Source organism: Mycobacterium sp. NGS51 (assembly GCF_059812525.1).
In genome coordinates this window covers 1-54,363 of the sequence record NZ_JCALCV010000013.1, presented here as the reverse complement: position 1 = coordinate 54,363, position 54,363 = coordinate 1, and the positions used below count along the sequence as shown (strand labels likewise).

General features: G+C 65.0%; 64 protein-coding genes and 1 other RNA gene (1 of these 65 only partly in view). 26 read left to right on the top strand and 39 right to left on the bottom strand.

Going from position 1 to position 54,363, the window contains the following annotated elements; translation table 11 throughout:
• The 23 genes from nuoL to AC5Y5W_RS16485 all read right to left on the bottom strand — a co-directional run.
• Window positions 1-572, bottom strand: partial view of an NADH-quinone oxidoreductase subunit L gene (nuoL, locus tag AC5Y5W_RS16595; RefSeq protein ID WP_500011603.1) — the 5' portion only. The gene continues 1,324 nt to the left of window position 1, outside the view; 572 of the gene's 1,896 nt are visible here — the first part of the coding sequence; the start codon lies at window positions 570-572; its stop codon lies off the left edge, out of view.
• 12 nt (window positions 573-584) lie between these two features.
• A complete protein-coding gene (gene nuoK, locus AC5Y5W_RS16590) occupies window positions 585-884 on the bottom strand; it encodes an NADH-quinone oxidoreductase subunit NuoK (protein WP_499884856.1) in 300 nt (99 codons plus the stop codon).
• A complete protein-coding gene (locus AC5Y5W_RS16585; RefSeq protein WP_500011601.1) occupies window positions 881-1,693 on the bottom strand; it encodes an NADH-quinone oxidoreductase subunit J in 813 nt (270 codons plus the stop codon). The genes nuoK and AC5Y5W_RS16585 overlap by 4 nt, the downstream gene beginning before the upstream one ends.
• Entirely contained in the window at window positions 1,693-2,259 is a 567-nt protein-coding gene (gene nuoI, locus AC5Y5W_RS16580; RefSeq protein ID WP_500011600.1) for an NADH-quinone oxidoreductase subunit NuoI, read from the bottom strand. The genes AC5Y5W_RS16585 and nuoI overlap by 1 nt, the downstream gene beginning before the upstream one ends.
• Window positions 2,252-3,505, bottom strand: coding sequence for an NADH-quinone oxidoreductase subunit NuoH (gene nuoH, locus AC5Y5W_RS16575; protein WP_500011598.1), 1,254 nt, complete (start codon window positions 3,503-3,505; stop codon window positions 2,252-2,254). Before nuoH ends, nuoI begins: the two co-directional genes overlap by 8 nt.
• Window positions 3,502-5,910, bottom strand: a complete 2,409-nt coding sequence (locus AC5Y5W_RS16570; RefSeq protein ID WP_500011596.1) for an NADH-quinone oxidoreductase subunit G — start codon at window positions 5,908-5,910, stop codon at window positions 3,502-3,504. Before AC5Y5W_RS16570 ends, nuoH begins: the two co-directional genes overlap by 4 nt.
• Window positions 5,907-7,241 (bottom strand): NADH-quinone oxidoreductase subunit NuoF, encoded by a 1,335-nt coding sequence (gene nuoF / locus AC5Y5W_RS16565; RefSeq protein ID WP_500011594.1) that lies wholly within the window; start codon window positions 7,239-7,241, stop codon window positions 5,907-5,909. The genes AC5Y5W_RS16570 and nuoF overlap by 4 nt, the downstream gene beginning before the upstream one ends.
• Complete coding sequence (gene nuoE / locus AC5Y5W_RS16560; RefSeq protein ID WP_500011740.1) at window positions 7,238-8,020, bottom strand: NADH-quinone oxidoreductase subunit NuoE; 783 nt, start codon at window positions 8,018-8,020, stop codon at window positions 7,238-7,240. Before nuoE ends, nuoF begins: the two co-directional genes overlap by 4 nt.
• A 32-nt stretch (window positions 8,021-8,052) precedes the next feature.
• On the bottom strand, window positions 8,053-9,393 hold the full coding sequence (locus tag AC5Y5W_RS16555; protein ID WP_500011592.1) for an NADH-quinone oxidoreductase subunit D: 1,341 nt from the start codon (window positions 9,391-9,393) through the stop codon (window positions 8,053-8,055).
• Window positions 9,393-10,088: an NADH-quinone oxidoreductase subunit C gene (locus tag AC5Y5W_RS16550; protein WP_500011591.1), complete on the bottom strand. Its 696-nt coding sequence runs from the start codon at window positions 10,086-10,088 to the stop codon at window positions 9,393-9,395. The genes AC5Y5W_RS16555 and AC5Y5W_RS16550 overlap by 1 nt, the downstream gene beginning before the upstream one ends.
• The gene (locus AC5Y5W_RS16545) at window positions 10,085-10,639 is read right to left on the bottom strand and encodes a NuoB/complex I 20 kDa subunit family protein (RefSeq protein WP_500011590.1); all 555 of its coding nucleotides are present in this window, start codon (window positions 10,637-10,639) and stop codon (window positions 10,085-10,087) included. Before AC5Y5W_RS16545 ends, AC5Y5W_RS16550 begins: the two co-directional genes overlap by 4 nt.
• A gap of 7 nt (window positions 10,640-10,646) precedes the next feature.
• A complete protein-coding gene (locus AC5Y5W_RS16540; protein WP_500011588.1) occupies window positions 10,647-11,024 on the bottom strand; it encodes an NADH-quinone oxidoreductase subunit A in 378 nt (125 codons plus the stop codon).
• A gap of 250 nt (window positions 11,025-11,274) precedes the next feature.
• The gene (locus AC5Y5W_RS16535) at window positions 11,275-11,673 is read right to left on the bottom strand and encodes an Rv3143 family two-component system response regulator (protein WP_500011587.1); all 399 of its coding nucleotides are present in this window, start codon (window positions 11,671-11,673) and stop codon (window positions 11,275-11,277) included.
• An 81-nt stretch (window positions 11,674-11,754) separates the two neighbouring features.
• A complete protein-coding gene (locus AC5Y5W_RS16530) occupies window positions 11,755-12,288 on the bottom strand; it encodes a YceI family protein (RefSeq protein ID WP_500011585.1) in 534 nt (177 codons plus the stop codon).
• A 95-nt stretch (window positions 12,289-12,383) separates the two neighbouring features.
• Entirely contained in the window at window positions 12,384-12,797 is a 414-nt protein-coding gene (locus AC5Y5W_RS16525; protein ID WP_500011583.1) for a nuclear transport factor 2 family protein, read from the bottom strand.
• Between the two features lie 11 nt (window positions 12,798-12,808).
• Complete coding sequence (locus AC5Y5W_RS16520; RefSeq protein ID WP_500011581.1) at window positions 12,809-13,147, bottom strand: DUF6285 domain-containing protein; 339 nt, start codon at window positions 13,145-13,147, stop codon at window positions 12,809-12,811.
• Window positions 13,144-14,094, bottom strand: coding sequence for a phosphotransferase family protein (locus AC5Y5W_RS16515; RefSeq protein WP_500011738.1), 951 nt, complete (start codon window positions 14,092-14,094; stop codon window positions 13,144-13,146). The genes AC5Y5W_RS16520 and AC5Y5W_RS16515 overlap by 4 nt, the downstream gene beginning before the upstream one ends.
• A gap of 20 nt (window positions 14,095-14,114) precedes the next feature.
• Window positions 14,115-15,353 carry an acyl-CoA dehydrogenase family protein gene (locus AC5Y5W_RS16510; protein WP_500011579.1) on the bottom strand — a complete coding sequence of 413 codons (1,239 nt, stop codon included), beginning with the start codon at window positions 15,351-15,353 and terminating at the stop codon, window positions 14,115-14,117.
• Window positions 15,354-15,364: 11 nt separating this feature from the next.
• On the bottom strand, window positions 15,365-15,976 hold the full coding sequence (locus AC5Y5W_RS16505) for a TetR/AcrR family transcriptional regulator (protein WP_500011577.1): 612 nt from the start codon (window positions 15,974-15,976) through the stop codon (window positions 15,365-15,367).
• Window positions 15,976-16,875, bottom strand: a complete 900-nt coding sequence (locus AC5Y5W_RS16500) for a hydroxymethylglutaryl-CoA lyase (protein ID WP_500011575.1) — start codon at window positions 16,873-16,875, stop codon at window positions 15,976-15,978. Before AC5Y5W_RS16500 ends, AC5Y5W_RS16505 begins: the two co-directional genes overlap by 1 nt.
• The gene (locus AC5Y5W_RS16495; protein WP_500011573.1) at window positions 16,872-18,077 is read right to left on the bottom strand and encodes a CaiB/BaiF CoA transferase family protein; all 1,206 of its coding nucleotides are present in this window, start codon (window positions 18,075-18,077) and stop codon (window positions 16,872-16,874) included. Before AC5Y5W_RS16495 ends, AC5Y5W_RS16500 begins: the two co-directional genes overlap by 4 nt.
• Window positions 18,074-19,264 (bottom strand): alpha/beta hydrolase family protein, encoded by a 1,191-nt coding sequence (locus AC5Y5W_RS16490; protein WP_500011571.1) that lies wholly within the window; start codon window positions 19,262-19,264, stop codon window positions 18,074-18,076. Before AC5Y5W_RS16490 ends, AC5Y5W_RS16495 begins: the two co-directional genes overlap by 4 nt.
• Window positions 19,264-20,364 carry a homogentisate 1,2-dioxygenase gene (locus tag AC5Y5W_RS16485; RefSeq protein ID WP_500011569.1) on the bottom strand — a complete coding sequence of 367 codons (1,101 nt, stop codon included), beginning with the start codon at window positions 20,362-20,364 and terminating at the stop codon, window positions 19,264-19,266. The genes AC5Y5W_RS16490 and AC5Y5W_RS16485 overlap by 1 nt, the downstream gene beginning before the upstream one ends.
• A gap of 135 nt (window positions 20,365-20,499) precedes the next feature.
• Here AC5Y5W_RS16485 and AC5Y5W_RS16480 point away from each other — a divergent pair, with 135 nt between their 5' ends.
• From AC5Y5W_RS16480 to AC5Y5W_RS16460, 5 genes are all read left to right on the top strand, one after another.
• Window positions 20,500-20,784 (top strand): type II toxin-antitoxin system Phd/YefM family antitoxin, encoded by a 285-nt coding sequence (locus tag AC5Y5W_RS16480; protein ID WP_500011568.1) that lies wholly within the window; start codon window positions 20,500-20,502, stop codon window positions 20,782-20,784.
• Window positions 20,781-21,059, top strand: coding sequence for a type II toxin-antitoxin system RelE family toxin (locus AC5Y5W_RS16475; RefSeq protein WP_500011567.1), 279 nt, complete (start codon window positions 20,781-20,783; stop codon window positions 21,057-21,059). Before AC5Y5W_RS16480 ends, AC5Y5W_RS16475 begins: the two co-directional genes overlap by 4 nt.
• A 101-nt stretch (window positions 21,060-21,160) precedes the next feature.
• Window positions 21,161-21,964, top strand: a complete 804-nt coding sequence (locus AC5Y5W_RS16470) for a helix-turn-helix domain-containing protein (protein WP_500011737.1) — start codon at window positions 21,161-21,163, stop codon at window positions 21,962-21,964.
• Window positions 21,957-22,358 carry a VOC family protein gene (locus AC5Y5W_RS16465; RefSeq protein WP_500011565.1) on the top strand — a complete coding sequence of 134 codons (402 nt, stop codon included), beginning with the start codon at window positions 21,957-21,959 and terminating at the stop codon, window positions 22,356-22,358. Before AC5Y5W_RS16470 ends, AC5Y5W_RS16465 begins: the two co-directional genes overlap by 8 nt.
• Before the next feature lies 1 nt (window position 22,359).
• Complete coding sequence (locus AC5Y5W_RS16460; protein WP_500011563.1) at window positions 22,360-22,713, top strand: VOC family protein; 354 nt, start codon at window positions 22,360-22,362, stop codon at window positions 22,711-22,713.
• Between the two features lie 21 nt (window positions 22,714-22,734).
• On the opposite strand, the gene AC5Y5W_RS16455 is transcribed toward AC5Y5W_RS16460, so the two are convergent.
• A complete protein-coding gene (locus tag AC5Y5W_RS16455) occupies window positions 22,735-23,706 on the bottom strand; it encodes an NADPH:quinone oxidoreductase family protein (RefSeq protein WP_500011561.1) in 972 nt (323 codons plus the stop codon).
• Between the two features lie 215 nt (window positions 23,707-23,921).
• Here AC5Y5W_RS16455 and AC5Y5W_RS16450 point away from each other — a divergent pair, with 215 nt between their 5' ends.
• The 4 genes from AC5Y5W_RS16450 to AC5Y5W_RS16435 all read left to right on the top strand — a co-directional run bounded on the left by AC5Y5W_RS16450 (window position 23,922) and on the right by AC5Y5W_RS16435 (window position 26,436).
• Window positions 23,922-24,470, top strand: a complete 549-nt coding sequence (locus tag AC5Y5W_RS16450) for a nuclear transport factor 2 family protein (protein WP_500011559.1) — start codon at window positions 23,922-23,924, stop codon at window positions 24,468-24,470.
• Window positions 24,471-24,544: 74 nt separating this feature from the next.
• The gene (locus tag AC5Y5W_RS16445) at window positions 24,545-25,402 is read left to right on the top strand and encodes an oxidoreductase (protein ID WP_500011557.1); all 858 of its coding nucleotides are present in this window, start codon (window positions 24,545-24,547) and stop codon (window positions 25,400-25,402) included.
• Between the two features lie 348 nt (window positions 25,403-25,750).
• On the top strand, window positions 25,751-26,005 hold the full coding sequence (locus AC5Y5W_RS16440; RefSeq protein ID WP_500011555.1) for an antitoxin: 255 nt from the start codon (window positions 25,751-25,753) through the stop codon (window positions 26,003-26,005).
• Window positions 26,002-26,436, top strand: a complete 435-nt coding sequence (locus AC5Y5W_RS16435; protein WP_500011554.1) for a type II toxin-antitoxin system VapC family toxin — start codon at window positions 26,002-26,004, stop codon at window positions 26,434-26,436. The genes AC5Y5W_RS16440 and AC5Y5W_RS16435 overlap by 4 nt, the downstream gene beginning before the upstream one ends.
• Before the next feature lie 180 nt (window positions 26,437-26,616).
• Here the strand turns inward: AC5Y5W_RS16435 and AC5Y5W_RS16430 are convergent, their stop codons facing one another.
• Complete coding sequence (locus tag AC5Y5W_RS16430) at window positions 26,617-27,258, bottom strand: TetR/AcrR family transcriptional regulator (protein WP_500011553.1); 642 nt, start codon at window positions 27,256-27,258, stop codon at window positions 26,617-26,619.
• A gap of 61 nt (window positions 27,259-27,319) precedes the next feature.
• Here AC5Y5W_RS16430 and AC5Y5W_RS16425 point away from each other — a divergent pair, with 61 nt between their 5' ends.
• The 3 genes from AC5Y5W_RS16425 to AC5Y5W_RS16415 are packed head-to-tail and all read left to right on the top strand — an operon-like array spanning window position 27,320 to window position 28,541.
• Window positions 27,320-27,874 carry a pyridoxamine 5'-phosphate oxidase family protein gene (locus AC5Y5W_RS16425; RefSeq protein WP_500011736.1) on the top strand — a complete coding sequence of 185 codons (555 nt, stop codon included), beginning with the start codon at window positions 27,320-27,322 and terminating at the stop codon, window positions 27,872-27,874.
• Between the two features lie 56 nt (window positions 27,875-27,930).
• Window positions 27,931-28,161 carry a type II toxin-antitoxin system Phd/YefM family antitoxin gene (locus AC5Y5W_RS16420; RefSeq protein WP_500011551.1) on the top strand — a complete coding sequence of 77 codons (231 nt, stop codon included), beginning with the start codon at window positions 27,931-27,933 and terminating at the stop codon, window positions 28,159-28,161.
• Window positions 28,162-28,169: 8 nt separating this feature from the next.
• Window positions 28,170-28,541, top strand: coding sequence for a type II toxin-antitoxin system VapC family toxin (locus AC5Y5W_RS16415; RefSeq protein WP_500011549.1), 372 nt, complete (start codon window positions 28,170-28,172; stop codon window positions 28,539-28,541).
• A 21-nt stretch (window positions 28,542-28,562) separates the two neighbouring features.
• On the opposite strand, the gene AC5Y5W_RS16410 is transcribed toward AC5Y5W_RS16415, so the two are convergent.
• The 4 genes from AC5Y5W_RS16410 to hisN all read right to left on the bottom strand — a co-directional run bounded on the left by AC5Y5W_RS16410 (window position 28,563) and on the right by hisN (window position 32,676).
• Complete coding sequence (locus tag AC5Y5W_RS16410) at window positions 28,563-28,979, bottom strand: EVE domain-containing protein (RefSeq protein WP_500011547.1); 417 nt, start codon at window positions 28,977-28,979, stop codon at window positions 28,563-28,565.
• Window positions 28,980-29,156: 177 nt separating this feature from the next.
• The gene (locus AC5Y5W_RS16405; RefSeq protein ID WP_500011545.1) at window positions 29,157-30,368 is read right to left on the bottom strand and encodes an acyl-CoA dehydrogenase family protein; all 1,212 of its coding nucleotides are present in this window, start codon (window positions 30,366-30,368) and stop codon (window positions 29,157-29,159) included.
• 28 nt (window positions 30,369-30,396) lie between these two features.
• Window positions 30,397-31,785 carry an acyl-CoA dehydrogenase family protein gene (locus AC5Y5W_RS16400; RefSeq protein WP_500011543.1) on the bottom strand — a complete coding sequence of 463 codons (1,389 nt, stop codon included), beginning with the start codon at window positions 31,783-31,785 and terminating at the stop codon, window positions 30,397-30,399.
• Between the two features lie 96 nt (window positions 31,786-31,881).
• Window positions 31,882-32,676 carry a histidinol-phosphatase gene (gene hisN, locus AC5Y5W_RS16395; protein ID WP_500011541.1) on the bottom strand — a complete coding sequence of 265 codons (795 nt, stop codon included), beginning with the start codon at window positions 32,674-32,676 and terminating at the stop codon, window positions 31,882-31,884.
• Window positions 32,677-32,691: 15 nt separating this feature from the next.
• Between hisN and AC5Y5W_RS16390 the strand changes: the two genes are divergently transcribed.
• The 3 genes from AC5Y5W_RS16390 to AC5Y5W_RS16380 all read left to right on the top strand — a co-directional run bounded on the left by AC5Y5W_RS16390 (window position 32,692) and on the right by AC5Y5W_RS16380 (window position 34,508).
• Window positions 32,692-33,048 (top strand): hypothetical protein, encoded by a 357-nt coding sequence (locus AC5Y5W_RS16390; RefSeq protein WP_500022396.1) that lies wholly within the window; start codon window positions 32,692-32,694, stop codon window positions 33,046-33,048.
• 76 nt (window positions 33,049-33,124) lie between these two features.
• Window positions 33,125-34,042: a Rieske (2Fe-2S) protein gene (locus AC5Y5W_RS16385; RefSeq protein ID WP_500011537.1), complete on the top strand. Its 918-nt coding sequence runs from the start codon at window positions 33,125-33,127 to the stop codon at window positions 34,040-34,042.
• Window positions 34,029-34,508 carry a hemerythrin domain-containing protein gene (locus AC5Y5W_RS16380; protein ID WP_500011536.1) on the top strand — a complete coding sequence of 160 codons (480 nt, stop codon included), beginning with the start codon at window positions 34,029-34,031 and terminating at the stop codon, window positions 34,506-34,508. Before AC5Y5W_RS16385 ends, AC5Y5W_RS16380 begins: the two co-directional genes overlap by 14 nt.
• A gap of 3 nt (window positions 34,509-34,511) precedes the next feature.
• Here the strand turns inward: AC5Y5W_RS16380 and AC5Y5W_RS16375 are convergent, their stop codons facing one another.
• From AC5Y5W_RS16375 to AC5Y5W_RS16345, 7 genes are all read right to left on the bottom strand, one after another.
• Complete coding sequence (locus tag AC5Y5W_RS16375) at window positions 34,512-35,624, bottom strand: tellurite resistance/C4-dicarboxylate transporter family protein (protein ID WP_500011534.1); 1,113 nt, start codon at window positions 35,622-35,624, stop codon at window positions 34,512-34,514.
• On the bottom strand, window positions 35,611-36,363 hold the full coding sequence (narI, locus tag AC5Y5W_RS16370) for a respiratory nitrate reductase subunit gamma (protein ID WP_500011532.1): 753 nt from the start codon (window positions 36,361-36,363) through the stop codon (window positions 35,611-35,613). The genes AC5Y5W_RS16375 and narI overlap by 14 nt, the downstream gene beginning before the upstream one ends.
• On the bottom strand, window positions 36,348-36,989 hold the full coding sequence (gene narJ / locus AC5Y5W_RS16365; RefSeq protein WP_500011530.1) for a nitrate reductase molybdenum cofactor assembly chaperone: 642 nt from the start codon (window positions 36,987-36,989) through the stop codon (window positions 36,348-36,350). Before narJ ends, narI begins: the two co-directional genes overlap by 16 nt.
• Entirely contained in the window at window positions 36,986-38,608 is a 1,623-nt protein-coding gene (gene narH / locus AC5Y5W_RS16360; protein WP_500011529.1) for a nitrate reductase subunit beta, read from the bottom strand. The genes narJ and narH overlap by 4 nt, the downstream gene beginning before the upstream one ends.
• On the bottom strand, window positions 38,608-42,384 hold the full coding sequence (locus tag AC5Y5W_RS16355) for a nitrate reductase subunit alpha (protein WP_500011528.1): 3,777 nt from the start codon (window positions 42,382-42,384) through the stop codon (window positions 38,608-38,610). The genes narH and AC5Y5W_RS16355 overlap by 1 nt, the downstream gene beginning before the upstream one ends.
• A gap of 187 nt (window positions 42,385-42,571) precedes the next feature.
• The gene (locus AC5Y5W_RS16350) at window positions 42,572-43,033 is read right to left on the bottom strand and encodes a carboxymuconolactone decarboxylase family protein (protein WP_500011527.1); all 462 of its coding nucleotides are present in this window, start codon (window positions 43,031-43,033) and stop codon (window positions 42,572-42,574) included.
• 243 nt (window positions 43,034-43,276) lie between these two features.
• On the bottom strand, window positions 43,277-44,644 hold the full coding sequence (locus tag AC5Y5W_RS16345; RefSeq protein WP_500011526.1) for an FAD-dependent oxidoreductase: 1,368 nt from the start codon (window positions 44,642-44,644) through the stop codon (window positions 43,277-43,279).
• 80 nt (window positions 44,645-44,724) lie between these two features.
• Here AC5Y5W_RS16345 and prfB point away from each other — a divergent pair, with 80 nt between their 5' ends.
• From prfB to ssrA, 9 genes are all read left to right on the top strand, one after another.
• The gene (prfB, locus tag AC5Y5W_RS16340) at window positions 44,725-45,831 is read left to right on the top strand and encodes a peptide chain release factor 2 (RefSeq protein WP_500011525.1); all 1,107 of its coding nucleotides are present in this window, start codon (window positions 44,725-44,727) and stop codon (window positions 45,829-45,831) included.
• Window positions 45,821-46,798: a mechanosensitive ion channel family protein gene (locus tag AC5Y5W_RS16335; protein WP_500011524.1), complete on the top strand. Its 978-nt coding sequence runs from the start codon at window positions 45,821-45,823 to the stop codon at window positions 46,796-46,798. Before prfB ends, AC5Y5W_RS16335 begins: the two co-directional genes overlap by 11 nt.
• 29 nt (window positions 46,799-46,827) lie before the next feature.
• Window positions 46,828-47,274 carry an Rv3103c family proline-rich protein gene (locus AC5Y5W_RS16330; protein ID WP_500011735.1) on the top strand — a complete coding sequence of 149 codons (447 nt, stop codon included), beginning with the start codon at window positions 46,828-46,830 and terminating at the stop codon, window positions 47,272-47,274.
• A 45-nt stretch (window positions 47,275-47,319) separates the two neighbouring features.
• A complete protein-coding gene (ftsE, locus tag AC5Y5W_RS16325; RefSeq protein WP_499886280.1) occupies window positions 47,320-48,009 on the top strand; it encodes a cell division ATP-binding protein FtsE in 690 nt (229 codons plus the stop codon).
• Window positions 48,010-48,903: a permease-like cell division protein FtsX gene (gene ftsX / locus AC5Y5W_RS16320; RefSeq protein WP_500011523.1), complete on the top strand. Its 894-nt coding sequence runs from the start codon at window positions 48,010-48,012 to the stop codon at window positions 48,901-48,903.
• 2 nt (window positions 48,904-48,905) lie between these two features.
• Complete coding sequence (smpB, locus tag AC5Y5W_RS16315; protein ID WP_500011522.1) at window positions 48,906-49,397, top strand: SsrA-binding protein SmpB; 492 nt, start codon at window positions 48,906-48,908, stop codon at window positions 49,395-49,397.
• A complete protein-coding gene (locus AC5Y5W_RS16310) occupies window positions 49,394-50,242 on the top strand; it encodes an EamA family transporter (protein WP_499886282.1) in 849 nt (282 codons plus the stop codon). Before smpB ends, AC5Y5W_RS16310 begins: the two co-directional genes overlap by 4 nt.
• 22 nt (window positions 50,243-50,264) lie before the next feature.
• A complete protein-coding gene (locus AC5Y5W_RS16305) occupies window positions 50,265-51,086 on the top strand; it encodes a maleylpyruvate isomerase family mycothiol-dependent enzyme (protein ID WP_500011521.1) in 822 nt (273 codons plus the stop codon).
• Window positions 51,087-51,275: 189 nt separating this feature from the next.
• Window positions 51,276-51,643, top strand: a transfer-messenger RNA (tmRNA) gene (ssrA, locus tag AC5Y5W_RS16300).
• Window positions 51,644-51,882: 239 nt separating this feature from the next.
• Here the strand turns inward: ssrA and AC5Y5W_RS16295 are convergent.
• Window positions 51,883-52,224: a DNA-binding protein gene (locus tag AC5Y5W_RS16295; RefSeq protein WP_500011520.1), complete on the bottom strand. Its 342-nt coding sequence runs from the start codon at window positions 52,222-52,224 to the stop codon at window positions 51,883-51,885.
• Window positions 52,225-52,243: 19 nt separating this feature from the next.
• Here AC5Y5W_RS16295 and AC5Y5W_RS16290 point away from each other — a divergent pair, with 19 nt between their 5' ends.
• Window positions 52,244-52,459, top strand: a complete 216-nt coding sequence (locus AC5Y5W_RS16290) for a hypothetical protein (protein ID WP_500011519.1) — start codon at window positions 52,244-52,246, stop codon at window positions 52,457-52,459.
• A 137-nt stretch (window positions 52,460-52,596) separates the two neighbouring features.
• Entirely contained in the window at window positions 52,597-52,815 is a 219-nt protein-coding gene (locus AC5Y5W_RS16285; protein ID WP_500011518.1) for a hypothetical protein, read from the top strand.
• A gap of 415 nt (window positions 52,816-53,230) precedes the next feature.
• Here the strand turns inward: AC5Y5W_RS16285 and AC5Y5W_RS16280 are convergent, their stop codons facing one another.
• Together AC5Y5W_RS16280 and AC5Y5W_RS16275 are read right to left on the bottom strand one after the other, a co-directional pair.
• A complete protein-coding gene (locus AC5Y5W_RS16280; protein WP_500011517.1) occupies window positions 53,231-53,446 on the bottom strand; it encodes a hypothetical protein in 216 nt (71 codons plus the stop codon).
• Between the two features lie 5 nt (window positions 53,447-53,451).
• The gene (locus AC5Y5W_RS16275) at window positions 53,452-54,306 is read right to left on the bottom strand and encodes a RelA/SpoT-related domain-containing protein (protein WP_500011516.1); all 855 of its coding nucleotides are present in this window, start codon (window positions 54,304-54,306) and stop codon (window positions 53,452-53,454) included.
• Between the last annotated feature and the right edge of the window lie 57 nt (window positions 54,307-54,363).

The following is a 54,363-nucleotide window of genomic DNA, read 5'->3' as shown; positions in this document are numbered from 1 at the left end:
AACATGGCCAGCGACAGCCCGATGTCGCCGACCCGGTTCATCACGAACGCTTTCTTGCCTGCGGTCGCAGCCGTCGGCCGCTGGTACCAGAAGCCGATCAACAGGTAGGACGCCAGGCCCACGCCTTCCCAGCCGACGTAGAGGCCCAGGTAGTTATCGGCGACCACCAACAGCAGCATCGCCGCCACGAACAAGTTGAGGTAGGCGAAAAACCTTCTGCGGTCGGGGTCTTCGGCCATGTAGCCGATCGAGTAGATGTGGATCAGCGACCCGACCCCGCTGATCAGCAGCACGAAGCAGATCGACAACTGGTCGATTTGCAGTCCGAAGTCGACCTGCAACCCGCCGACCGGCACCCAGCTGAACAGGTTCGGGTGGATGGCGCGGTCGTGCCCGGAACGGCCGAGCAGCTCCGTCAGCAGCGCTACACCCATGCCGAACGAGGCAAGCACCGTCGCGCAGCCCAGCAGATGCCCCCACCGGTCGGTGCGCCGGCCGCCCAGCAGCAGGATCAACGCGCCGGCCGCCGGCAAGGCCACGAGCAGCCAGGTCAGATGTGTCAGATATGTCATAGAGCCGTGGTCTCACCCTTTGAGTAGGTTGACGTCGTCGACCGAGGCCGACTTGCGGGCACGGAAGATCGTCATGATGATGGCCAGGCCGACCACTACTTCGCAGGCGGCGACGACCATGGTGAAGAACGCAACCATTTGGCCGTCGAGATGCCCGTGCATGCGGGCGAAGGTGACGAACGCCAGGTTGACGGCGTTGAGCATCAACTCGATGCACATGAACATCACGATCGCGTTGCGCCGCAACAGCACACCGGCCGCGCCGATGGTGAACAGCAGCGCCGACAGGTAAAGGTAGTTCTGCGGGTTCATGACTTACCGTTCTGATCCGAGCTGTCAGGTGAACCGCTGGGGGACCGGGGGCCGGTGGCGTCGCCCGACGTGTCGACCTTGCGGTGCTGCAGCACCGACGACACCGAGAGCTTCGAGAAGGAGCCGTCAGGCAGTAGCGCGGCCACGTCGACTGCGTTGTGGCGGGCGTACACCCCGGGAGTCGGCAACGGTGTGGGATAGTGACCGTGCTGGAAGCGCCGAATAGACAATTCCCGCTGAGTCATCCGCGGCTCCAACCGTTCCCGGTGCGCCAAGACCATCGCGGCGATCACCGCGGTGATCAGGAGCGCGCTGGTCAACTCGAACGCCCACAGGTAGCGCGAGAAGATCAGCGCGGCCAACCCTTCGACGTTGTGGGTCTTGTCGCCAGCCGACAACCCGGCGAAAGCCATTGTGGTTGACCCGATCCCGGCGATCAACAAGATGCCGAACCCAACCCCGGCGACAACCGCGGCGATCCGCTGTCCGCGAAGCGTTTCCACCAGCGACTCCGCTGAATCGACCCCGATCAGCATCATCACGAACAGGAACAGCATCATCACCGCGCCGGTGTAGACGACGATCTGCACCACACCGAGAAACATTGCGTCTTGCACGAAGTAGAACACCGCTAAGATGAGCATCGTCATCGCCAGGAACATCGCGGAGTACACGGCTTTGGCGGCCATCACCACCCCCAGCGCGCCGATCACCGCGAGCGCTCCCAGGAACCAGAATGTCGCCGCCTCACCGGTGGAGGTGCGGACGAGGGTGTCGGCGGCCAGCAGCTCGGTGGTCAACGAGCTCATCAGACTTTACCTTGCCTCGCCCTGTCGAGCAGGGCAAAGAGATCCGGATTGTCGCTCAGGCCGTCGGCGGTGACGTTTCCGAGGTAGTAGTCGGCCTGGGTGGCACCGTCCGGCATCGGGTGCGGCGGCGCGGTCATGTCGGGTTCCAGCGGTGCCAGCAGCATGTTCCGGTCGTAGATCAGATCGGCGCGGTTGTCGTCGGCCATTTCATACTGGTTGGTCATGGTCAAAGCCCGTGTCGGGCAGGCCTCGACGCAATAGCCGCAGCCGATGCAGCGCAGGTAGTTGATCTGGTAGACGCGACCGTAGCGCTCCCCGGGAGAGAACCGTTCCTCGTCGGTGTTGTCGGCGCCCTCCACATAGATCGCGTCGGCCGGGCAGGCCCAGGCGCACAACTCGCAGCCGATGCACTTCTCCAGGCCGTCGGGGTACCGGTTGAGCTGATGGCGACCGTGCCAGTGTGGCACCCGTTTCTTCTTCTCCGGATAGCCGTCGTTGATCGGCCGTTTGAACATCGTCGAGAGTGTGACGCCGAATCCGGCGAGGGCGTCTTTGAAGTTAGCCACCGGTATCCTCCTTGCTGACCCCGGTTGACGCCGGTTCGCGCGTGCGTTGCGGCAGCGGTGGGGTCGGGAATCCTTCGCTCGGAACGGCCGTAGTTACCGGCACCGTCTGCGATGCGCGAATATTTACCGCGCTGAACCGTCTATGCAGAAATACCAATAGCGCCAGCGTGGTGACCGTACTGATGATGGCCAGGACGATTTGCCAGTGCGGGTAGCCGTCGTTGCGGATGCTGCGCATCACCGCGGCGGCCATCACCCACACCAGCGCCACCGGAATGAGCATCTTCCAGCCCAGCGCCATGAACTGGTCGTAACGCAGCCGCGGCAGGGTGGCGCGTAACCAGATGAAGACGAACAGGAAGCCCCACACCTTGATCGTGAACCAGAGCACCGGCCACCAGCCCTGGTTGGCACCGTCCCACATGTTGAATGGGAATGGCGCGTGCCAGCCTCCGAAGAACAACGTGACGGCCAGTGCGGAGACCGTGGTCATGTTGACGTACTCGCCCAGGAAGAACAACGCGAATTTCAGCGACGAGTACTCGGTGTGAAAGCCCCCGACCAACTCGCCCTCGGCTTCGGGCAGATCGAATGGCGCCCGGTTGGTTTCACCGACCATCGACGTGAGGTAGACCAGGAACGACGGCAGCAACAGAAATGCGAACCAAACCCGGTCTTGGGCGGCCACGATGCCCGACGTCGACATTGTCCCGGCGTAAAGGAACACCGCCGCGAACGACAACCCCATCGCCACCTCGTAGGAGATCACCTGGGCGGTGGACCGTATCCCGCCCAGCAGCGGGTAGGTGGAGCCGGATGACCAGCCGGCCAAGATGATTCCGTACACCCCGATCGACGACATCGCCAGGATGAACAGCACCGCGACGGGGAGATCAGCCGTCTGCAACGGGGTGCGATGGCCCAACACGCTCACTTCGGGACCGAACGGCATCACGACGAACGCGGTCATCGCCGGCACCACCGAGATAACCGGAGCCAGCAGGTAGACCACTCGATCGACCTCGGTGGGAGTGATGTCCTCCTTGAGGGCCAGCTTGATTCCGTCGGCCAGGCTCTGCAGCCATCCCCTGGGGCCGACCCGGTTGGGTCCGGGCCGCATCTGCATGCGGCCCAGAACTTTTCGTTCGATGACGATCGCTAGGAGCACGGTCAGCACCAGGAACCCGAAAACGGCGATTGCCTTGGCGATGATCAGCCATAACGGGTCGTGGCCGAAGGTGCTCATGCGCTCGTTCCAATCTGCACGAGGGCACCAGCGGTGACACCCAGCTGGTGATGCAGCGCCGAGCCGGCCGAGTTCATCGGCAGCCACACCACGCGCGGCGGCAGGTCGGTGATGTCCAGCGGCAGGCTGATCGACCCGCGCGAAGTGGTAACGCTGACCAGATCGCCGGCGGCCGCGCCAATCTCGGCCGCCGTGTCGGCTGACAGGCGCACCACCGGCTTGCGTGCGGTGCCGGCGAGGTTCGGTTCGCCGTCCTGCATCCGGCCGGCGTCCAGCAGCATTCGCCAGCTGGCCAGCACCGCTTCGCCCCGACCCGGGCCAGGCAGCTGGCCCGGCGCAACATCGGGAGGGGCTACCCGCTCCCCATCCCAGGCGCCGAGCCGCTGTAGTTCGTCGCGTGCTGCATCGACGGTGGGTAGCCCCAGCGCGACACCCATTTCGTCTGCGATCGAGTCGAGCACCCGCCCGTCGGACAGCGCATTGCTATCACGCAGCGCGACGCCGAAGCGGCGGTACCGGGCTTCCCAGTTCACGAACGTGCCCGACTTCTCCGCCGCGGGTGCGACCGGCAACACCACGTCGGCACGCTCGGTGACCTCGCTGTGCCGCAACTCCAGGCTGACCAGGAAATCCACCGCATCCAGAGCGGCCAGTGCGGCGCCGGGATCGGTGAGGTCGCCCGGTTCGACTCCACCGACCAGCAGTGCACCCAACGTCCCGTCGGTGGCAGCGGCCAGGATCGCATCGGTGTCTCGGCCCGGAGTCGACGACAGGTTGTCGACGTGCCAGTGTTCGCAAAGCTGTGACCGGGCGTTCGCGTCGCCCACCGGACGGCCACCGGGCAACAGCCCGGCCAGCGCACCGGCATCCAGTGCGCCGCGCTCGCCCGCGCGGCGGGGCACCCAGGCCAGCCGGGCTCCGGTGGCGTCGGCCAACCGAACCGCGGCCGACAAGGCGCCCGCTGACGTCGCCAGCCGCTCTCCGACCATGATCACCGCGCCGCGTTGCCGCAGCAGGTCCCCGATCTCTCCGTCGTGCAGTCCGTCCAGCACTTTCGCCTCGGCACCCGGCACGGCGGGTATCAGGGTTCCCGACATCTTCGCCACGGCGCGGTCGGCGAACGGCGCCACCGCGTAGACCCGGGTGTGGTGTTTGTTGACCGCCTTGCGCAACCGCAGGAAGACGATCGGCGACTCCTCCTCGGGTTCGAACCCGACCAGCAGGATGACCGGTGCGGCTTCCAAGTCGGTATAGCTGACATCGATGGGCTGTCCGGCGACCCGCGCCGACAGGAAGGCCGCCTCTTCGGCCGAATGCGGGCGCGCACGAAAGTCGATGTCATTGCTGCCCAATGCGATTCGAGCGAATTTGGAGTAGGCGTAGGCGTCTTCGGTCGTCACTCGGCCGCCGACCAGGACGCCGGTGCGCCCCTGGGCGGCGGCCAGTCCACGCGCCGCCAGTACCAGCGCATTCGGCCACGCGGTGGGGACCAGTGTGCCGTCGGCATCGCGGACCAGCGGAGTGGTGATCCGGTCGCGTTGCCTGGCGTAGGTGAACGCCCACCGGCCTTTGTCGCAGTTCCACTCCTCGTTGACGTCCGCGTCGTCGCCGGCCATCCGGCGCATCACTTTGCCGCGGCGGTGGTCGGTGCGCTGCGCGCACCCCGACGCGCAGTGCTCGCACACGCTGGAGCTGGAAACCAGGTCGAACGGTCGGGCCCGGAACCGGTAAGAGGCTCCGGTCAGCGCGCCCACCGGGCAGATCTGCACGGTGTTGCCGGAAAAGTAGGAATCGAACGGTTGGTCGGTGTAGATGCCGACCTGTTGCAGCGCACCGCGTTCAAGCATTTCGATGAAGACGTCACCGGCGATCTCGTTGGAGAACCGGGTGCAGCGCGCACACAGGACGCAGCGGTCGCGGTCCAGCAATACCTGCGAGGAAATGTTGATCGGCTTGGGATACACCCGTTTGACTTCCTCGAAGCGAGTCTCGGGGCGTCCGTTGGTCATGGCCTGGTTCTGCAGTGGGCATTCGCCGCCCTTGTCGCACACCGGGCAATCCAGCGGATGGTTGATCAGCAGCAGCTCCATGACCATGTGTTGGGCCTTGTCGGCGACTTCCGAGGTGTGTTGGGTGCGCACCACCATGTCGTCGGTCGCTGCCACCGCGCACGATGGCTGTGGCTTGCGCTGGCCCTCGACCTCGACAAGGCATTGCCGGCACCACGCCACCGGATCGAGCAGCGGGTGGTCGCAGAAACGCGGTATCTCGATGCCGATCTGCTCTGCTGCCCGAATGATCAGCGTGCCCTTGGGCACTGTCAACTTCTGGTCATCGATGGTGAAGGTCACCATCTCGGGCCGCGGCTCACCAGCGCCGGCCGAAGTGTTGGCCGCCGACGTCACGCTGTTCCTCCCTCGGGTTCCCGCTGCGGCACGAAAATGCTCGCGTTCGGGTCAAATGGGCAGCCGCCCTGCTCGACGTGTGCGATGTACTCGTCACGGAAGTACTGGATGGACGACTGCACCGGCATCGCTGCGCCATCTCCCAAGGCGCAGAACGACTTTCCGAACAACACGTCAGCGATGTCGAGCAAGGTGTCCAAATCCTCGCGCGTGCCACGGCCGGTTTCCAGCCGCTCGTAGATCGGCACCAGCCAATAGGTGCCCTCCCGGCACGGCGTGCACTTGCCGCAGGATTCGTGTTTGTAGAACTCTGACCAGCGCTGGGCAGCGCGCACGACACAGGTGGTCTCGTCGAAAATTTGCAGGGCTTTGGTGCCCAGCATCGATCCGGCCGACGACATGCCCTCGTAGTCCAGCGGGATGTCGAGGTGCTCGTCGGTCAGGATCGGTGTCGATGACCCGCCGGGCGTCCAGAATTTCAGCCGGTGCCCGGTGCGCACCCCGCCGGCGTACTCGAGCAACTCCCGCAGTGTGATGCCCAGCGGCGCCTCGTATTGGCCTGGGCGGTTGACGTGTCCGGACAGCGAATACAGCGTAAAGCCAGGGGATTTCTCGGTGCCCATCGAGCGGAACCAGTCGACGCCGTTGAGCAGGATCGGCGGCAGGCTGGCGATGGTTTCGACGTTGTTGACGACGGTCGGACTGCCGTACAGCCCGGCTACCGCCGGGAAAGGCGGCCGCAGCCGCGGCTGGCCGCGGTAGCCCTCCAGGGAGTCGATCAGCGCAGTCTCCTCGCCGCAGATATAGGCGCCCGCGCCGGCGTGCACCGTGACGTCGAGGTCATAGCCGGAACCGCCGATGTCGCGTCCCAGGAACCCGGCGGCGTAGGCCTCGGCCACCGCCGCCTGCATCCGCCGCAGTACCGGCAGCACCTCACCGCGCACATAGATGAACGCATGGCGGGCGCGGATCGCATAGCAGCAGATGATGACGCCCTCGATGAGGACATGCGGCGTCGCCAGCATCAGCGGCATGTCCTTGCACGTTCCCGGTTCGGACTCGTCGGCGTTGACGAGCAGATAGTGCGGCTTGGCGGCCGCCCCCTCGTCTCCCTGCGGGACGAACGACCACTTGCTTCCGGTCGAGAATCCCGCGCCGCCGCGTCCGCGGAGCCCGGAGTCCTTGACCTCTTTGATCACCTCGTCCGGCTCCATGGCGAGGGCCTTTTGCAGCCCGAGATAGCCGTCGTGGCGGCGGTAGGTCTCGATCGTCCACGACTCGGGTTCGTCCCAGTAGCGGCTCAACACGGGGGTGAGCTGGGTGGTCGTCATTGACCGCCTCCGTCGGCTGAACTATCCGGCTCGGGGGCCTGCATCCCATTTTCTCGAGCGACTCGAAGCCCGGCCAACGTGGCCGCCCCGGGGCCGCCCTGACCGTCGTCGGGGCGCTCGTCGGGGAAACCCGCCAGGATGCGCTCGGTCTCCCGGAAGCTGCACACCGGCAATCCGCGGGTGGGCCTGGGAGGTTCACCGGAGCGCAGCGCATCGACGAGCGCGCGTGCCGATTCCGGTGTCTGGTTGTCGAAGAACTCCCAGTTGACCATCACCACCGGTGCGTAGTCGCAGGCGGCGTTGCATTCGACGTGTTGCAGGGTGATCGAACCGTCCGACGTGGTCTCGTCGTTGTCGATGCCCAGATGGTCTTTGAGCGCATCGAAGACGGCGTCGCCGCCCATCACCGCACACAACGTGTTGGTACAGACCCCCACCAGATAGTCGCCGGTGGGGTCGCGCCGGTACATCGTGTAAAACGACGCCACCGCGGCGACGTCGGCGCCGGTCAGCCCAAGCTGATCTGCGCAGAACGCCAGGCCGGCCGGGGTGAGGTAGGAGTCTTCGGCCTGCACCAGGTGCAGCAGCGGCAGGATCGCCGATCGTGGTTGCGGATAGCGGGCGATGATCTCCTTGGCTTCGGCTTCCAGCCGGGCCCGCACCTCGTCCGGATACGCCCGGGGGGCGTCGGGGTCGCTCTCGAACTGGCCGGGCTCCTCGGGCGGGCGGCCGAGCTGGATGAAAACGCGCTCACCGCCGGTGCCCGCGGTCGGCGGCATCAGCTTGCCCCGGCCGGTCTTGTTAGGTGCCGTCACCGGTCGACTCCGCCCATGACCGGGTCGATGCTGGCGACCGAGGCGATCACGTCGGCGACCAATCCGCCCTCGCACATCGCAGCGACAGCCTGCAGATTGGTGAACGACGGATCCCGATAATGCACCCGATATGGTCGTGTGCCGCCGTCGCTGACCATGTGCACCCCCAGCTCACCGCGCGGCGACTCCACTGAGATAAAGACCTGGCCGGGTGGCACCCAGATGTCTTCGGTCACCCGCTTGAAATGATGGATCAGACCTTCCATCGAGTGGCCCATGATCCACGCGATGTGTTCGGGGGAGTTGCCGAGCCCGTCCGGGCCGAGCTTCAGGTCGGCCGGCCAAGCGATCTTGCGGTCTTCGATCATGACTGGGCCCGGCCCCAGCTTGCCGAGTTTATCCATGCACTGCTCTACGATCTTCAGCGATTCCTTCATCTCGTTGATGCGAATCAGGTAGCGGCCGTAGGCATCACAGCCGTCGTTGGTGATCACGTCGAATTCATAATTTTCGTAGCCGCAGTACGGCTCCGCTCGGCGCAAGTCATAAGGCAGTCCGGTGGAACGCAGGACCGGGCCGGTGATACCCAGCGCCATGCACCCGGCCAGGTCGAGGTAGCCCACGCCCTTGGTGCGGGCCTTCCAGATGTAGTTCTCGGTGAGTAGGTCTTCGATGTCTTTGAGCCGTTTCGGCATCAGCTTGAGGAAGTCGCGGATTTGAGGGAACACTTCGTCCGGCAGGTCCTGCGACACCCCGCCGGGCCGGATGTATTGGTGGTTCATCCGCAAACCGGTGATCGTCTCGAAGATGTCGAGCACCAGTTCGCGTTCGCGGAACCCGAAGAGCATCACGGTCAGCGCGCCCAGTTCCATGCCGCCGGTGGCCAATGCGACCAGATGCGACGAGATCCGGTTCAGTTCCATCATCAGCACCCGAATCACGTTGACGCGCTCCGGGATCGCCTCGGTGATATCGAGCAGCTTCTCCACACCCAGGCAGAAGCCGACCTCATTGAAAAACGGCGACAGATAGTCCATCCGGGTCACGAAGGTCGGGCCCTGAGTCCAGTAGCGGAATTCGAGGTTCTTCTCGATACCAGTGTGCAGATAGCCGATCCCGCAGCGGGTTTCGGTGACCGTCTCGCCCTCGAGCTCGAGGATCAAACGCAACACGCCGTGCGTCGACGGGTGTTGAGGCCCCATGTTGACGACGATGCGTTCGCCCGGATCCGCAGCTTTGGCTGCCTCGACGATCTGTTCCCAGTCCTGCCCGCCGACGCTCAGGACCGTCTCGGCAGTGCCGTCCGTGCCTGGGGACGGGGTGGTGGCCTTGCTCATCAGGTGTATGCCCTCCGCTGGTTGGGCGGGGGGATCTGTGCGCCCTTGTATTCGACGGGGATACCACCGAGGGGATAGTCCTTGCGCTGCGGATGGCCTTGCCAATCGTCGGGCATCTGGATACGGGTCAGCGACGGGTGGCCATCGAAGATGATTCCGAAGAAGTCGTAGGTCTCACGCTCATGCCAGTCGGTGGTCGGATACACGTTGAACAGCGACGGGATATGTGGATCTGCATCGGGCACAACCACTTCCAGTCGCACACGCCGGTTGTGGGTGATCGACTTCAGCGGGTATACCGCATGCAACTCACGGTCGGCGTCGTCCGGGTAGTGCACTCCACTCACGCCCAAGCTCAGTTCGAAGCGCAGGTCCGGCTCGTCGCGCAGCAATTGGGCGACGGCTGGCAGCAACTCCCGGCGGACGTAGAGCGTCAGCTCGCCACGAAATACCACGATGTTCTCGACGGCATCGGCGGCCTCGATGCCGTCGCGCTCCAGAGCCTCGGTCAAGGTGTCGACCACCTCGTCGAAATATCCGCCGTAGGGTCGTTGGCTGCGGCCCGGCAACGCAACCTCGCGTACCAGCCCCCCGTACCCGGAGGTGTCGCCGGTGCCGCGCGCACCGAACATGCCGCGGCGAACCTCGATCACCTCTCCAGCTTCGGCGTCGTGGTTGTTGCCCGGCTGGTTCACCGCAATAACCCCTTCATCTCCCACGTCGACGGAGCCGACAGTGCGGCCTCTTCGGCCGCGGCGATCGCTTGCTCACGGTTGACGCCCAGCGGCATCGTCTGGATCTTCTCGTGCAGCTTGAGCATTGCGTAGATCAACATCTCCGGCCGAGGCGGACAGCCGGGGAGGTAGATATCGACTGGGACGACGTGGTCCACCCCCTGCACGATGGCGTAGTTGTTGAACATCCCCCCCGACGATGCGCATACGCCCATGGACAGCACCCATTTGGGCTCGACCATCTGGTCGTAGATCTGACGGAGCACCGGTGCCATCTTCTGACTGACCCGGCCGGCCACAATCATCAGGTCCGCCTGCCGCGGCGACGCCCGGAACACCTCCATCCCGAACCGGGAGATGTCGTAATCCGGGGCCATCGACGACATCATCTCGATCGCGCAGCACGCCAAACCGAAGGTCGCCGGCCACAACGAGCCCTTACGGAAATACCCGGCCAGAGACTCAACGGTCGACAGCAGAAAACCGCTGGGCACTTGCTCTTCCAGGCCCACTGCTACCTCAATCCCAATTCAGGCCTCCGCGGCGCCAGACATACGCATAGGCGACGAATACGACGACGACGAACAGCCCCATCTCGATGAGTGCGAACAACCCCAGCGCGTCATAGCTGACGGCCCAGGGATAGAGAAAGACGATCTCGATGTCGAAAACGATGAACAGCATCGCGGTCAGGTAGTACTTCACCGGGAAACGCTGACCTGGCGCCGCATGTGGGCCGCTGGCCGGCTGATCGATCGGTTCGATGCCGCACTCGTAGGCTTCCAGCTTGGCCCGGTTGTAGCGGGACGGGCCGGTCACTTTCGCGATCGCCACCGAGAACACCGCGAACCCCATCGCGATCGCGCCGAGTACGAGGATGGGTACGTAGAGGTTCATCCTGCGTGACGCTCCCTCGTGGCTGTCGGTGTGAGCTCAAGCACAGCCTAGCGATGATGTGCGCGGCTCCGCTCACGGGTCTGGTTGTGAGCTCGAACACAGCTTGGCGAATGTGATGTCTCGGCTTGTCGCGCTTGCATCGAGTCCGGTCGTGGCCACCAATGGCTGCCGCCTTCAACGCGAATTACCGACGGCAACACAACAATTCGCGTTGGCTGTGGTCGCAGGGACCACTTGCCCTGCCGAGGCGCTACTGAACCGGCGTGCGCAATAGGCCGAGCACGGTCCGGCCCAGCCGAATGGGGTCCAGCGGATGCGGGACGGCCGCCTCGGCATGTGACCAGCGGGCCAGCCACGCGTCGTCGGCGCGCCCAGTGAGGACCACGATCGGCGGGCACTGCGCGACCTCGTCCTTCAGTTGCTTGGCGATGCCCATTCCGCCTTCCGGGGTGGCTTCGCCGTCGAGTATGGCCACGTCGATGCCGCCGGCATCGACGTGCTGGATTACCACCGGCCCCGTCGCGACTTCCACGTAGCTCAACTCAGGCAGATCCGGGTGCAGCCGTTTGCCCAGCGCCAACATCACCTGTTCGCGGGTGTGCGCATCGTCGCTGTACACAAGGATCCGAAGAGCATCAGTGGCAGGCATGTGCAGATCGTACCGGCGACGACGATGCGGGCCGGCGTAGCGGCCCGAGGAGGAGTCGACGGCAATTAGCGCGGCACCCCGCTATGTCGCCCGGACGAAGCACGCGTCGGCCGAGGCCTTCGCGGTCTGGCCGACCATGCCCAACCGATTCCAGTCCAGGTCGAACTGAGCTCGATCGACCTCCGTTTCGGCGGTGATCCGCACCGAGCCGTCGCCGAGCACCGCGATCTTGGCCGGCAGCGGCAGCGGCGCGGTGACTCCTTTGATGGTGAAGTCGGCCTGCAGCTCGGCGCCGTTGCCGGTGGTCGGTTGCACGGCGGTGACGACGACGCTGAGCTGCGGGAAGTGCTCGACGTCGAAGAAATCGGCCGAGTGCAGATGCTCGTCGCGTTTGCGGATACCAGTGCGCAGCGACGCGGCGGCGATGTCGAGGCGGCCGAAGACGGCGCCTTTGGCGGTCACTTGGCCGTCGCCGCTGACCTCGGTGAACTGGCCTTTGACGTTGAGCAGACCCCAGAAGTTCTTGATCTTGAAGGTGATGGTTGAGCGGTCGGGAACCAGGTTCCACACCCCGGCGGTGTCCGGATCGCTCAGCAGTGTTTCCACGGTAGTCATATGCGCCGCTCCTCCTCATCGCTGCGTCCCCAGCTTCGCGGGGGCCCCGCTGCATCGTCGCCGGCGCTGGTCATATATGCCTCCGTTGACCGAGCTCAGCTCAACAGCGGCGCGAGCTCGGCCGGGTCGAAGTACTCGTCGATACGGCTGATCAGGGCTCGAGAACCCGAAGAGCCACCCAACTTAATCACGATGCACACCCGCAAGGCGATCGATCCGCCGTTGTGGCCGGTGGCGTGCAAGATGTGCTGCTGGACGAAGCCGTTGGGAAAGAGCTGGCGGTCGAGGATCTCGTAGCGCCGGTCGGCGGTGACGTCGATGAACCAGTGCAGCACCCGCAGCGCACGTTTCTTGTCGTTGTCGCGACCCGCCCCGACCCGCCAGACCGCGATGTCGTCGTCGAAGATCTGCTCGAGCGTTGCCACGTCGCTCTGCTCGATCGCGGCGAACAGCCGATCCGCCACGTCGACGATGACTTCTGCACCCTGGCCGGACTCGGTAGCGGGCATCGGTCGCCTTCCTATTCCTCGTGGTATCCGGGGTGTGCGACGACCAGCCGCTGGCTGACCAGGACATGCAAAGCCCGCAGCACCTCGTCGCTGCGCTCGTCCAACTGGCCGGCCCGGATCGCGGCCGCCAGTCCGGCTTCGTCTTCGAAGCCCAAGCCGGCCAATGCGGCATGAGCCGGTTCGGTACCGGGGTCCAGTAGTTCGCGCTCGACCATCCGCAACGCGTTAGCGGCTACGCGCGCATGGAAGTTGACCTGGCCGCTGGTGGCCGCCCGGACGTCGGTTTCCAGGAACTCGGCTACCGCCGCTATCAGTTCTGCGGCGGTGGGGCGACCATGAACACCGCTCATCGCGGGCCGGCCTCGTCGAGCAAGGTGAGCAGGTCCCACTCGGTCTCGCAGACCCGCCGTCCGATGGTGGCCAGCTCCACCGACCGAGTCTGTCCGCTCAGGTGCCGCTCCGCCTGGTAGCGGCAGATGACGCCCCAGCGCAGGGTGGCCAGCACCAGCCACCAGTGGAATGCCACCCGGTCGACGGTAGTCCCGCCGGCATCTTCATAGGCGCGAAGGAAGTTTTCGATGCTGCCCAGGCCGCCGGCGCCGCGGCTGGCCGGCGCACCGAACCGCCAGGCCCGGATGCAGAACCAGGCCAGGTCTTCATAGACCTCGCCGATGTGCACCAGCTCCCAATCGAGCACCGCCGCCAGGTCGGATCCGTCCACGATGAGGTTGCCCATCCGGTAGTCGCCGTGCACCAACCGCGTTGGGGACGGGGCCGGCCGGTGCGCGGCCAGCCACCGAAACGCCCACTCGAAGGCGGCGGTGGTGTCGCCCATCACGTCCAGCCGGTTGTGCCACTCGCCGAGCTGGTCTTCGGTTTCCAGGTCCGCGCCGTGCGGGTCGGCCCGGTGGATGGCGGCCAGTGCCTGTGCGCACTGGCGCATCAGTCGCTCGCGGCCCGGGTCGTCCAGCTGTCGGTCGATACGCCGGACAATGGTCTCGCCTTTGATCTCGTCGCAGATCAGAAACGGATTGCCCAGGGCGGCAGTCGAATTGTCGGCGGTCAAGATGTGCGGGACGGGCGCACCGGCCGCTGCGGCGGCTGCCTGGACGCGAGCTTCGAGCTCCATCGACGCGTGCAAGTCGTCAGGCGGACCGATGCGCAGGATCAGCGACCGGCGGTCCTCGGGGGTGACCGCCTCGAACGCCCACGTGCTGCGGCTGGCCCCGCCGGTCAGCGCGCGCAGGTTGTCGATCGTGGTTTCGACGCCGAGCGCTGAGGCCACCACACCTGCCAGAGCGGACTCCTGGACACGCGTCACTTCTTGCCGAACTTGAACAGCCGCTGGGCGACTCGGCGGATCTGGATCTCTTCGGCGCCCTCGGTGATCCGGTACCGGCGGTGGTGCCGGTAGATGTGCTCGAACTGCTCGTGACGGGTGTAGCCGAGCCCGCCGAAGATCTGCATGGCCCGGTCGGCGGCATCGCACACCAACCGGTTGGCCCGGTAGTTGGCCATCGACACCTTGTCCGACACCTCCAGGTGGTGGTTGCGGTCCAAATGCCATGCCGCGTAATAGACCAGCAGCCGCACCATCTGCGCTTCGGTCTGCAACTCGGCCAACGGCCACTGCACCGCCTGATTGACCGACAGCGGCTTGCCGAACACGATGCGTTGACCGGCGTACTCGGCGGCCCGGTTGATACAGTACTGCGCTGCGCCCAGACTGCTGGCCGCCTGACGAATCCGGTTCTCGTGCAAGAATGTTTGCGCAACCTCGAGACCGCGGTCTACTTCGCCCAAGACAGCGTCGCCGGGCACTCGCACGTCGCTGAGCTCGACTTCACCGTGGTCGCTGGGCATGTTGAAGGTCCACCAGTAGAACGGGACGGCGAAACCCGGGGCGTCGGTGGGCACCAGGAACGCGGTGATACCGGTCGCTTGCCCGGGGTCGCCGGAGGTGCGGGCGAAGACAAGATCGTGGGTAGCACGGTGCACACCGGTGTTGAACCGCTTGGCGCCGTTGATCACCCAGCCGTCACCGTCGCGTTCGGCGTGAGTTTCCAGCCAGGTGGCATCCGAGCCGTGTGCCGGCTCGGTCAGTCCGAACGCCATCGAGCGCTCTCCGGTGATCAGCGCCTCCGACCAGTCGCGGCGCTGCTCGTCGGTGCCGAACCGCTCCATCATGATCACCTGTGGGAAGTTGCCGACGATCGACGACTCGTCCTGCAGATCGTTGTGTAAACCAAGGCCTTTGGCGGCCAGGTGCTCGCGGATGACCGCCATGTCCAGGTTGGTGCCATCCCGGCCGCCGAGTGACGTCGGCAACGCGTAGCGCAGCCAGCCTGCCTGGTCGGCTCGCCGGCGCATCTCGCCGAGCAGATCCTCCCACTCCCGCCGCGGGATGCCGCCGTTGTCGACGTCGGTGCGGGCGAACTCGCGGCGCTGGTCGAAGTACTGCATGTTCTCGGCCTGCAGCGGAGCGATCTCAGCCTCGATGAACGCATCGATGTCGGCAAGCAGTCGCGGAAGGTGTTCGGGCAGGGTGAAATCCACGGTGTTCTCCTTCAGAAGCCGTAGAGGGTTTTCTTCCAGATCCTCGACAAGGTGGTGATTGCATCATCGTCGGACAGTTCCACGCCCAACTCGGAGGGGCCCACGAATACCGTGGTGAAGTTCTCGAAGAGCAGCGCGATCGCCGCGGCGGTATGTTGCGGATCAAGCTCAGCAGAGTAGCCGTGCTCCTGCGCGCGCCGCACCGATGCCGCCACGATGTCCATGCCGAAGCGGCGGAATTCGTTTTGTACCTCGGCGAATCGCCGCTGAGTAGCGGCCAACTGCGCCACCGCGATCATGATGCCGATGTTCTGCTTGAACATGTTCCAATAGCCGGTGACCACCGAGGTGAAGAACGCGGTGTCATCGGGTGACTGGGGCAGCGAGACGCTCAGGCCGGAGGGCGCCACGACGTCGTGCAGAAACGACTCCGCCAGCGCGGCCAGCAGGTCTTCCTTGTCGGCGAAATAGCGGTAAAACACCGACGGTGATTTCCCGGCGGCCGAGGTGATGTCGGCCAGCGTGGTGCCGTGAAACCCGCGCTCGGCGAACAGTTTGCGCGCCGCCTGCTCGATCGCCTGGCGGGTATGGCGGCCTTTGGAGCTGCGCGCGTCGGTCGGCATCAGACCCGTTTCCGGTCGCCCGCCCGCAGTAACGCACCGGGAAGGTCATGGCCCACCGCTGTTCGCGCGACCTCGGCGGCCGCGATCGCCGCGTTCAGCTCGACGTCGACGCCGACGCCGCTGTCGGTCAACAAATAGACCAGGTCCTCGGTGGCGATGTTGCCGGTAGCGCCCGGGGCAAACGGGCAACCGCCCAGCCCGCCCACCGAGGAGTCCAGCCGGCTGACCCCGGAGCAGACCGCTGCGTAGGCGCTGGCCAGCCCGGCGCCGCGGGTGTTGTGGAAATGGCCGCCCAGCGGAAGGTCGTCGATCACCGGGCGCACCGCCTCGATCAGCGAGCGGACCCGTCCCGGCGTGGTGGTGCCGATCGTGTCGGCGATCGACAGCCGGTCGGCACCGTGATCGCGTGCTGCCGCAGCGATGTCCACGACCCGCTGCGCCGGGGTAGGTCCCTCGAAGGGGCAATCCCACGCGGTGGCGATGATGACCTCGACGACCACCTCGCTGTCGCGGCCGATTGCCACGATGTCGGCGATCTGCGCGGTGGCCTCAGCGCTGCTCCGGCCGACGTTGGCCTGGCTGAACGTGTCAGAGGGCGACACCACGTACTCGATGGCCCGCAGTCCCGCAGCCACCGCGCGTTTGGCGCCGTTGGGGCTGGCCACCAGCGCGGAAAATTCGATACCGGGGAAGTGCTGCAATTCGGCGGCCACCTCAGCGGCATCGGCCATCGACGGCACCTTCGACGGCGACACGAACGCGCATGCCTCGACCTCGTGCACTCCGGTGGCGGCGATCGCCTCGAGCAGTTCGAGCTTGGCGGCCAAGGGGATCGGCTGCTCGATCTGCAGCCCGTCGCGCAAGGCGACTTCGCGGATGGTGACGTGCTGGGTCGTCATAGCACTCCCTCGGTGCGCAGTGCTTGGAGATCCTCGGCGGTCTTGCCGAGCAGACCGATGTAGACGTCGTCGTTGTGCTGGCCGGGCCGCGCGGAACCGGCATTGCGCACCCTGCCCGGGGATTCGGACAACAGCGGCATGATTCCGGGTCCGAGCACGGCCCGGTCAACTCGTTCGTCGTAGTGTTCGGCGATCATCCCGCGAGCCTGCAGCTGCGGGTCGGCGACCACCTCGGCCACCGTGTTGATCGGCCCCGCGATGACGCCAGCGGCAGTGAGGGTTTCGATGATGTCGCCGGGCTGACGTTCGGCGGCCCAGTCGCCGATGATCTTGTCCAGCTCGTCCTGGTTGCGGCCGCGGGCGCCGTGGGTGGCGAACCGGTCATCGGTGACCAGTTCTGGGCGGCCCATCGCCTGACACAGCCGGGCGAACACGGTGTCCTGGTTGGCGGCAATCACCACCCAGGTGCCGTCGCCGCTGCGGTAGATGTTCGACGGCGCAATACCTTCCAGGCGGGTTCCCGACGGCCCGCGCACCACGCCGCCGACGTCGTAGTCGGGGATGGTGGATTCCTGTATCGCCAAACAAGATTCGGTCAGTGCCACGTCGACTACCTGCCCGGTACCGGTGACGCCACGCCGGTAGAGGGCAGCCAGCGCGCCCTGGGCGGCGAACATGCCGGCGAGGCTGTCACCGAGCGACAGCGCGAGCCGGGGCGGCGGCCCGCCGGGAAAACCGTTGAGATGCCGCAGCCCGCTGGCCGCCTCGGCCACCGACGCGTATCCGGCTTTACGGGCATCGGGGCCGGTTTGGCCGTAACCCGACACCCGCACCAGGATGATGCCGCGGTTGCGTTGCCGCAGTGCGTCGTAACCCAGGTTCCATTTCTCCAGGGTGCCAGGCCGGAAGTTCTCGACCACGATGTCGGATTGTTCGACGAGCTCTAGGAACAGTTCGCGTCCCCGCGGCTGACGCAGGTCGAGTGTGACGGCCTTCTTGTTGCGGGCGTGCACGGTCCAAAAGAAGTGCTGGCCGTCGAGTTCGGCCTGTCCCCAGGTGCGCAGCGGGTCGGGAGCATTGGGCGGTTCGATCTTGATGACCTCCGCGCCCATGTCGCCGAGCAGCCGACCGGCGAACGGCCCGGCGATCAGCGTGCCCAGCTCGAGCACCCGGACACCGTCCAGCGCGCCCGCTGGTGTCACTCCGGCCTCGCGAAGTCGTGGCGCACCAGCCAATCACTGACGACGCCGACGGCCTGACGCAGTGCGCCGCGCTGGTCTGGTCCGGCGTAATAGTGGGTGGCACCGGGGATTTCATGTATTTCTTTGTCGGGATGCCCGATTGCCTCGAACAGCCGGCGAGTGTGGCTGGGCGTGCAGGCGTCGTCGGCAAGGTTGCCGATCACCAATGCCGGCACGGCGATATCACGCCCGCACTGCACGCCGTCGCCGTTGGCGTCGTCGTAGCTCCATTGCGACAACCAGCTGCGCAATGTGCAGAACCGGGCCAGCCCGACTGGGCTCATGTTCACCACCTGTGGATCGCCCAGGTAGCACGTTCCGGGGGTGCGTTCGTTCGGATCGACCGACGGGTCGAGCCAGCGTGGGTCGGCCATGGTGCCGTGCACGACGAAGGCGAACTCGTCGTCGGGGCGGCCGGCGGCCTTCAGCTCGGCGAGTTTCTCCTTGACCCAGGCGGTGATTCGTCGGTTGCGGTCAATTTGGGCTTGCCGGTAGCGAGCGAGGAATTCCTGGCTGTAGGGCGGCTGGTTGGGGTTGTCGGGGTTGTAGAGGTCCAGTTCCGGATCGCGTTTGGTGGGATCCGACTCGTCGAGAATCGACGCGTCCAGCCATTCGGTCATGGTGCCGTGCCGGCTGATATGGGCGGCCAGCAACATGATGCCGTCGGCAGCTGGCAAGTCCAGCTGGGTGAGATCGGGCCCATCGCCCGACGGACTCGATGTCACCGTCGCGTGCTGGGCCTGCTGTTGGTAGAACACCGACAGAGAGCCGCCGCCGCTCCAGCCGGCCAGCACAACCTTGTCGTAGCCGAGCCGATTCTTGGCGTCGTTGATGCATTCGCCGAGGTCTTGAACCACCTTCTCCATCAACAGCGCCGAGTCGGTGCCGCGGAACCGGCTGTTGCAGTAGATGACATGGTGGCCGGCGCGGGCCAGCGCGTTCATCATCGGCAGGTAGGCCCCGCCGCCGATGGGGTGCATGAGCACCAGCACAGTGTCGGACGGCTTGTCGCGTGGCTTGAGTAGATGGCTTTCCAACACCACCAGCTCGGCCAGCCCGCCGTAGACGTCGCGAACACCGGAATTGTTTTGGAAGGCAATCAGATACGGGATCCGGTCGTATTCATGCTTGACCGCTGTGCTAGTCATCAGTGCTGTCCTAGGTCGTGCGCCAGCACTTCGGCTGACGGGGTGAGCCGGCGGCGAGTGTCGACGGCGATCACCTGCCAGTCGACGCTGTGAAAGTCGTCGAACTTGCGGCGCGCACGTTCTCGCGCCTTCTCCGGCGCGCCGTGGTGAACTCCTTGCGGCGCATGGGAAATCAAGCCTGGCGGCATTGGGATGCCGTAGAGCGAGCCGCCGTGGAAGAAGGCGATCTCGTCGTAGTCGACGTTGCGGTGATACCAGGGGGTGCGCTCGGTGCCGGGCACGCCTTCGGCGGGCTTGGGTAGAAAGTTCATCACGTAGACCCCAGTGGCCTGCATGAACAAGTGCACGGTGGGCGGCAGGTGCACACTGTCGGAGGTCACCACGTTGTAGTCGGCGATGTTGAAGGTGAACGCGAAGTTGTCGCCTCGCCAACCTTCCACGTCGAGTGGATTGTGTTGGTAGAACAGCGTCGTCGGCCCGCCCTCGTGCACCAGCCGGACCTCGTACTCGTCGCGGCCAGAGGGAGGCGGGTCGTCCGACGCCACCGGCTCGGGGATGGTGGCCTGCGATGGGTCGAACGGGAAGTGCCGGCCCAGCGCGCCCGGTGGTGGCACGCGAAATTCATCGGTGGCCTCGATCATCAACAGCGTGGTCTCGCCGTTGGGCAACTGACGCCAGGTCGTGGCCTTCGGCAGATACACCCAGTCGCCCTGGCGGTAGGGCAGCGGCCCGAATTCGGTCTGCAATTCGCCGTCACCGTTGTGCACGAAGCACAGCAGGTCGCCGTCGACGTGGCGGACATAGAACGGCATCGGTTCGCTGCGCCGGGACAGCGAGATGCGGCAGTCGACGTTGGAGAACATCAGCAGTGGGCCGCCGTCGGCGTCGGTGGCATCGCTGGGCTTGAGCTCGCTGGAGAGCACGTCGAGAGGCCGCAGCGGGCCGACGGAGCGGTAGGCGGTCGGGTCGTGACGGCGGTACATGTTCGCGGTGCGGCCGGTGAACCCGCCCCGGCCGAGTTCGTCATCTTTGAGCCCGTCGAGATCGGCGTGCAGACGGCGTGGTGTTTTGCCTTTGCGCAGGTGGACGAAGGATTCCATCGGTGGCTCCCGGATCGGCCGCAATAAAACTGAAAGTGACATTACTTTCTCTTTTGCGTCGGCACAAGGGTTCGCCAGAGCTCCTGGTCGAAGCGCGCCTGGACGGGAAGAGGCAAATTGGTCATACTTATGACTATGTCTGAAGTCAGCTCACTCGCCGAGGCGAAGGCGCATTTGTCGGAGTTAGTCGCCCGCGTCGGCGATCAGCACGAGCGGATCACCGTCACAGTGCACGGGCGTCCTACAGCCGTTCTTCTTGCGGTCGACGACCTGGAGTCACTGGAAGAAACCATTGCGGTGCTATCCGACCCAGCAACGCTTCGCGCTCTCGGCGAGGCCGATGCCGAGCTAGCCCGCGGGGAAGGGGAGAACCAGGACAGCCTGGCCGCGGCGATGCAAGCACGCCGAGCTAGGACGTGACCGACCGGCGATACGAGCTGATAATCGCACCGACTGCGAAAAAACAACTGGCCGAACAACTTCCCGAATCAGTGGCGTTCGCGGCCTACGAGTTCATCATCGGCCCGTTACTCGACAATCCTCACCGTGTTGGCAAGCAGCTCCGACCACCGTTGCACGATCGGCATAGCGCACGACGTGGCACCTACCGCGTGCTCTACCGAATCGATGACGCGCGTCAGCAGATCACCGTTGTCGGCGTGTTCGGCCGCGCGGATGCGTACCGTGCCCGATAGGCGGCCGTGTCGCTAGCCTGAGAACTGTGGGTGCCGACACGCCCGAGCGCGCCTCGGAATTCGTCACCGCGCCGCCTCGCAGCGGTCCCGGTGTTGCATCGATGGTGGGCTATCGCTATTGGGGCGCTGCGCCCGCGGTGCATCGGGGCATGCCGTCGTCGACACTGACCTTCATCGTCAGCCTCGATGAAGGCGTCGAGGCGGCCGACACCTCGGAGGCCCTCCGCGACGCCCGGCCCACGCCGCTGCTTTTGAGCGGGTTGCACGAGCGGGCCGCTCAGATCCGGCAGCGACGGGGCCAAGCCGGCGTGCAGCTGGCCGTGCATCCGCTCGCCGCGCGGGGACTGTTCGGGGTGCCCAGCGCCGAGTTGAGCGTGACCGATTTCGATGCCACCGCCGTGCTGGGCCGCCGCGCCGTCGAGCTATGCGAGCGGGCGGCCGATGCGCGGGATTGGCGGGATGCCTTTGCGGTGATTGGCGACTATCTGGTGGGTGCGCGGCAGCGCCGCGACCGCGCGACGGTACGCCCCGAGGTCGCCTATGCCTGGCACCTCTTGGAGCGCAGTTGCGGCCGGGCCTCGGTAGGCGCCGTCGCCGACCGAGTCGGCGTCAGTGCACGACATTTGACGACGTTGTTCAACCAGGAAGTCGGCCGGTCGCCCAAGGCGGTGGCGATGCTGATGCGCTTCGAGCACGCGACCGCGCGGATCGCCGAGTCGGTGCGGCAGCGCGGGCTGGTCGACCTGGCAGCTGTCGCGATCGACACCGGATACAGCGATCAGGCCCACCTGACCCGAGAGTTTGGCCGGTTCGCCGGTACGTCGCCGCGCCGGTGGCTGGCCGAGGAGTTCCGAAACATTCAAGACGGCGGCCACTCGTACGGATCAAACTGCGAGCATGACTGATTCCAATCCGACCGTGTGGTTGACGTTGCGAGCCCACAATGCGCCCAAGTTGATTGACTACTACGTGGATACTTTCGGCTTCGTCCTGGCAGCCCGGTACGGCGAGGGCGAGACCGTCGACCACGCGCAACTTCTGTGGCCTGAGGGCAGCGGCGGGGTCATGCTCGGCAGTGACAGACCCGACGGCGAGTGGTCCCGTGAACCCGGCACCGCCGGCGGCTATGTCGTCACCGCCGATCCGGATGCTCTCTATGAGCGCGTGCTGCAACGCAAAGCCGAAATCGTTCGGCCCCTTGGCAACACCGATTACGGTGCCCGTGAATTCACCGTCCGCGACCCGGAGGGCAACCTGTGGTCCTTCGGCGATTACCGCGGCGCGCCGATGCCGGCCTGACATGCAAGCCAAACGCATCACCGCCAACCTTCGAGTGGCCGACCTCAACACAGCGAAGACCTTCTACACCGACTACCTGGGGCTCAGCACCGAGGAGTTCAACCTGGGATGGGTGGCCCGTTACACCGCACCGGACAGCGGCGCGAACGTCCAACTCGTCACGCGCGATGCGTCCGCTCCCGAAGACTCGGTCATCTCCATCCACACCGATGACGTCGACGACGCGTATGCAGAAGCCCAGAGACTCGGCTACGAGATCGTGCATCCGTTGACCACAGAGTCGTGGGGGGTGCGCCGCTTCTTCGTGCGCGCACCTGATGGCAACGTCGTCAACGTCGTAAGCCACCCGGACTGAGCCCCGGCGCGGCGTGCGGGTTCAGTCGCGGATGCGCACGACGACTTTGCCTTTGGCGGTGCGGTTCTCAAGCGAAGCGACTGCCGCGGCGGCATCCTCCAGCGGGTAGACCACCGGCTCTGGAGGAGATAACTTCCCTGAGGTAAGCAGCCGCTCGAGCCCCGCCCACTGCTCATGCAGCGCGTTCGGGTGTTTCCCGGCCCACGCGCCCCAGCCCACACCGACCACGTCAATGTTGTTGAGCAGCAGCCGGTTCACCTTCACGGTTGGTATGTCGCCGCCGGTGAAACCGATCACCAACAGTCGTCCCGCCGGAGCCAGCGAGCGCAGCGAATCGGTGAACCGGTCGCCGCCAACGGGATCGACCACCACGTCGACGCCACGGCCGTCGGTCAGTTCTTTGACCGCGTCTTTGAATCCCTCGGCCAGCACCACATCCGTCGCACCGGCGGCCGTCGCAATATCGGCCTTTTCCTGCGTGCTGACCACCGCGATGACGCGCGATGCCCCGAGCACCGACGCCAGCCGCAGCGATGACGTGCCGATACCGCCGGCCGCTCCGTGCACCAGCACCGTCTCGCCCGCCTCCAGCCGCCCGCGGACCGTCAGCGCGAAGTACATGGTCAGGTCGTTGAACAACAGACCGGCGCCCGCCTCGAAGCTGACGTTGTCGGGCAGCTTGAACGCTCGGTCCGGGGCCAGCACCGCGACCTCGGCCATCCCGCCGGTGAGCATCGTCAGGCCAACCACCCGATCTCCGGCACGCACAGTGGCGTTGTCGGGTGCCGATCGCACCACGCCGGCGATTTCCGCGCCCAACACAAACGGCGGATCGGGCCGGTACTGGTAGAGGCCGCGGGTGAGCAGCGCGTCCGGAAATGCCGCACCGGCAGCGTGCACCTCGACGATCACGCCGTCGCCCGTGGGTTCGTCGACGTCGGCCACTTCGATACCGTCCGGACCATCGAGCCTGGTCACCCGTGCTGCGCGCATGCCACCTCCGTCATCAACGAAACGCTGTCCAACCCGCCCAACCCCAGGTGATCGTAGCCCTGCACGCCGGCCCTCCGGCTGCACAGGGAACCCACAGCCGCTGCACAGCGGTGCCCGCATGAGCCAACAGGTGAACAGAAGGTAAACTGACCGTGAACAACCTGGGGTTCGGGCGGCCATCGCCCTGCGACCACGACCGTTGGGAGGTGTGGCAGATGCCGAGCTTGCCGCCCGTAGTCCTCGATAGCACCGTCGATCCGACGGATCGAGCCGACGCGATCGACTTCATCAATCGCGTCAACCTGCTGTTCGACGCCTGCGATATCGATGCCATGGTCGAGGCCTTTCTTCCGGACGGCGTGACGTATCACACCCATGGCGTGGCGCGGGGCCGGGCGGAAACGCGGCGCTTCTTCGAGGAGACCTACCCCTACAGCGTTCCCGGGGTTAGCCGCATCGCCACCAACCCGATCGTCGATAGCGATGGCGAGGGAGTGATCGTTCGCTACTACAACCTTCTCGTCCGCTATGCGCCGGAGCCGGCTGGGCCCAGGATGGTGACGGGCGAGGTGGTCGAGGAACCCGATGATCTGCCCGCGATCTGGGTCTACTCCGCTGTGACGGACCGACTGCGTCGGCTCGATAACGTCTGGCGGATCTTCGAACGTCACATCGGGACGACGACGATGAATGACCGGCTGCGCCCGATGGCGTCGGCGCCCGGGTTTATGAGCCCGCGCCTGCGCCCGGCCGCCTCATGGTGAGAACCCGCCGGCAACGCGTACCACCGCTCGCCCGCTGAAGGCTCCGGCCCGCACGTCGACGCTAGCCTCGTGCCATGGATTCCTTCCCACTCGGTCACTTTTCGGTTGCCCGCATCGGCTTCGGCGCAATGCAACTGCCCGGCCCCGGCGTGTTCGGGCCGCCGCGTGACCGCGACGCAGCGCTGGCGGTGTTGCGCCGCGCGGTCGAACTCGGCGTCGATCACATCGACACCGCCCAGTTCTACGGGCCCGACGTCGCCAACCAACTCATCCGCGAGGCGCTGTATCCGTACCCGGAAAACGTGGCGCTCGTGAGCAAGGTCGGTGCACGCCGCGACGATGCGGGCGGCTGGCTGCCAGTCGATAGCCCGGCCGACCTACGCCGCGACATCGAGACCAATCTGCGCACCCTGGAGGTGGACCGGTTGGCCGCTGTCAACCTGCGGCTGGTAGACAGCGACGGGCCGGATCAACATTTCGATGACCAGCTTTCGGTCATGATCGCCGCCCACGACGACGGGCTGATCGGCGGTATCGGGCTTAGCGAAATCAAGCTCGAGCATCTGTTGCATGCCCTAAAGCGCACCGAGATCGCCTGTGTGCAAAACGCATTCAACCTCGCCGACCGCTCGTCGGCGCCGGTGCTGCAGGAGTGCACGACGCGCGGCATCCCCTTCGTGCCGTTCTTCCCGCTGGGATCGGCGTTCATCCAACCGAATCCGGTGCTGGGCAACGAGGTGGTGCAACACACCGCCGCGCGACTCGGCTGCACCCCGGCACAGGTTGCGCTGGCGTGGACGCTCGGCGTGGCGCCCAACATACTGCTGATCCCCGGCACGTCGTCGGTGCGGCATTTAGAGGAGAACCTGGCGGTCGCCGACATCGAGCTCGACGACGACACGCGCGCGCAGCTGGATGCGATTGCCGACTAGCGTTCTCACACGTCCGCCCCGCGATTGCCGCCGACGCATCAGCGTGCATCGACATTTACCGCCCGTACGTATTGGACACCGTGATCACCTTCGAGCCTGACGTGCCGACGGTCGAGGAAATGGCAGACGACGGTTACACCTATGCGCACCAGCTCAATTCGCGTGCCGCGTTTCAGTGGTCAGTGGAGACTGAGCGTCTACATGGCTCATGATCAGCTCCGCGCCGGCGGCGGACGAATGCTGTGTACACCTGCCTGGGAACGTCGACGAAACGCGACTCCGTCGGTTTGAACCTAGTCGGAGAGCGTGACAGCATAGCATCAAGGATGCTGATGCTATGCTGTCATCGTGCGTACCACGGTGACACTTGACGACGACACGTTGGCGCTCGTGCACCGTCTGATGAAAGAACGCGGTGTGTCCTTCAAGAAGGCGCTCAACGACGCGATCCGCGACGGTGCGCAACGACGCGCGAAGGCGCCCTCGTTCAAGACGCGCACCGCCGACCTCGGTGTGCCGACGGTGAGTCTGGACCGGGCACTGCAGGTTGCCGCCGACCTCGAAGACGAGGAACTGATCCGCCGTCAGCGTCGCGGCGCGTGAAGGTCGTCGACGCCAACGTCCTTCTCTACGGCGTTAATTCCGCCGCTGAGCATCACAGCGCCAGTCGGCGCTGGCTCGACGGCGCACTCTCGGGTGGCGATATGGTCGGCTTGGCTTGGGTTCCGCTGCTTGCCTTCGTCCGGTTGTCCACAAAGCACGGCTTGTTTCCGTCACCGCTTCGCCCGGATGAAGCCATGGCGCAGGTCACCGATTGGTGCAATGCCCCAGGCGCAGTGGTGATCAGTCCAACGCCACGACATGCCGACGTGCTATCCGGCCTGCTTGGCACCACCGGCACCGGAGGAAACCTGGTCAACGATGCGCACCTTGCTGCGCTCGCGGTCGAGCACCGCGCCAGCATCGTCAGCTATGACCGCGACTTCGGACGTTTCAACAACCTGCGGTGGGCAACACCCGACGCGCTGCTGTGAGAACACCGCCGTCTCCACGCAACAGGCATCTGCTACACGCTCTCGAACGCACCGAAATTGCGTGCGTGGAAAACGCCTTCAACCTCGCCGACCGCTCGTCGGCTCGGCTGTCATACAACCGAATCCCTTGCTGGGCAACGAGTTCGACGACAACCGCGCGCAGTTGGCCGCAATCGCCGGCTAGGGATTGCGCTGCCGGTCCAGTCCGTCGACGATCAAACTGAGACCGAATGCGAATTCGTCCTCCAATGGCACGGGCAAATGGTCGGCCACGGCAACGGTGGCGGGGAACAGCCCAGGGTCCAGTTCATGGAACACGCCGGTGAGTCGGGCATCGTCGGAGCTGCTATGGCCGGTGAGCTGGATGACGAAGCCCAAAACATAGCGCGCCAGCGTCGCATACGAGCGGGCCGCCAGCTGTGGCGGAAAGCCACTGTCGAGCAGGATCGCGATCAACCGTTCACGCTGAGCCAACGCATTCGGGCCGATTGGCACCTGTTCGACCAGCAGGCGCGCGACGTTTCGGTGACGGCGCAATACATCGAACATGCCCAGCGCCACCGACTTACACGCCTGTTGCCAGCTCAAGGTGCTGAGTTCTTCAGTGCTGAAGTCGACTCGGCCAAATACTCGGTCGACGACTTGAGCGATCACCTCGCGCCGGTTGCCGAAATGCCGATACAGCGTGGCCGTCCCCGAATCCGCCCGCTGTGCCAACGTCCGCATCGACAACGCGTCAGCGCCTTCCTCGTCAACGATCCGCATCGCCGTCTCGACGAACCGTTCTCGCGGTACCGGAGGGCGCCCGGGGGAACGTGTCATGGGCCAAGTATGACGACCCTTGACAGCGGTAGGCAATAATGACAACACTGTATCCATTATGTTGTTGCTTCCCCTCGCACCCGAACCATTCACCGTTCCCACCGACCGCGACATGCTTCCGTCGGAGCGGCGCGAATTCATTCGCACCCATCGCACCTGCGTGTTCGGCTACCGCCGACGACACGACGGACCGGCCATGTCGATCGTCTACTACATCCCGACCGACGATGACGAGTTGCTCGTCTCCACGATGGCCGGACGCGGCAAGGCGCGCGCCCTCGCACGCGACGGCAAAGTGAGCCTGTGTGTGCTCGACGAGCGTTGGCCCTTCGCCTATCTGCAGGTGTATGCCGACGGAGTGATCGAGCGTGACCGCGGTCTCGTCGTGGACGTGATGATGGCAGTCGCCGGTCGCATGTCCGGCCAACCACTGGATGAAGAAGCCCGCCCCTACGTCGAGGCGATGGCCGTCGAGGAGGATCGGGTGGTCGTGCGCTGCCGGCCGTACGCGACATTCGCGCAACCGCCGCGGCATCTGCACCGCAACGATCAGGAAGAGCGGATTACCCACTGGATAACGGGCACGGTCGCGTGGGACGCGCCTGACCCGGTCTAAGCCCACGGTGGAATTCGCACCTAGTCCGACTAGACTAAGTTCGGTAGGCTGATCGTATGCCGACCGTCAATATTCACGATGCGAAGACCCACCTGTCGCACCTGCTCGCTCGCGTCGAGAAAGGCGAGACGATCACTATCGCGCGCGCCGGCAAACCAGTGGCTGACCTGATCCCGCATGCACGCGCCGACATCGTCTTCGGTGGCCTGGCAGGCCGACTTCATTACGACACCGATCATTTCGATGACACCGACCACGATCTCAACGCGCTGTTCGGCATCGAATGAGTGGCCTCTTGCTCGATACCCACGTCGTGCTCTGGCTGCTCGACGATAGTCCCCGGCTCGGGGCCCAGGCCCGGCAACGCATCACCGGAAGCGCAGGCGTGTACATCTCCGCCGCGAGCACGTGGGAACTCGCCATCAAGGCGGCTATCGGCAAGGTCGAGCTACCCGGCGATTTCGAGGACGCGATTGACCGGTCCGCCCTGCGCGACCTGCCCGTCACACGACGCCACACTCTCGCGTCTGACCTGACGGCACTGCCCCACAAGGATCCCTTTGACGCAGTTTTGGTAGCGCAGGCGACGGTCGAGCGGCTCACGCTGCTCACGGCCGACGTGAAGCTGCTGAAGGTGCTGCCCGACGTCATCGACGCCAGGCTCTGAGCTCAGCTCCTACGCCGCAGTTCAGGAGCCGGTCATCGCTGAGCGGATCACCTCGAGGTCATTATCGGCGATCTTGAACACCCCGAATCGGAACTTGTAGCCCCACCGAACCTTGTCTTCGATGAAGTCAAGTTGGTCGATCAGTGGCCGGATCGGCGTCTCGGTGCATTCGAGGAAGTCGACGTTGCGGCGCCACGTGTGGAAATCAGGCGCCGTGTCCGTCTGATATGGCTCATCATCGGCGACTCGGCCGATGGCGGTAAAGGCCTGAAGCGGCTCACCGTCGGGGTAGCCGGTCTTGGGTGAGTAGAAGATGATCCAGTCGCCACGAGCCATCCTGCGCAGCATGTGCGGTTTACCGTGGTTGGCCTGGGTGAAGCAACCGCGCACCCCCTCTGCGACATGGTCACGGCTGACCGTATTTATCCAGTTCGTCATGACCGCATGCTAAGTCGGACGGCCGGCGCAGCCTGCACGCTTGCTGCTCGCTTGTGGATAACGTTGCGGGCTTGCAGCTTCTGCCGGGCGATATCACATACGGCATCAAGTTGGAGAAGGCAATACGCTCGGTTGGCGTGACTAGAGAGGCTGATGAGCATGCTGAGGTTCAGCCGGCTACTTGAGTTCCGAGGACGACAGTCCCAGTAACCGTCGCGCCACCACCAACTGCTGGATCTGCTGGGTGCCCTCGAAGATGTCCATGATCTTGGAGTCGCGCGCCCACTTCTCCAGCAGCGTCTGCTCGGAATAGCCGGTGGTGCCGGCCATTTCGACGGCTTTGCAGGTGATGTCGCTGCCCACCCGGCCGGCCTTGGCTTTGGCCATCGATGCTTCTTTGGAGTTGGGGATACTGTTGTCGGCCTGCCATGCCGAGCGCACCGTCAGCAGATAGCCGGCCTCCCAGTCGGCCTCCATCCGTAAAAACTCCGCGGCCGGCGCGCTTTGGGCGTGCGACGGCTTGTCATAGGAGATCTCCACGCCGGACTCGGTCAGGACCTTGCGCAGTTCTTCCAAGGCCGCGCGGGCGACGCCGACGGCCATCGCCGCGACGACCGGGCGAGTGTTGTCGAAGGTTTCCATCACCCCGGCAAAGCCCTTGCCCGTTTGGATCTCGGGATTGCCCAGCAGGTTGTCCTTGGGGATGCGGGCGTTGTCGAACCGGATCACCGCCGTGTCGGAGCCTTTGATGCCAAGCTTGTTCTCCAGCCGTTCCACGGTGACACCGGGGTGCTCGCGCGGCACGATGAACGACTTGATCGCCGGGCGGCCCAGCGACTTGTCCAGCGTTGCCCACACCACGATGTGGGTGGCGCGGGAACCGGCAGTGACGAAGATCTTTTCGCCGTTGATCACGTACTCGTCGCCGTCGAGCTTGGCGGTTGTCGACACCGCCGCCGAGTCGGAGCCGAACCCTGGTTCGGTGATGGCCATCGCCGCCCACACCCTGCCCAGGCGTTGCAGCTGCTCATCGGTGGCCACGCCGGAAATCGCGGCGTTGCCTAATCCCTGATACGGGATCGACAGCATCATCGCGGCGTCACCCCAACTGACCTCCAGGGCCTGGAGCACAGCCGCCATGTTGGCGCCGTTGCGGTTCTTCTCTTCGCTGCTTTCACTGCCGCGAAACGCGTCGGCTCCGGCCATGCCGAGGGTGTTGGATGCCGCGGCGCCCTCGTACATGTGGGTCAGGGTGTCAAGCTCGACCGGGTAGGCGTGCTCCTTCAGGTCGTATTTGCGCGCGATCGGCCGCATGAGCTCGGCACCGGCGGAATGAGCGTTGTCGATGACCGCGTGCATCTTCTTGGGAAGTTCCAGATTGATTGCCATGATCAGACTTTCGGTTGCGGGGTAAGACTCAGATGACTACAACGCCCTCGGCGACGCCGATGGCCCGCAGGTCGCGGTACCAGCGTTCGACGGGGTGTTCCTTCGTGTAGCCGTGGCCACCGAGCAGCTGCACGCCGTCCAGACCGATCTGCATGCCCTTGTCGGTGGCCAGCCGCTTGGCCAGCGCCGCTTCGCGGGTGAACGGCAGACCTTGTTCGGCACGGGCCGCGCCGCGCCAGGTGATCAGCCGCATGCCGTCGAATTCGATGGCGATATTGGCGCACATGAACGCCACCGACTGCCGGTGAGCGATCGGCTCGCCGAAGGCTTCGCGTTCTTTGACGTAGGGGACGACGTAGTCGAGCACGGCATGGGAGGTGCCGACGGCCAGCGCGGCCCACCCCAGCCGCGACAATGCGATCGCTTCCGAATAGTCGGCGTCGCTGGCGTCATCTTCGCCGAGGCGGGCGCTCAGTGGCACCGACACCTTGTCCAACTCGACCTGACCCAAGGCCGCGGCGCGGATGCCCATGCTCGGGTCGGGCTTGACAGTCAGACCCTGAGCCGACGACTCGACGATGAACAGTGCCGGCCTGCCATCGAGTTGTGCTGCCACGATGAACAATTCGGCATCGGCGGCCGCTGGAACCAGCGACTTGACGCCCTCGAGCCGGTAGCCGCTGGGGGTGCGGGTCGCGGTGGTCTTCAGGTTGGTCGGGTCGAACAACGCGTGTGGTTCGGCGATCGCCACGCAGGCCTGTGGGACGTTGTCGCCCGCGAACTCCTTCAGGTAGGTGGCCTGCTGATCGGCGCTGCCCCAATGGGCGAGCGCCGCGGCGACCCCGGCCGGGGCGAGAATCGGCAGCGCCAGTCCCATGTCGCCATACGCCAGCGCCTCGGCGACGAGCACGTTGGTGACACTGGAGCGGTGCTCGGCGATGCCGTCGAAGTCCTCGGGGACGTTGACGGCGGTGATCCCTAACTCTGCCGCCTTGGCGACCAGATCCGGGGGATAGGCCGCTGCCTCGTCGGCGTCGTGGGCGGCCGGTCGCAGGATCTCCTCGGCGAACTGCTCGACGGTTTCGACGATGAGCTTCTGATCATCGTCGGGCGTCAGGTCGAAGTAGTCTTTGCCGCTTGCCTTCAGCCGCGTCGGCCCGCCGCGAAGCCCTTGGACGCGTTTGAACTGCCGATTGGTGGCGCCGGCGGCCGAAAACACCGTCTTGACGCCATAGCGCAGCGTCCGATTGAGCGGATCGCGCAAGCGGTATTTGTCCAAGAACTCTTGGCCGAGCAGCGGCGTGAGCAGCGCCATGCCGATGTCGATGCCGGATCGCTTGTGCTTGTGCTCACCAACGGCGGTCTTACGGCCGGTTCGCTTGGGTCGTCCATTGGTCGCGGGGAGGGTGTTGGTCATATCAGCAGCCTTTTATTGAGCACTGTCGTTGGGCTAACGCGCCCTATCTTACTCTGGAGTAAGATAGATGTACCTGTTAAATACTTCACACCGCTGCTAGCTGCGCAATCGCCTCAGCACCTCGTCGTGCAGCGAGCCGTTGGTGGCCACCACGCTGCCGCCGTGAGGGCCGGCGGTGCCGTCCAAGCTGGTGAACATTCCGCCCGCCTCCCGCACCAGGATGTCCAGCGCGGCTAGGTCCCAAACCGAGACTTCGGGTTCGGTGGCGACGTCGACGGCACCCTCGGCCACCAGGCAGTACGACCAGAAGTCGCCATAAGCCCGCACCCGCCACACCGCGTCGGTCAGCGCGACGAAGCGCTCCCGCAGACCGCGCTGCGCCCACCCGGACAAGCTGGAGAAGGACAGGCTCGCCGCGCTCAACTCTGCTACCGAGGACACCGTGAGCCGCCGCGGTGCCGAGCCGCCGACCGTCGCAAATGCACCCGCACCGCTCGCCGCCCACCACCGCCGCTGCAGCGCCGGCGCGCTGATGACGCCGACGGTGGGGACGCCATCGTCGAGCAACGCGATCAGGCTGGCCCATACCGGCACCCCGCGGACAAAGTTCTTGGTGCCGTCGATCGGATCGACAATCCATTGCCGCCCGGTCATCGTGGTGGATCCGCCGAATTCTTCGCCCACGATGCTGTCGGTGGGCCGGTCCCGTCCGAGCGCTTCGCGCAATTCGGTTTCGACCGCCCGGTCTGCGTCGGTCACCGGAGTGAGATCAGGTTTGGTGTCGACCTGCAGATCCAGCGCGCCGAACCGGGTCAGCGTCACCGCGTCCGCGCGGTCGGCCAGGGCCAACGCCACCGCGAGATCGTCGTCGGCATGGGCTAGGGGCGTCATTCCTGCAGTCCTACCATGGGCGGGGTGTGGGAATTCGGTGTGCTGTTACTGCTGATTGCGATTCTGGCCGTGTTTTTAGCCCCGCGGTTCATCCGGCGCGGGCCACGCGGGCACGCGGTGAACGGCACACTGCTGGTCACCGGTGTCAGTCCACGACCCGACGCCACTGGTGAGCAGTTCGTCACCATCGCCGGCGTGATCAACGGGCCGACCGTCAACGAACATGCTGTCTATCAGCGCATGGCCGTCAATGTCGATGACTGGCCGACGATGGGTCAACTGCTGCCGGTGGTGTACTCGCCGAAGAATCCGGACAACTGGAGCCTCGCGCCGTCCGAGCCGCCGAGCCCTCCGAGCACATCCGCGGATTGAACGAATCGCGTCCAGATTTCGTGCACAGCATGTGGGACTCGGCGAAGTAGGGAGTCGTCCGTCTGCGACACGTCGCGTGCGTCAAACCGGGGCGTACGTCACCGCCGCGCTGGGACGTCAGGAGTGGTTGGATCGGCCGAGCTATCGGCTCGAGCACGCTTTGGCGTTTGTGTTCGCCGCCTGTGGTCGCCACCGAGAACGGGTGAGCAACGCATTGCACGGAACGTGGCTGGGCCATCCGCTGCACCCGGCGTTGACGTCGCTGCCAATCGGAGCGGTGGCAACGACGGTGGCATTAGACGCGGCAAGTGTGCTGCCGGGTCGTGCCGCAGGATTACGTGCCGCGTCACGGTTGACCTTAGGTGTCGGGATTGTGGGAAGCCTGGGCGCGGCGGCTACCGGCCTCACCGATTGGCAGCACACCCACGAACGCCCGCGCCGCATCGGTGTGGTACATGGCGCATTCAACGTCCTCGCCACCGCGCTGTATCTGGCCTCCTGGTGGGATCGCGGCCACCGCAGGCACTTTCGGGCAATCGCCGGTACTGCGGTCGGCTACGGCCTCACGCTTGGCAGCGGCTACCTGGGGGCGACGTTGGTGTATGGATCCGGCGTCGGCGTCGACCACTCCGGCGCGGGGCTGAGCATCAAAAACTGGACGCCGGTTCTGCCAGTGACGGCGCTGGACGAGCAGCCACAACGGGTGGAGGTGGCCGGCGTGGGCGTGGTCCTGTACCGGAACGATGGTCAGGTGCTGGCGGTTAGCGAGCGTTGCCCACATCTGGGTGCGCCAATGGCTGATGGCTGGATCGACCGGGGCCGCATCGTGTGTCCCTGGCATGGTTCACGGTTCGCGCGTGGATCAGGCGAAGTGCTGCGGGGACCCGCGACGACGGCGCTGCACTGCTATGCGACTCGGGTCCGCGGTGGCCTGGTCGAGGTGTGCGGCGTCGCTCCGGCACTGTCGAAGGAGTACGGCGATGAACGCCTATGAGGTCCTCTGTGAGCACCACATAATCCTCCGCGGGTTGTGCAGGAAGATCACGGCCATTCCGCGCGAATCTTCAGAGCGTCGGCAGGCGCTCGATGACCTGCTGATGGAGTTGGACATTCATATGCGCATCGAGGATGACTTGTTTTATCCGGCCGTCTCGGCGGCGAGCGATCTCGTTGCGATTGCCCATGCTGAGCATCGCCAGGTGTGGGATCAGCTTGCCACCCTTTTGCGCACGCCTCGGACAGCACCTCGGTACGACGACGAATGGTGTTCGTTTGTCACAGTTTTGGAAGCGCACGCTAGCGAAGAGAAACGCGATTTGTGTCCGCCGCCGGTGGCGGTGGATGAGGAGGTGCTCGATGGGTTGGGCGATGAAATGCTCAAGCGCATCGAGCAATTACGGGGTTCCACGCTCGAAAAGCTTCGGGTGAGCGGGCGCGCTGCCTTGCTTCGCGCGTTGTGATCGTCACGTGGTGCTGCTGGCCCGGGTGGTTGCCTGGTCGCTGAGATCGAGTTGCGGCGATTTCCGCCACCTGAAGCCGACGGTGGTGATCAGATGGTGCACCATCGCGGCAAATGTGATTGCCCAGGCGGCCAGGCCAATCCAGCTTTCGTCGGCGCCGATGTACTCCACGATCGGCAGCTGATCGGCCTTGCCCAGGTAGTCGCCGGCCACCCCGTACATGCCCAGCGGGAACACTACGCTCCACAGCGGTCCCTCGTAGCGCAGCGGAATGCGATGCACCACGTGCTTCCACACGCCGGCGGCGATCAGCGGTGGTATCAGCCAGGTGCCGAAAGCCCAGAACACCACCGACGTTCCGGCGATAAGCGCGCGGGTGGCGTCGACCATCGGCGCGGACGCCATTTCCGCGATCCGGGCGCCAGCGACGACGGTGATGGCAGTGGCGCCCATCGACACCCAGTACGGTGGGGTGAGGTCTTCGGGGCGCAGCCCATAGAGCAGGATGCGAGCGCCGACGAAGATGCCGGCGGCAGCGTAGAGAAAGACGCCTACCGACCAGGAGAACACCGCGAGCAACGCCAATTCCCGTCGGCCCGTTTCCAGTTCGGGCTCCAACGCTGCGGCCAGCACAGCGACCGACTCGCTGGCGACCACCCAGATGAACCAGCTGCCGTTGGCGTGCTGCAACACCGGCCGGTGGGTGGTGCGCACCACCGCGGCCCACGGCACGACGTAGCCCAGGACCAGCCAGGCCAGCCACCCGACAATCAGCAGCGCGGACGCGAGCCGGTAGTGCGTGTCGATGGCCAGTCGGGTGCCCAGCACGTCGGCGGCGGCGACGAACGTGAACAACCCGAATGCGCGGCGCGGGTCCCGAAGGTCGGCGGTGAACTCCGTTCGGTAAGCGATGATCCGTGCCGCGGTCAGGGCAATAAGGACGACAAAGGCGACGCCGGCCAGCCACAGCAACGCCACCGAGAGAATGTCAACACGGTGATTGTGCAGCGCGATCGACACGATGCCGGTGGCCATCACCAGCGCGAAATAGCCCGGGTTAAGCGTTCGTACCGCTTCGCAGATGCCGGTCGTGCCGCCTGCCTCAGTAATGGACACCAATCTTCCGCCACCTCCGCCCGCCGGTGCCCGGCTCTTCCGGTGGCCCGGCGACACGACTGCGGATGACAATATAGGGCCGCCACAGGTACCACAGCGGGTAACTCCATGCATGCACGAGGCGGCTGAACGGCCAGACGATGAAGATCGCCCAGGACGCGACGGCGTGCACCTGGTAGAGCACCGGCGCGCTGGTGATCGCCTTGACGTTCGGGTGGAGGGCGAACAGGCTGCGGAACCAGACCCCGACGGTGTTGCGGTACTCGTAGTGCGAGGTGTCCTCGATGCCCAGGGTCAGGAAGATACCGAGGAGCACAATGATGCCGAGCAGGATTAGCGCCAGGTAATCGACGGCGCTAGTGGTGGCGCGTACCCGCGGGACAGCGGTGCGGCGGAAGGTCAGCACCGCAGTGCCGATAAGGATGCCGATCGCGGCGGCCGATCCGGCGACGGCGGAAAAGTCCTGATACCAGGTTTCGGGTATGCCGAGCCAGTCGGTGACCGATTTCGGCACGAGGATGCCGAGGATATGCCCTCCGATAGCGGCGAACGTGGCGTAGTGAAACAGCGGCGAACCCCATTTGAGCAGTCGACGCTCCTGCAGTTGGGTCGAGCGGCTGGTCCAGCCGAACTGGTCGTATCGCCACCGCCAGATGTGACCGACTACAAAGACGACGATCGCGATGTACGGCAGGATGACCCACCACCACAGGTTCCACGTGGTTATCTGTCGTAGCATCGACCGTCTCCGCTCCCGGCTCCGTAGCCGGACAGGTATTCCGGCGGTGCGAACGGCTCCAACCCGACGTCCTCGCGGGGCGGGCCAGACTCCCAGGCGGCCCGCACCTGGTCCAGTTCGCGCTTGCCGAGGCCGGGCAGGTCGGCGATCACGGCGCCAACCAGATCGGCGTACGGCGACTCGGCTTTGGATAGGTTGCGCCGCAGCAACTCCAGGTCGCCGCGATGTCCAGACAGTAGCCGCTGTCCTCTGGGACACAGCGCGGCGAAGTCCAGCACCATCGGCAGGTAGTCGGGCAACTCGTCGTCGGACGGGATGAAACCGGCATCGCGGTAGGCGGCCTTGAAGATGACCATCGCCATGCCGCGTTTGCGGGTGTCGCCGTAGCGGTAGTAGGTCAGATACAGCGTGCACTTCCGGTGCAGATCGAAGGTGCGCACGTAATGCTGCGCGACCTGGTTCGCCGGTGTGGCGCGCAGCCAGCCGAGAAACCGGCCGAACGCCTCGCGCGCCGGTTTAGGATTGGCGCCGGCCGCGAACGCGTCAAGGGTGTCGAGTCCGTCGAAGAGCGCCGTCGTCGGGTACTGCAGTAACACCGACGCCAGTTTGGCGGTCTGGGTGTTCATGCCGGGCCCGCCTGCGGGAACATCCGGGGATCGCGGTCCGCGCCGTTCCAGTTCAGCAAATTGAGACTGGTTGTCCCGCTGCTGGTTTCGGTGGGAGTGGGCATTGGACGATAGGAGCCGACGCCATGCGGGCCGGGCGGACCCATCCCGCCCATGCCGGGGCCGCCGTCGGTGTCGAGGCTGCAGAACAGCTGCTCGTGCTGGCCCATCAACCGTCCTGCCTCCTCGGTATGAGCGGGCGGAATCACGTAGCGCTCTTCGTATTTCGCGATGGCTAACAGTCGGTAGAGGTCCTCGAGGTCGTCGGTGGTAGCACCGACGGAAGCGGGCAGATCTTCGTCGACGTCCAGGCCGAGTTGCCCGGCGCGCTGAATGGCCCGCACGGCGGCCAGCTTGCGCAGCACCGTGCGCACCACCTCGGCGTCGCCGGCGGTGAACAGGTTGGCCAGGTATTCCACCGGGATACGCAGCGCGTCGATCGTCGCGAACACATTGTCGGGATTGTTCTCGTCATAGCCGGCCGCGTTGACGACGTCGGCCACGGGCGACAGCGGCGGGATGTACCAAACCATCGGCAGCGTGCGATATTCCGGATGGAGGGGCAATGCGACCTTGTGCCGCACCGCCAGCTCGTAGACCGGGGAGCGCTGCGCGGCCTGAATCCAGTCGTGTGGGATGCCCGCGCGCGCCGCCTCGGCTTGCACGGTCGGATCGTGCGGGTCCAAAAAGACGTCGAGCTGTGCTTCGTAGAGATCCTGCGCATCGGGTGTGGCGGCGGCGTCGAGCACCTTATCGGCGTCGTAGAGGAACAGGCCCAGATAGCGCAGCCGGCCGACACAGGTTTCCGAGCAGATCGTCGGGAGCCCCTGTTCGGTGCGCGGATAGCAGAACGTGCACTTCTCGGCTTTGCCGGTGCGGTGGTTGAAATACACCTTTTTGTACGGACATCCGGACACGCAGAATCGCCAACCGCGGCAACGATCCTGGTCTACCAGCACGATCCCGTCGTCGGCGCGTTTGTACATCGCCCCGGACGGGCAGGACGCGACGCACGACGGGTTGAGGCAGTGTTCGCAGATGCGGGGCAGGTAGAACATGAACACCTGCTCGAACTCCATCTTGACCTGCTCCTGCAGGCCGGCCAGGTTGGGATCATCGACGGCAAGTTCCGGCGCGCCAGCCAGATCGTCATCAAAGTTGCTGCCCCACTTCACGTTCATGTCGCGACCGGTCAGCGCCGAGATCGAATGTGCGCTCGGGTTCGCGGTGCCCAGCGGCGCGTCGATCACGGTCTGGTAGTCGTAGGTGAACGGGTCACCGTAGTCGTCGATGCTGGGCAGGTCGGGGTTGTAAAAGATCGAGAGCAACTTACGCAGCCGCCCGCCCGCCTTGAGCTGTAGTCGGCCTTTGCGGTCTAGCGTCCAGCCGCCGTGCCACTGTTCCTGGTCCTCGTAACGCTTGGGATAGCCAATGCCCGGCTTGGTTTCGACATTGTTGAAGTAGACGTATTCGGTGCCCGGCCGATTGGTCCAGACCTGCTTGCAGGTGACCGTGCAGGTATGGCAGCCGATGCACTTGTCCAGGTTCATCACCATCGCCAGCTGGGCCATCACCCGCATCAGTACTGCACCTCCTGCGAGCGGCGTCGGATGACGGTGATCTCGTCGCGTTGGTTGCCGGTGGGACCGAAATAGTTGAAGCCAAAGGACAATTGAGCGTATCCGCCGATCATGTGAGTCGGCTTCATGGTCAGCCGGGTCAGCGAGTTGTCGCCGCCGCCGTGCCAGCCCGACACCTCGGATTTCGGCGTCATCAGATGGCGGTCCATCGCGTGGTACATGAACACGGTGCCCTTGGGCATCCGATGGGTGACGACGGCCCGGCAGGCCACCACGCCGTTGCGGTTGTAGGCCTCGATCCAGTCGTTGTCGGCGACCCCGATGACGGCAGCGTCCTGGGGGCTCATCCAGATCACCGGCCCGCCACGGAACAGCCGCAGCATATGCAAATTGTCTTGGTACTCCGAGTGGATCGACCACTTGGAGTGCGGGGTCAGGTAGCGCACGGTGATCTCGGGCCGGCCCTCCTCACCGAGCGCCTCGTCGCCGAAATGCCGCGCGTAGTTCAGCGGCGGCCGGTACACCGGAAGCCATTCACCGTATTCGGCCATCCAGTCGTGGTCGAGGAAGAAGTGCATCCGCCCGGTCAGCGTGTGCCAGGGCTTTTTGCGTTCGACGTTGACGACGAACGGCGAGTAGCGTCGTCCCCCGGTCTCGCTGCCCGACCACTCCGGTGACGTGATCACCGAGCGCGGTTGGACCTGGGTGTCGTGGAAGGTGATCCGCTCCCCGGAGCGCTCCTCGGCCAAGTCAGCCAACACCACCCCGGTGCGTTCCTCCAGCGCCTGCCAACCCTGCACGGCGACCCGGCCGTTGGTGGTGCCAGATAGCGCCAGGATCGCCTCGGCCATATGAACATCGCGGGCCAACGACGGCCGCCCGTCGGCCACACCCCCATGCACGATGCCGTTCTGCCGGCCAAGCCAGTTGACCGCTCCCAACGGTTTCCACGCCACCCCTTTGGTCGCGGTGCCCGCGGTTTCGACCAACGGGCCCAGCGCGGCCATCTTGGCGGCGACCGCGGTGTAGTCGCGTTCGATCGTCACCAATTTCGGCATGGTCTTGCCGGGCAGCGGCTCGCATTCGCCGTAGCGCCAGTCACGCACCACGCCGCCGGGCTGGGCCAGCTCGTCGGGACTGTCGTGGGTCAGCGGCGCCGCGATCACATCGGTGCGGGTGCCCAGATGCGTGGCGGCCAGCCGAGAGAAGTCGCGGGCGATGGTGGCGAACGTGTCGAAGTCGGTGCGAGCGTCCCAGGGCGGAGCGATGGCAGGATTGAACGAGTGCACGAACGGGTGCATGTCGGTGGTGGAGATGTCGTATTTCTCATACCAAGTAGCGGCTGGCAACACGATGTCGGAATAGGTGCAGGTGCTGGTCATCCGGAAGTCGACGGTCACCGCCAAATCGAGCTTGCCGCGCGGCGCCTCGTCGCGCCAGCGCACTTCGGTCGGACGCAGCTGCTCGGGAGACTCGTCGGCGCGTACGGCGTTGTGGGTGCCCAGCAGATGGCGCATGAAGTACTCCATGCCCTTGCCCGATGACCCCAGTAGGTTCGCCCGCCATACCGTCAGCACCCGCGGGAAGTTCACCGGGTTGTCCGGATCCTCGCCGGCGAAATGTAAACGATCGCTTGTTAATTCGCCGACCACATAGTCGGCGACGCTTTTGCCGGCTGCCGCGGCCGCGTCGGCCAGGTCCAAGGAGTTGCGGTCGAAGGTAGGGAACGTGGGTGTCCAGCCCAGCCGGGACGCTTGGGCCAGCGCATCAGCATTCGCCTTGCCCCGAAACAGCCCGCGGCCCAGCGGAGTTGACAGTTCGTCGGCGCCGAACTGCTCGTAGCGCCACTGGTCGGTGTGCAGGTAGAAGAACGACGTGCCGGTCATGTGCCGGGTCGGGCGTTGCCAGTCCAGCCCGAACGCGACCTGCTGCCATCCTGTTAGCGGGCGCACCTTTTCCTGCCCGACATAGTGCGCCCAGCCGCCGCCGTTGACGCCCTGACAACCGCACAGCATGGTCAGCGTGAAGAAGGTGCGGTAGGTCTGATCGGAGTGAAACCAGTGGTTGGTGCCCGCGCCCATCGCGATCATCGACCGGCCCTCGGAAAGCTCTGCGCTGCGGGCGAATTCGCGCGCCACCCGTGCGGCGGCCGCAGCCGGTACCGAGGTGATCGCCTGCTGCCACGCCGGCGTGTAGGGCTGGGAGGCGTCGTCGTAGCCGGTCGGCCACTCGCCGGGCAGCCCGTCGCGGGGCACCGCATAATGCGCCATCAGCAAGTCGAACACCGTCGTCACCAGCCGGTCCCCGATCCGCATTACCGGAACGCCGCGGCGGATCGCGCCGCCGCCCTCGGTCTCGCCGATATCGAAGCGGGGCAAGTCCACGGCGACCGCCTCGTCATAGCGGCCGTGCAGCGTCAGCACCGGGTCGACGTCACCGAGGTCAAGATTCCACTTGCCCATGCCGGCGTCGGTGAAGTGATCGGCAAGGGTGCCGTTGGGGACGACGGGTTCCCCTGTCCCCGAGTCCAACAACACGGTCTGGTGCACCGCGCGCTCGTCGTCATGGCCGAGATCGGCGGCAGTGAGGAACCGGTCCGGGACGTAAGCATCCTCACGTTTGCGCAATGTCACCAAAAACGGCAAATCGGTGTAGGTCTTCACGTACTGCTGGAAGTAGGACACCTGGCGGTCCCGGAAGAACTCGGAAAGCACCACATGCCCCATCGCCATCGCCAGCGCGCCATCGGTACCGGGCGCGCAGGCCAGCCAGTCGTCGGCGAACTTGGTGTGGTCGGAGTAATCGGGGCTGACGACGACGACCTTCTGGCCGCGGTAGCGGGCCTCGACCATGAAGTGGGCGTCGGGTGTACGGGTGATCGGCAGGTTAGTGCCCCAAATGATGAGGTAGGCGGAATTCCACCAGTCACCGGATTCCGGCACGTCGGTCTGGTCGCCGTAGACCTGCGGGGAGGCCAGCGGCATATCGGCATACCAGTCGTAGAACGACAGGATCGTTCCGCCGATCATCGACAAAAACCGGGTGCCGGCCGCATAGGACACCTGCGACATCGCCGGAATCGGCGAGAACCCGACCACCCGGTCCGGGCCGAAGGTCTTGATCGTGTGCACGTGCGCGGCCGCGATCAGCTCACTGACCTCGTCCCACGTCGTACGCAAAAACCCGCCCTTGCCGCGATTCTCCTTGTATCGCGCCGCGCGGTCGGGGTCGCCGGTGATCTCCGCCCACGCCTCGACCGGATCCGCTAGTCGCGCGCGAGCTTCGCGCCACATCTCCAGCAGCGGCTGGCGGATGTACGGGTAGCGCACCCGCGCCGGCGAGTAGGTGTACCAGGAAAACGACGCGCCCCGCGGGCAACCGCGCGGCTCGTATTCGGGGCTGTCCGGGCCCACCGACGGGTAGTCGGTGGCCTGGGTCTCCCAGGCGATGATGCCTTCCTTGACGAACACCGTCCACGAGCAGGAGCCGGTGCAGTTGACCCCGTGGGTCGAGCGGACCTCCTTACCGTGTCGCCACCGCTCGCGGTAGAACTCCTCGGCGCCACGACCGCCGCGACGATGCACCTCGCGGTGGTCGGCTGTGGGCGTGCCCGCGGTGAAGAACTGCGCCTTGCGCAACAACGATTCGACGGGTTCGCCGCCGGGCAGCAGCGGTGCCAGCACGCCGCGCGGAGGCCTGCCGTCGCCGTGCTCGTCACTTACTGTCGGTCGAGGATCGATTGCCGTCAATCCGCTCACCCCGGCTCTCTCGCGCATCGCCCTACGCCGATCCGGGGGGATCGACGCCGGCGACACCTCCGGTCGAGCAACAGATCCCGAGCGTTCAAACCGTTAGGTGTCGCTTCGATTCCGCTGATAACACCAGCACCTCTCGGTATACCACTGGTCGCCGCGAAAAATAGGGAGGTTGCTGATCATTTCTACAGGTTGTGCATGTGAAAATTCAGGAACCGACGGGCATGTCGGGAAGTCGCTGATGCGTCGCGACCGCAAGCCGGTTCCACACGTTGATCGTCGCGATGGCCATCAGCAGGTGAACGATTTCGGCTTCGGCGAACTGCGCGGCGACGTCGTTCCAGACCGCGTCGGGCACGCCCGCATCGCCGATGCGGGTGACTGCTTCGGTCAAGGCCAATGCCGCGCGCTCGGTATCGGTGAACAATTCCGGTGCTTCGCGCCAGGCGGACAGGACGTCGAGGCGTCGCTGGTCCTCACCGGCTTTGCGGGCGTCCCGGTTGTGCATGTCCAGGCAGAAGGCGCACCCGTTGAGCTGCGAGGCACGGATTTTGACCAGTTCGTACAGCCGCGGGTCCAGTCCACTGTTGCGGACGTAGCGCTCCATCGCCAGGACAGCCTGATAGGCCGTGCCGTCGACGCCGTGGACATCGAGACGTTGGTGTGACATATGGGCTCTCCTTTCGGTGTTCGCGGTCTAACCGAGTTGCTCGAGCGCCAATTCCATACGGCGCGCGGAGATTTCGGGTGTGGTGGGGTGGTACATGCCGTTTCCTTCCGTCGAACCCGCCCCTATCAGCCACGTTAGTTCTTATCGCGGCCGTTTGATACCCGCCGCCGAATCGGGCAGTTCTGGGCGTGTCGATGACGACGCCAGAAGCGTTGTAATAACGCAGAATTGGCGTTCGCGAAGTTAGCCGTGGCTGATGTGCAGCATCTTGGCCAGGCTGGACAGCTTGACGCGCGGTCGCCCGTGCGGCTCGCCGGCCGAGCGTTCGTACTCGTCGATCAGCTTCCAGTGCGCGTCGGTGACTAGCTTCGGTTGACGCGAGGCGAGCCACTCGGCGAGTTTGTCGGCGTGGTCTGCGCCGAAATCGGCGGGGCTGGCTTTCGACAGATCATCGAGCAGCGCGTCGACGGTGTCTTGCGAATCCTTCTTGTTGGTGCCGATCACCCCGGTCGGACCGCGCTTGATCCAGCCGACGACGTACTCGTTGCGGCTGTCCGCCACCCGGCCGCCGCTGTTCGGGATGATTCCGCTTTTGTCGTCAAACGGCAGTCCGGAGGTGGGCACGCCGCGATAGCCCACCGAGCGCACCACCAGCTGCACAGGTAGCTCGTCGCGCGCGCCGGTGTCCTTGGCCACCACGCGCCCGCTCTCGTCGCTGACCAGCTCGTTGCGCCCCAGCACGATATGTTCGACTTTCCCGTCGCCCTTGATTTCGATGGGGGAGGTAAAAAACCGGAAGACGAGTCGGCGGTTACTCGGGCGGGGCTCACGGCTCGCATAATCCCGCAGCACGGTGATGTTCTGCTTACACGTCTTGCCGACCGCGGCGGCGTCCTCGTCGCTGATGCCTTCGAGATCCGCGGGATCGACCACCACGTCGACTCCTTGCAGAGCCGCGAGCGTGCCCAACTCACGCAACTCCAGCGTCGTGAACGCGGTCTGCAGCGGACCGCGACGGCCGATGACCACCACTTCCTGGACACCGCACGGGCGCAACGAATCCAACGCGTGATCGGCGATGTCGGTGTGGGCAAGCTCGTCGGGGTCGCTGACCAGAATGCGGGCGACGTCGAGTGCGACGTTGCCGTTGCCGATGACCACCGCGCGCGCGCCGGACAGATCGGGCGACATCTGCTCGAAGTGCGGATGAGCGTTGTACCAGCCCACGAAGTCGACGGCGGCGATGCTGCCCGGCAGCTCTTCACCGGGAATGCCCAGCGAGCGGTCGGATTGCGCGCCGGTCGCATAAATCACCGCGTCGTAGCGCTCGGCCAGCTCGGCGGCCTCGATGTGTTCGCCGATCACGACGTTGCCGAAGAAGCGGAAGCGCGGGTCGTCGGCCGTCTTTTCGAACTGCTTGCTGATCGACTTGATCTTGGGATGGTCAGGCGCGACGCCCGAACGCACCAGGCCCCACGGCGTGGGCAGCATCTCCAGCATGTCTACCGCCACGTCCACGTCATCCGAGGAGTCAGCGGCCTTCAGCAGCGACGCCGCCGCAAAGAACCCGGAGGGACCGGAGCCGACAATCGCGACGTGATATGGGCGCATAATCCTCGATGCTAAACGTCTGCCCGGTTCGGCCGCCGCTGGTCGCACCGTCTATCTCGACGCCGGTAACGTGATCAGCTGTGGAACCCGACCGCCAGGCCGACCTCGCCGCCCTTGACTCCACCCTGACCACGGTGGAGCGGGTGCTGGACGTCGAAGGTCTGCGCTCTCGCATCGAGAAACTCGAGCACGAGGCGTCCGACCCGAACCTGTGGGACGACCAATCCCGCGCGCAGCGGGTGACCAGCGAGTTGTCGCACGCCCAAGGCGAGCTTCGGCGTGTCGAGGAGTTGCGCGGCCGACTCGACGACCTGCCGGTGCTCTATGAGCTGGCCGCTGAGGAAGGCAGCGCAGACGAGCTCGCCGAGGCCGATGCCGAGCTCAAGGCGCTGCGTGTCGACGTCGAGGCCATGGAGGTCCGCACTCTGCTGTCCGGCGACTATGACGAGCGTGAGGCGCTGGTCACCATCCGCTCGGGTGCGGGCGGCGTGGACGCCGCCGATTGGGCCGAGATGCTGATGCGGATGTATATCCGCTGGGCCGAGCAGCACAAGTATCCCGTCGAGGTGTTCGACACGTCCTACGCCGAAGAGGCCGGCATCAAAAGCGCGACCTTCGCCGTGCACGCTCCGTTCGCCTACGGCACGCTGTCGGTCGAACAGGGCACCCACCGGCTGGTGCGGATCAGCCCCTTCGACAACCAGAGCCGACGCCAGACGTCGTTCGCGGAGGTGGAGGTGCTTCCGGTGGTGGAGACCACCGATCACATCGACATCCCCGAAGGCGATGTCCGTGTCGACGTCTATCGCTCCAGCGGCCCGGGCGGCCAGTCGGTGAACACCACTGACTCCGCGGTGCGGCTCACCCACGTTCCGACCGGCATCGTCGTCACCTGTCAGAACGAGAAGTCGCAGCTGCAGAACAAGGTTGCGGCGATGCGGGTGCTTCAGGCAAAGTTGTTGGAGCGCAAGCGCTTAGAAGAACGCGCTGAGCTTGACGCGTTGAAGGGCGACGGCGGCAGCTCTTGGGGTAACCAGATGCGGTCGTACGTGCTGCACCCGTATCAGATGGTGAAGGATCTGCGTACCGAGCACGAGGTGGGCAATCCGGCGGCCGTGCTGGACGGCGACATCGACGGGTTCCTGGAAGCGGGAATCCGGTGGCGTAACAGGCGAGATGACGACTGATAGCTACCTGGCGTTTTCGATGGCCGACCACTGGCACAACTTCTGGCGTGGCGATATCGGCGGGTGGATCATCACGAAGGGTCTGCCGATCACTCTGCTGGTAATCGGCTGGCTGTTGGCGGCCCGTTTCATCACGTGGGCGGTAGGAAAAATCACTCGACGCCTCGAGGTGGGCTTCCAGACTGGAGACGCGCTGGTGCGCTCGGAGGTCTCCAAGCATCGCCAAGCGGCCGCATCGGTGATCTCGTGGGGACTGCTCGTGCTGCTCGGTGTGCTGGTGACGATCAAGATCACCAACATCCTGAACATCCCGGTCGGTTCTTTGGTGGCGCCCGCCGCGGTGCTGGGTGCCGCACTGGGCTTCGGTGCCCAAAAACTGGTACAGGACCTGCTCAGCGGGTTCTTCATCATCACCGAAAAGCAATATGGTTTCGGTGACTTGGTGCAATTGAGCATGATCGGTGCGCCCACCGAAGCGCTCGGGACGGTGGAAGAGGTCACCTTGCGGGTGACCAAACTGCGCACCGCCGACGGTGAGGTGTTCACCGTCCCGAACGGCAATATCGTCAGGTCTTTGAATCTGTCCAAGGACTGGGCACGCGCGGTCGTCGACATCCCTGTGGCGACCACCGCTGACCTCAGCCTGGTCAACGACGTGTTGCACGAAGTTTGCGAGAAGGCGATCGAGGACGACGCCCCGCTGCGGGATTTGCTCTTGGACGAGCCATCTCTGATGGGAGTGGAAAGTATCGAAGTCGACACGGTCAACCTGCGGATGGTGGCACGCACCCTGCCCGGTAAACAGTTCGAAGTGGGGCGGCGGCTGCGGGCCCAGGTGGTCCGGGCCCTGGCGCGGGCGGGAATCGTCACCACGGGCGACGCAGCCCCGAGCATCGGGGCTTTGGCCGATCCGGCGACCGCCGACGAGGCCGGGGGAGAAACGCAGGGGCCGGTGCAGACACGGTGAAGTTCAAGCCCCGAGACCTCAAAGACATTGTGAAGCTTTGGCTCACCGACACGTTGAAGTTCAAGCCGGCGAAGGACGACGATGGCAAGCGCGGTTGGCCGGGGTATTTGTTCGGCGGTCGTGTCCGCACTTCCACCGTCGTCCTGGTCGTCGCCTTCTGCGCAGTGTGGTGGACCTACGACACCTACAAACCCGCTCCGCAACCGCCCGCGCGGGCCCCACAGGTGGTACCACCAGGGTTTGTACCCGACCCCAACTACACCTGGGTGCCCCGCACCCGGCTACAGCAGCGACCGTCCACCGTCACGGTGACCCCGTCGCCGCCGACAACGACGACACCTCCGACCACGGCCACCACCGCGCCGCCCCCGCCACCTTTCCAACTGCCGGTTCTGCCGCCGCCCTTCGGTCCGGGCACGACGACCACATCGGAACCGCCACCGCCCGAACCGCCTCCGGCGCCACCGCCCAGGTAGCGTCGCGCGACTTATCAAAACTCCCGGTTACACTGGCGTGCCGTGATGATCACCCTCGACCATGTCAGCAAGCAGTACAAATCGTCGGCGCGCCCAGCGCTCGACAACGTCAACGTCAAGATCGACAAGGGTGAATTCGTCTTTCTGATCGGCCCGTCGGGCTCCGGCAAGTCAACGTTCATGCGGCTGCTGCTGGGCGCCGAAAATCCCAGCACCGGCGACGTGCGGGTGTCGAAATTTCATGTCAACACGCTGCCGGGACGTCACATCCCGAAGTTGCGGCAGGTGATCGGCTGTGTTTTCCAGGACTTCCGGCTGCTGCAGCAAAAAACGGTGTTCGAGAACGTCGCGTTCGCGCTGGAGGTCATCGGCAAGAAGCGTGAGGTGATCGTCCGGGTGGTGCCCGACGTGCTGGAAATGGTCGGCTTGTCCGGCAAGGCCAACCGCCTGCCGCACGAACTGTCCGGCGGTGAGCAGCAGCGGGTCGCGATTGCGCGCGCATTCGTCAACCGGCCGCTGGTGCTGTTGGCCGACGAGCCCACCGGCAACCTCGACCCGGAGACCAGTAACGACATCATGGATTTGTTGGAGCGCATCAACCGCACCGGGACCACCGTGCTGATGGCCACCCACGACCACCACATCGTCGACTCGATGCGGCAGCGCGTGGTGGAGCTGTCGTTGGGCAGGCTGGTGCGTGACGAGCAGCGTGGCGTCTACGGGATGGACCGCTAAGTGCGATTCGGCTTCCTGTTCAACGAGGTCCTGACCGGTCTTCGCCGCAACGTCACCATGACCATTGCGATGGTCCTGACCACCGCCATCTCGATCGGGCTGTTCGGCGGCGGGCTGCTGGTGGTGCGGTTGGCGGAGCACTCCCGCAGCATCTACCTCGACCGGGTGGAGACGCAGGTGTTCTTGACCGAGGACATCTCGGCCAACGACCCGACCTGCGACAGCGCCGCGTGCAAGGCGCTGCGCGAGAAGATCGAGACGCGTGACGACGTCAAATCGGTGCGGTTCCTCAACCGCGACGAGGCCTACGACGATGCGATCCACAAGTTCCCGCAATACAAAGACGTGGCCGGCAAGGACTCGTTTCCGGCGTCGTTCATCGTCAAGCTGGAAAACCCGGAGCAGCACAAGGGTTTCGACGCCGCCATGCAGGGGCAGCCCGGCGTGCTCAACGTGCTCAACCAGAAGGACCTGATCGACCGGCTGTTCGCCGTGCTGGACGGTCTGAGCAACGCCGCGTTCGCCGTGGCGTTGGTGCAGGCCATTGGGGCGATTCTGTTGATCGCCAACATGGTTCAGGTGGCGGCATATACGCGGCGCACCGAAGTCGGAATCATGCGCCTGGTCGGCGCCACCCGCTGGTACACCCAGCTGCCATTCCTGTTGGAGGCGATGCTGGCCGCCACCGTCGGCGTGGTCATCGCGGTCATCGGGCTGATTCTGGTGCGCGCGCTGTTTTTGGAGAATGCGCTCAACCAGTTCTATCAAGCCAATCTGATCGCCCGGATCGACTACGCCGACATCCTCTACATCTCGCCGATTCTGCTGGTTGTCGGCGCGGCGATGGCCGGGCTGACGGCCTATGCGACGTTGCGCGTATACGTACGGCGGTAGCGGTGGCGAAAAAGCCAGGCGCGTCCAAGCCGGGTAGGAATGTCGTAGCCACCAACCGCAAGGCTCGGCACGACTATTCGATCCTGGAAGTGTTCGAGGCCGGGGTGGTTTTGCTCGGCACTGAAGTTAAAAGCCTGCGGGAGGGCAAGGCATCTTTGGCGGACGCCTACGCCACCGTCGACGACGGCGAGGTTTGGCTTCGCAACCTGCACATTCCCGAGTATCACCACGGGACCTGGACCAACCACGAGCCACGTCGAACCCGCAAATTACTGCTGCACAGGCGCCAAATCGACACACTGATCGGCAAGATTCGAGATGGTAACCTCGCCCTGGTGCCGTTGTCCCTGTATTTCTCCGACGGAAACGTCAAAGTAGAGCTGGCGCTTGCGCGCGGTAAACGGGCCCATGACAAGCGTCAGGATCTGGCCCGCCGCGACGCCCAGCGCGAGGTGGAGCGTGCCCTCGGTCGGCGTGCTAGGGGCATGAACTGATCGGCGCCGCGTACGCCCAGCTGTCCGCGGTCAGCTACGGCGTCAGCGACTTCGTCGGGGGAGTGGCTTCCCGGCGGGTGGCCGCGCTGCGCGTCATGCTGGTGTCCTACCCGATCGCGGCGGTGCTGTTAGGTGTGCTGGCACTCAGCACCGGCGGCCCGGTCCACGCCGGCGCCGTCGTGTGGGGCTCGCTGTACGGGATCAGCCAGGCGGTTGGTGTTTTTTGGTTCTTCACCGCGCTGGGCCTGGGGCCGATCTCGGTGGTCTCGCCGCTGGCGGCGGTGCTCAACGCGGCCGTTCCGGTAGCCGCCGGTGTGGCACTGGGGGAGCGGCCGGGCCAGATGGCCACCGTCGGTGTCGTGGTGGCGATGATCGCGGTGTTCCTGGTCGGGCGGGAGTCGCCGGACGACGAGGACGTCCGTACCCATCGGTTCACCCGCAAAGTGGCCTGGCTGACCATCGGCGCCGGGGTGGCATTCGGTCTGGACTTCGTGCTGCTGCATCAGGCTCCGGTGGAATGCCGGCTGTGGCCGCTGTTTTTTGCGCGGGCGTCAGCCACCGTGTTGGTCTTCGTGTTGGCGGCGGCGACCGGCAATTTTCAGGCCCCGACGAAGACGCCGCTGCGGCTGGCGGTCGCTGCGGCGCTGCTGGACACCTGCGCCAATGTCGCGATGCTGATGGCGTTGCATGCCTGGCTGCTGTCGTTGGCCAGCATGCTGATCTCGCTCTATCCCGCGGCCACGGTCGTGCTTGCGATGGTGGTGCTGCGTGAGCGGGTGACCCGATGGCAGGCGGCCGGCATGGCGCTGGCGATGGTGGCGGTGGGGTTGATCACCGCCACCTGACGCGCGGCTAGCATCAGGCCGCATGAACGCGGTGACTCAGCTTGACAAGTCCGACGTGCTTTCGGGGTTGTTCGCTTCCTGGGATGCATTGGATCGATTGCTGACCGGTCTGTCCGAGCAGCAGTGGCGGACGCCGACGCCGCTGCCCGGCTGGAATGTGCACGCGGTGATCGCACACATCATCGGTACCGAATCGGCACTGATGGGAGTGCCGACGCCCGACGTCAACGTGCCCGCACTTGAGCACGTGCGCAACGAGTTCGGTGCGATGAACGAGTGCTGGGTGCGTCACCTCAGCGCCGAGTCCGGCGCCGACCTACATCAGCGGTTCCTGGCGGTGACGGGCGATCGGCGCAAGCAGTTGACCGACATGTCCGACGACGAGTGGGCGGCCGTGACGCAAACGCCGGCCGGCCCGGACAGCTACGGGCGGTTCATGCGGGTGCGGGTCTTCGACTGCTGGATGCATGAGCACGACATCCGCGACGGACTGGGGTTGGCGGCTTCGGATGCGGACCTCGACGGTCCGGCGGCGCGGCTGGCGCTCGACGAGATGGCCGCGGTCATGGGGTATGTGGTGAGCAAGCTCGGCAAGGCACCCGACAGGTCACGAATCGCCATAGAGCTGACCGGTCCATTGGCGCGGGTGATCCGGGTTTCTGTGGACGGCCGTGGCCGGGTGGTCGACGACTTCGGTGGCGCGGAGCCGACGGCGACGATCCGGTTGGATGCCCTGCTGTTCACTCGGTTGGCCGGTGGGCGAGTGGCCGCGGCACCCGTCGAACTCGGCGGGGACAAAGACGTCGGCGGGCGCATCGTCGAGCACCTGAACTACGTGATCTGAGCCACTGGCTGGGTTCGGAGCCGCGCGACCGTGCGGTTTCATCCGCGACACGCCGCGGCAGGCGTATCGATTGGCACAGTCGGGACGCCTTGCTGCCGCGGGCCGACGCGGCCGGGATGAATATTGACTGGCCTGTTGTTTTAAACCGCGTACCATTGAATGTCCTGCCGAAATTCGGCGGGGATGCGAGGGGCTGAACGGTTTCGACTTCGCGCATCGAATCAAGGGAAGCGTGCCGGTGCAGGCAAGAGACCACCGTAAGCGTCGTTGCAACCAATTAAGCGCCGATTCACATCAGCGCGACTACGCTCTCGCTGCCTAAGCGACGGCTAGTCTGTCAGACCGGGAACGCCCTCGGCCCGGACCCTGGCATCAGCTAGAGGGATCAACCGATGAGTTCGGTCGCGGGACTTATCGGGACATACACAGCGACTGGGATCGTCATCTCGGCTGGTTCGCGTGACCGGGAGATCCGAGTAGAGGCATAGCGAACTGCGCACGGAGAAGCCTTGAGGGAATGCCGTAGGACCCGGGTTCGATTCCCGGCAGCTCCACTAAGAAGACATGCGGGGTCGATCCCGCTGGGCGCACTGTCGCGTGACGATATCGCTCGCTGGCTGGAAACCATGCGCGCCGCAGGTGGCTTTCCGGCAAAACGATCGCCAACAAGCACGGATTGCTCTCAGCCGCATTCAATGCTGCGGTGCGCGCCGGCCACATTGCTTCCGACCCAGCCGCCGGCGCACGACTGCCGCGCACCGAGCGTCCCGAGATGCGGGCCGGCTAAAGCCAAGATCTACCCGACTTCATGACGCACAAACTCGTCGAGCACCTGGCGCGACAGCTTGGACACGCTCATCTTGCGTTCGGCAGCGATCGCTTGGAGCTTGTCTCGCGTGGACTCCGAGACGCGTACCTGAACGACTGGCGAATGCTTGGCTCCACCAGACAGCGACTTGCCTCCCGGGATCAGGCCGCGTTCTCGTGATGTGCGTTCGAGTTCCTCGGCCATCTCGGCGGCGCGGGCTTCAGTGAGTCGTTCGCCGTTGACGTAGACCACTTCCTTGTCGAGGTCGATGTCGGAAACGTCCACATCATCTCCGATTACATAGTCCGCAGGGTTGCGCTTCTTGCTCATCGGGTCCACTCCTTCGGTAGTGCGTGGAAAAGATCAGGTCACCGTTGTCGGCTTCGACAGCTCCTACCTCAAGGAGGCGGCCGCTGGTGTCTCGGCCTTCGTAGATCAGCGACTCGTCGTCGCGAATCTCGGGAACGCTGCAGTGGCGCATAGCCGCGACGATGCGGTGCTTGCCGACACGGTGTTTGCGTCCGCTCTGGGTGATCCTGATCCGCTGCACATAGCCAATATGTAATGCATACTCGTCCATAATAACGAGTATGCATTACATATTCGCAAAATTTTCTACTGAAAGCTGCTGCCACGAGCGTATCCACTGCCTTGCCCGCTATCAGGGCGTGGGCGGTCCGAACATGGGATGGCCGCGCCAACGTGCGCCGCAACCTCATCGTGGCCGTGGCACACATCTTCGCGATCATCGCCGCGTCTCAGTTGGCGTTCCCGGACCTGCCTGAGCAGGGCACCGTCGCGCTGGCCGCCGCTACCCGCGTCCTCACCAGTTTGAGCGTGTTTCTTGCATCGACTGCGGTGGGCAAGATCGTCGGCGTCGTGCAGGCCAAGAAGAGCGCCGAGGTCGCCGATGCTCGCTGAAGCCAACTCGCTGGTGGCCACACTCGCCACACCGTCGGTGCCGGCGCATGGATCGGGCGCCACGCAGGGCTACGCCAGGCCGAGGCCGCGGTGACCGCCGCGAAAAGCCTCAGCCCGCCAGGCCTTCACCGCCGACTGGAAAGCATTCTCCGAAGCGCTGCAGAAGCGTCTCGCCGCGGTCGAAAGCCGATCCGGGACCACCGAAGTCCGGTTGGAAGCCGCCGAGATCCCGCGCCGCAGCCGCCGGGGTCTGTACGGGCCGCGGTCCGCTACGTGCGCAAACTGGTCGCATGGTGTGAAGAGCGTTGGCCAGGCGAGCATCTGCCGCCGCCTCCACGCGAACTCGAAGGTGAACTGTGCCTCCTATTACCCCTGTGGCGCTCGCAGATCGGATCACCGTCACGACGCGTGGCGTTTAGGTCGCCGCAAGTTCCTTGCCTGTGAAATAGCGCGAGTGAGTGCGTTGCAACGACTCCAGAGAACGACTGGTGAGAGCCGCAATTTCTACGTCCTCATCGATGCGTTCAGCTTCAAGCTGGAGTCGATACCGCATGGCGTCCTGAGGGTCGACAAACTCGCGTACCCGCCGTTCGCGGGTACGCCGGTTGTACTCGATGACAAAGCCGGGCATATCAATCAACTCCCATCTTGATCGAGCATACGTCGCAGATCCTCGATCATGTCCAGGTACTCAGCTTGCAACGCATCACGCTCGGCAGCTGCCTTCTCAAGGCGCCGTGTGAGCCGCTTGATTTGGATGCTCATCCTCAACCGCCGTATGGGAAATAACAACATGGTCGGTGCTGGCAGCGTCGCGCGGAGCTCCCGTAGGCTTTCTCGTGTCGTTACTGCCTTCTGCTGCGCGCGTTCACCACGGCCCAAAGAAGCGGATAGCTTGTGCATGCTCTCCACCAAGTCACGGGCCACTCCGTCTTCAGGCATCTCGTCGTACCGAATGCCACGGCCGAAGCGGTCGCCAAGCCGTTCGTAGGTGTTGGCCCAGGCGCTCTGCGCAACCGTCCGGATCTGAACCTCTACCCGCCCTGCGGGAAGTCGCAGCCACACATGGACAGCTCGATATCCGCTGTGCGGCCTGTCTCGAAGGTCTCGTACGCGCGACCTTTCGCCGAAGTATGCTGCAATCTCTTGGGCGAGCTGGGTTTGCTCGTCAAGTGTGATATCAGCGTCGATACGCACACCGGCCATGTCTTGGACCTCGTCGAGCGTCATACTTTGTTCACGCCGCAACTTCTGCACCAGGGTGTCGATAGTCTTCGGTCGTGCGGTGACATCGAACAGGTTAGTAGAGCAGGTCTGCCAGGTAGTCGTGAACAATATTGCGGCAACCTCAGCTGCAAGCTCGTTATGCCAGAGCATCACCTCGTCGTATCTAGTGTCCACTTCCGGCGTTCGCTGATCGGAAACCAGGGCCTCACCAAGTCGTCTAAGCTCGCCCCTGGTCCACGCGGGATTACTGTTGATGATGCTCATCAGCTCTTTTGTATCTCAACCGCTCTGGTCCTTGAGATTCCCCGAAGCCGGGCTCCG

Excerpts from the sequence above, each read along its gene's own strand:
- narJ (WP_500011530.1), bottom strand. The coding sequence starts at position 36,989 with ATGAACACCCAGACCGCCAAACTGGCGTCGGTGTTACTGCAGTACCCG.
- AC5Y5W_RS16430 (WP_500011553.1), bottom strand. The coding sequence starts at position 27,258 with ATGACACGTTCCCCCGGGCGCCCTCCGGTACCGCGAGAACGGTTCGTC.
- AC5Y5W_RS16405 (WP_500011545.1), bottom strand. The coding sequence starts at position 30,368 with ATGGCAATCAATCTGGAACTTCCCAAGAAGATGCACGCGGTCATCGAC.
- AC5Y5W_RS16530 (WP_500011585.1), bottom strand. The coding sequence starts at position 12,288 with ATGACTACCGTGGAAACACTGCTGAGCGATCCGGACACCGCCGGGGTG.
- AC5Y5W_RS16490 (WP_500011571.1), bottom strand. The coding sequence starts at position 19,264 with ATGACTAGCACAGCGGTCAAGCATGAATACGACCGGATCCCGTATCTG.
- AC5Y5W_RS16585 (WP_500011601.1), bottom strand. The coding sequence starts at position 1,693 with ATGAGCTCGTTGACCACCGAGCTGCTGGCCGCCGACACCCTCGTCCGC.
- AC5Y5W_RS16505 (WP_500011577.1), bottom strand. The coding sequence starts at position 15,976 with ATGCCGACCGACGCGCGCAGCTCCAAAGGCCGCCATACCCGCCAGGCG.
- AC5Y5W_RS16355 (WP_500011528.1), bottom strand. The coding sequence starts at position 42,384 with ATGCGCGAGAGAGCCGGGGTGAGCGGATTGACGGCAATCGATCCTCGA.
- AC5Y5W_RS16535 (WP_500011587.1), bottom strand. The coding sequence starts at position 11,673 with ATGCCTGCCACTGATGCTCTTCGGATCCTTGTGTACAGCGACGATGCG.
- AC5Y5W_RS16305 (WP_500011521.1), top strand. The coding sequence starts at position 50,265 with ATGAACGCGGTGACTCAGCTTGACAAGTCCGACGTGCTTTCGGGGTTG.
- AC5Y5W_RS16345 (WP_500011526.1), bottom strand. The coding sequence starts at position 44,644 with ATGCGCCCATATCACGTCGCGATTGTCGGCTCCGGTCCCTCCGGGTTC.
- nuoE (WP_500011740.1), bottom strand. The coding sequence starts at position 8,020 with ATGCCGCCGACCGCGGGCACCGGCGGTGAGCGCGTTTTCATCCAGCTC.
- nuoH (WP_500011598.1), bottom strand. The coding sequence starts at position 3,505 with ATGAGCACCTTCGGCCACGACCCGTTATGGCTGATCATCGCCAAGGCA.
- AC5Y5W_RS16450 (WP_500011559.1), top strand. The coding sequence starts at position 23,922 with ATGCCGAGCTTGCCGCCCGTAGTCCTCGATAGCACCGTCGATCCGACG.
- AC5Y5W_RS16380 (WP_500011536.1), top strand. The coding sequence starts at position 34,029 with ATGAACGCCTATGAGGTCCTCTGTGAGCACCACATAATCCTCCGCGGG.
- nuoK (WP_499884856.1), bottom strand. The coding sequence starts at position 884 with ATGAACCCGCAGAACTACCTTTACCTGTCGGCGCTGCTGTTCACCATC.
- nuoF (WP_500011594.1), bottom strand. The coding sequence starts at position 7,241 with ATGACGACCACCCAGCTCACCCCCGTGTTGAGCCGCTACTGGGACGAA.
- AC5Y5W_RS16460 (WP_500011563.1), top strand. The coding sequence starts at position 22,360 with ATGCAAGCCAAACGCATCACCGCCAACCTTCGAGTGGCCGACCTCAAC.
- AC5Y5W_RS16390 (WP_500022396.1), top strand. The coding sequence starts at position 32,692 with ATGGGCGGGGTGTGGGAATTCGGTGTGCTGTTACTGCTGATTGCGATT.
- AC5Y5W_RS16540 (WP_500011588.1), bottom strand. The coding sequence starts at position 11,024 with ATGAACCTCTACGTACCCATCCTCGTACTCGGCGCGATCGCGATGGGG.
- AC5Y5W_RS16480 (WP_500011568.1), top strand. The coding sequence starts at position 20,500 with ATGTCTGAAGTCAGCTCACTCGCCGAGGCGAAGGCGCATTTGTCGGAG.
- AC5Y5W_RS16470 (WP_500011737.1), top strand. The coding sequence starts at position 21,161 with ATGGTGGGCTATCGCTATTGGGGCGCTGCGCCCGCGGTGCATCGGGGC.
- hisN (WP_500011541.1), bottom strand. The coding sequence starts at position 32,676 with ATGACGCCCCTAGCCCATGCCGACGACGATCTCGCGGTGGCGTTGGCC.
- AC5Y5W_RS16420 (WP_500011551.1), top strand. The coding sequence starts at position 27,931 with ATGCCGACCGTCAATATTCACGATGCGAAGACCCACCTGTCGCACCTG.
- AC5Y5W_RS16295 (WP_500011520.1), bottom strand. The coding sequence starts at position 52,224 with ATGAGCAAGAAGCGCAACCCTGCGGACTATGTAATCGGAGATGATGTG.
- AC5Y5W_RS16400 (WP_500011543.1), bottom strand. The coding sequence starts at position 31,785 with ATGACCAACACCCTCCCCGCGACCAATGGACGACCCAAGCGAACCGGC.
- AC5Y5W_RS16335 (WP_500011524.1), top strand. The coding sequence starts at position 45,821 with ATGACGACTGATAGCTACCTGGCGTTTTCGATGGCCGACCACTGGCAC.
- ftsE (WP_499886280.1), top strand. The coding sequence starts at position 47,320 with ATGATCACCCTCGACCATGTCAGCAAGCAGTACAAATCGTCGGCGCGC.
- AC5Y5W_RS16520 (WP_500011581.1), bottom strand. The coding sequence starts at position 13,147 with ATGAGCGGTGTTCATGGTCGCCCCACCGCCGCAGAACTGATAGCGGCG.
- AC5Y5W_RS16555 (WP_500011592.1), bottom strand. The coding sequence starts at position 9,393 with ATGAGCAAGGCCACCACCCCGTCCCCAGGCACGGACGGCACTGCCGAG.
- narI (WP_500011532.1), bottom strand. The coding sequence starts at position 36,363 with ATGCTACGACAGATAACCACGTGGAACCTGTGGTGGTGGGTCATCCTG.
- AC5Y5W_RS16280 (WP_500011517.1), bottom strand. The coding sequence starts at position 53,446 with ATGCCCGGCTTTGTCATCGAGTACAACCGGCGTACCCGCGAACGGCGG.
- AC5Y5W_RS16455 (WP_500011561.1), bottom strand. The coding sequence starts at position 23,706 with ATGCGCGCAGCACGGGTGACCAGGCTCGATGGTCCGGACGGTATCGAA.
- AC5Y5W_RS16485 (WP_500011569.1), bottom strand. The coding sequence starts at position 20,364 with ATGGAATCCTTCGTCCACCTGCGCAAAGGCAAAACACCACGCCGTCTG.
- AC5Y5W_RS16410 (WP_500011547.1), bottom strand. The coding sequence starts at position 28,979 with ATGACGAACTGGATAAATACGGTCAGCCGTGACCATGTCGCAGAGGGG.
- narH (WP_500011529.1), bottom strand. The coding sequence starts at position 38,608 with ATGCGGGTGATGGCCCAGCTGGCGATGGTGATGAACCTGGACAAGTGC.
- AC5Y5W_RS16525 (WP_500011583.1), bottom strand. The coding sequence starts at position 12,797 with ATGCCCGCTACCGAGTCCGGCCAGGGTGCAGAAGTCATCGTCGACGTG.
- AC5Y5W_RS16500 (WP_500011575.1), bottom strand. The coding sequence starts at position 16,875 with ATGACGACCCAGCACGTCACCATCCGCGAAGTCGCCTTGCGCGACGGG.
- AC5Y5W_RS16350 (WP_500011527.1), bottom strand. The coding sequence starts at position 43,033 with ATGTCACACCAACGTCTCGATGTCCACGGCGTCGACGGCACGGCCTAT.
- AC5Y5W_RS16465 (WP_500011565.1), top strand. The coding sequence starts at position 21,957 with ATGACTGATTCCAATCCGACCGTGTGGTTGACGTTGCGAGCCCACAAT.
- AC5Y5W_RS16445 (WP_500011557.1), top strand. The coding sequence starts at position 24,545 with ATGGATTCCTTCCCACTCGGTCACTTTTCGGTTGCCCGCATCGGCTTC.
- AC5Y5W_RS16275 (WP_500011516.1), bottom strand. The coding sequence starts at position 54,306 with ATGAGCATCATCAACAGTAATCCCGCGTGGACCAGGGGCGAGCTTAGA.